The organism is Halegenticoccus soli, from assembly GCF_002844195.1.
GTDB classification, from domain to species: domain Archaea; phylum Halobacteriota; class Halobacteria; order Halobacteriales; family Haloferacaceae; genus Halegenticoccus; species Halegenticoccus soli.
In genome coordinates this window covers 1-41,618 of sequence record NZ_PEND01000014.1, presented here as the reverse complement: position 1 = coordinate 41,618, position 41,618 = coordinate 1, and the positions used below count along the sequence as shown (strand labels likewise).

The 41,618-nt window shown below is 61.3% G+C and carries 28 protein-coding genes and 3 pseudogenes; 9 read left to right on the top strand and 22 right to left on the bottom strand.

All coding sequences use genetic code 11. The features are described 5' to 3' along the window. Positions 1-575: 575 nt before the first annotated feature. Complete coding sequence (locus CNO20_RS22465) at positions 576-2,204, top strand: hypothetical protein (RefSeq protein WP_199174979.1); 1,629 nt, start codon at positions 576-578, stop codon at positions 2,202-2,204. 351 nt (positions 2,205-2,555) lie between these two features. On the opposite strand, the gene CNO20_RS22460 is transcribed toward CNO20_RS22465, so the two are convergent. The 6 genes from CNO20_RS22460 to CNO20_RS22435 all read right to left on the bottom strand — a co-directional run bounded on the left by CNO20_RS22460 (position 2,556) and on the right by CNO20_RS22435 (position 10,908). Continuing rightward, complete coding sequence (locus tag CNO20_RS22460; RefSeq protein ID WP_101298436.1) at positions 2,556-2,774, bottom strand: hypothetical protein; 219 nt, start codon at positions 2,772-2,774, stop codon at positions 2,556-2,558. 236 nt (positions 2,775-3,010) lie between these two features. Next, positions 3,011-5,293, bottom strand: coding sequence for a cation:proton antiporter domain-containing protein (locus CNO20_RS22455; RefSeq protein ID WP_101298435.1), 2,283 nt, complete (start codon positions 5,291-5,293; stop codon positions 3,011-3,013). A gap of 2 nt (positions 5,294-5,295) precedes the next feature. Further along, positions 5,296-5,802 carry a potassium channel family protein gene (locus tag CNO20_RS22450; protein ID WP_158237472.1) on the bottom strand — a complete coding sequence of 169 codons (507 nt, stop codon included), beginning with the start codon at positions 5,800-5,802 and terminating at the stop codon, positions 5,296-5,298. Positions 5,803-6,284: 482 nt separating this feature from the next. Further along, entirely contained in the window at positions 6,285-7,520 is a 1,236-nt protein-coding gene (locus tag CNO20_RS22445) for a Cdc6/Cdc18 family protein (protein ID WP_101298433.1), read from the bottom strand. 1,514 nt (positions 7,521-9,034) lie between these two features. Further along, entirely contained in the window at positions 9,035-9,823 is a 789-nt protein-coding gene (locus CNO20_RS22440) for an inositol monophosphatase family protein (RefSeq protein ID WP_101298432.1), read from the bottom strand. Positions 9,824-10,482: 659 nt separating this feature from the next. Continuing rightward, positions 10,483-10,908, bottom strand: a complete 426-nt coding sequence (locus tag CNO20_RS22435; protein ID WP_101298431.1) for a helix-turn-helix domain-containing protein — start codon at positions 10,906-10,908, stop codon at positions 10,483-10,485. 265 nt (positions 10,909-11,173) lie between these two features. Between CNO20_RS22435 and rdfA the strand changes: the two genes are divergently transcribed. Both rdfA and CNO20_RS22425 read left to right on the top strand, forming a co-directional pair. After that, positions 11,174-11,827, top strand: a complete 654-nt coding sequence (gene rdfA, locus CNO20_RS22430) for a rod-determining factor RdfA (protein ID WP_101298440.1) — start codon at positions 11,174-11,176, stop codon at positions 11,825-11,827. 99 nt (positions 11,828-11,926) lie between these two features. Beyond that, positions 11,927-13,891, top strand: coding sequence for an archaea-specific SMC-related protein (locus CNO20_RS22425; protein ID WP_101298430.1), 1,965 nt, complete (start codon positions 11,927-11,929; stop codon positions 13,889-13,891). A gap of 278 nt (positions 13,892-14,169) precedes the next feature. Here CNO20_RS22425 and CNO20_RS22420 read toward each other — a convergent pair whose 3' ends face one another. From CNO20_RS22420 to CNO20_RS22405, 4 genes and pseudogenes are all read right to left on the bottom strand, one after another. Next, positions 14,170-14,589, bottom strand: coding sequence for a universal stress protein (locus tag CNO20_RS22420; protein WP_101298429.1), 420 nt, complete (start codon positions 14,587-14,589; stop codon positions 14,170-14,172). Positions 14,590-14,812: 223 nt separating this feature from the next. Beyond that, a pseudogene (locus tag CNO20_RS22415) lies at positions 14,813-15,636 on the bottom strand (RNA-guided endonuclease InsQ/TnpB family protein); the annotation flags it as partial. 874 nt (positions 15,637-16,510) lie between these two features. Next, on the bottom strand, positions 16,511-17,617 hold the full coding sequence (locus tag CNO20_RS22410; RefSeq protein ID WP_101298428.1) for an RNA ligase: 1,107 nt from the start codon (positions 17,615-17,617) through the stop codon (positions 16,511-16,513). A gap of 244 nt (positions 17,618-17,861) precedes the next feature. After that, positions 17,862-18,932: a 2,3-butanediol dehydrogenase gene (locus CNO20_RS22405; RefSeq protein ID WP_101298427.1), complete on the bottom strand. Its 1,071-nt coding sequence runs from the start codon at positions 18,930-18,932 to the stop codon at positions 17,862-17,864. Positions 18,933-19,143: 211 nt separating this feature from the next. Between CNO20_RS22405 and CNO20_RS22400 the strand changes: the two genes are divergently transcribed. Further along, positions 19,144-19,803: an RNA ligase partner protein gene (locus CNO20_RS22400; protein ID WP_101298426.1), complete on the top strand. Its 660-nt coding sequence runs from the start codon at positions 19,144-19,146 to the stop codon at positions 19,801-19,803. 60 nt (positions 19,804-19,863) lie between these two features. Here the strand turns inward: CNO20_RS22400 and CNO20_RS22395 are convergent, their stop codons facing one another. The 3 genes from CNO20_RS22395 to CNO20_RS22385 all read right to left on the bottom strand — a co-directional run bounded on the left by CNO20_RS22395 (position 19,864) and on the right by CNO20_RS22385 (position 22,912). Next, positions 19,864-20,382: a gamma carbonic anhydrase family protein gene (locus tag CNO20_RS22395; RefSeq protein WP_101298425.1), complete on the bottom strand. Its 519-nt coding sequence runs from the start codon at positions 20,380-20,382 to the stop codon at positions 19,864-19,866. Between the two features lie 236 nt (positions 20,383-20,618). Further along, positions 20,619-21,782 (bottom strand): PKD domain-containing protein, encoded by a 1,164-nt coding sequence (locus CNO20_RS22390; protein ID WP_158237471.1) that lies wholly within the window; start codon positions 21,780-21,782, stop codon positions 20,619-20,621. A 443-nt stretch (positions 21,783-22,225) separates the two neighbouring features. Further along, positions 22,226-22,912 carry a DsbA family protein gene (locus CNO20_RS22385; protein WP_143423339.1) on the bottom strand — a complete coding sequence of 229 codons (687 nt, stop codon included), beginning with the start codon at positions 22,910-22,912 and terminating at the stop codon, positions 22,226-22,228. Between the two features lie 478 nt (positions 22,913-23,390). Between CNO20_RS22385 and CNO20_RS22380 the strand changes: the two genes are divergently transcribed. Continuing rightward, the gene (locus CNO20_RS22380; protein ID WP_101298422.1) at positions 23,391-23,981 is read left to right on the top strand and encodes a hypothetical protein; all 591 of its coding nucleotides are present in this window, start codon (positions 23,391-23,393) and stop codon (positions 23,979-23,981) included. Between the two features lie 70 nt (positions 23,982-24,051). Here the strand turns inward: CNO20_RS22380 and CNO20_RS22375 are convergent, their stop codons facing one another. Both CNO20_RS22375 and CNO20_RS22370 read right to left on the bottom strand, forming a co-directional pair. Beyond that, complete coding sequence (locus CNO20_RS22375; protein ID WP_101298421.1) at positions 24,052-25,410, bottom strand: carboxylate--amine ligase; 1,359 nt, start codon at positions 25,408-25,410, stop codon at positions 24,052-24,054. Between the two features lie 1,194 nt (positions 25,411-26,604). Further along, complete coding sequence (locus tag CNO20_RS22370; RefSeq protein ID WP_233204298.1) at positions 26,605-26,838, bottom strand: hypothetical protein; 234 nt, start codon at positions 26,836-26,838, stop codon at positions 26,605-26,607. 912 nt (positions 26,839-27,750) lie between these two features. Here CNO20_RS22370 and CNO20_RS22365 point away from each other — a divergent pair. Continuing rightward, positions 27,751-32,370, top strand: a complete 4,620-nt coding sequence (locus CNO20_RS22365; RefSeq protein WP_143423338.1) for a multicopper oxidase domain-containing protein — start codon at positions 27,751-27,753, stop codon at positions 32,368-32,370. A 295-nt stretch (positions 32,371-32,665) separates the two neighbouring features. Here CNO20_RS22365 and CNO20_RS22830 read toward each other — a convergent pair whose 3' ends face one another. The 5 genes from CNO20_RS22830 to CNO20_RS22345 all read right to left on the bottom strand — a co-directional run bounded on the left by CNO20_RS22830 (position 32,666) and on the right by CNO20_RS22345 (position 37,602). Further along, a complete protein-coding gene (locus tag CNO20_RS22830; RefSeq protein ID WP_449405055.1) occupies positions 32,666-33,475 on the bottom strand; it encodes a helix-turn-helix transcriptional regulator in 810 nt (269 codons plus the stop codon). A 130-nt stretch (positions 33,476-33,605) separates the two neighbouring features. After that, on the bottom strand, positions 33,606-34,094 hold the full coding sequence (locus CNO20_RS22360) for a DoxX family protein (protein WP_101298419.1): 489 nt from the start codon (positions 34,092-34,094) through the stop codon (positions 33,606-33,608). Positions 34,095-34,915: 821 nt separating this feature from the next. Further along, positions 34,916-36,058, bottom strand: coding sequence for an ATP-binding protein (locus CNO20_RS22355; protein WP_233204297.1), 1,143 nt, complete (start codon positions 36,056-36,058; stop codon positions 34,916-34,918). Positions 36,059-36,107: 49 nt separating this feature from the next. Then, positions 36,108-36,719: a response regulator gene (locus CNO20_RS22350; RefSeq protein ID WP_101298417.1), complete on the bottom strand. Its 612-nt coding sequence runs from the start codon at positions 36,717-36,719 to the stop codon at positions 36,108-36,110. Then, positions 36,712-37,602, bottom strand: a complete 891-nt coding sequence (locus tag CNO20_RS22345) for a helix-turn-helix transcriptional regulator (RefSeq protein WP_233204296.1) — start codon at positions 37,600-37,602, stop codon at positions 36,712-36,714. Before CNO20_RS22345 ends, CNO20_RS22350 begins: the two co-directional genes overlap by 8 nt. A 447-nt stretch (positions 37,603-38,049) precedes the next feature. On the opposite strand from CNO20_RS22345, the gene CNO20_RS22340 reads away from it, so the two are divergent. Further along, on the top strand, positions 38,050-38,571 hold the full coding sequence (locus tag CNO20_RS22340) for a DoxX family membrane protein (protein ID WP_233204295.1): 522 nt from the start codon (positions 38,050-38,052) through the stop codon (positions 38,569-38,571). Positions 38,572-39,164: 593 nt separating this feature from the next. Continuing rightward, positions 39,165-39,776 (top strand): twin-arginine translocation signal domain-containing protein, encoded by a 612-nt coding sequence (locus CNO20_RS22335; protein ID WP_143423336.1) that lies wholly within the window; start codon positions 39,165-39,167, stop codon positions 39,774-39,776. 132 nt (positions 39,777-39,908) lie between these two features. On the opposite strand, the gene CNO20_RS22330 is transcribed toward CNO20_RS22335, so the two are convergent. After that, a complete protein-coding gene (locus CNO20_RS22330) occupies positions 39,909-40,769 on the bottom strand; it encodes an IS5 family transposase (protein WP_101298416.1) in 861 nt (286 codons plus the stop codon). A gap of 151 nt (positions 40,770-40,920) precedes the next feature. On the opposite strand from CNO20_RS22330, the pseudogene tnpA reads away from it, so the two are divergent. Next, a pseudogene (gene tnpA, locus CNO20_RS22325) lies at positions 40,921-41,169 on the top strand (IS200/IS605 family transposase); the annotation flags it as partial. 272 nt (positions 41,170-41,441) lie between these two features. On the opposite strand, the pseudogene CNO20_RS23610 reads toward tnpA, so the two are convergent. Beyond that, a pseudogene (locus CNO20_RS23610) lies at positions 41,442-41,618 on the bottom strand (transcriptional regulator TbsP domain-containing protein); the annotation flags it as partial.

Genomic DNA, 41,618 nt, shown 5'->3' with positions numbered 1-41,618 from the left:
GCGACGTGCCGAAAATGCGGCTGTCGATCGAGAAACTGGCGGCGCTCGGGTGGGAACCAGAGACAGAGAGCGACGAGGCGGTCCGCCGCGCCGCCCGCGACCTCGCCGCCGAACTCAAAGCCGAGCGAGACGGCGCGAAAGCGCCCCCGTCGAGATCGTAAGAGTCGAGGGGGCGTCGCGGGCGTACCGGAAATCCCCTTTTGCGGCAAAGTCGGCGGGCTGATCGACGCGTAGGTGCACCCTACTACGGGTTTGAAACGCTCCAGGCGGGATTTCGGGCCATCCTTCGTCCTCGCCAGAGCGCCGGAGGACGGAGGAGGTAGACCCCGATTTATCCGTTACGTTGTCCGGGAGCAGGGGCCGTATTCGCCCGTTACAGTCACGATTTCCTGAATTTCAGGCTAGACTGTCTGTACCGGTCGGACTCCTCCGCGCCGCAACTAGGTAACTTCCGCGTAATTTCATCCAGGCTGTTAATAACAAATGTGCTACTCCGGATATGGGAATTTGCACAGCGCACTGGTCAGGCGGAAACACAGTCAGAAGAAAACGAAAGAGAGCACACGGATACCAACATGGTCAACAAATCGAATCAGCGGCTACCGATATCGCGACGCTCGTTCGGAACGCTCCTCGTCTCGACGCTCGCCGGCGCCGGCGCCGTCGGCTCCGTCGCCACGGCGGAGGAGAGCGAAGACGGAGTACTGACGCTCAGCGGCGACGACGACGTGTACATCGTCTTCGGCGCCGACACCGAGGACCTCTCCGAATGGGTCGAAGAGCACAGACAGGAAATCACACAGGAGGCGTCCGCGCGCGTCGAGCAGTACCAGGACGTCGATCAGCTGAACATCAACCAGCAGAGCGGCGCGGTCGCCATCTCCATCGACGGCGGCGACGCCAAGGCGATCCAGCGCACCTACCAGGCGAACGAGAACACGCAGGAGGGCGAGGCGAACTCGATCAACGCCGCCGACCAGACGCAGGAGGTGTCGATCAAGAACGTCGGTAACGTGCACATCGTCTTCGCCGACGAGTGCTCCCGCGAGTACTCCGGCTACGTCGTCGACACGAGCGGCGGCGTCCAGGAGAGCGCGCAGGCGGCCGACGCCAGCGTCGATCAGGAGCAGGACGTCGAGCAGCTGAACTACAGCAACCAGAGCGCCGCGGTCGCGCTCTCGGCCGAGAAGAGCGAGGCGACGGCGTACCAGCGGAGCTACCAGTCTAACGAGAACCTCCAGGTCGGCGTTGCCGAAGCGACGAACGTCAGCGAGCAGGCGCAGGACGGGGCCGGCGAGCAGTCGAGTTCCCAGGAGGCCAACGCTTCCGTGGAGCAGGATCAGGACGTCGATCAGCTGAACGTCAACGACCAGGGGTACGCGATCGCCATCGCCGTCGGCGAGGGCAGCGTCGCACTCGCGGTGCAGGAGAGCTACCAGGTCAACGTGAACAGGCAGCTCGCGTCCGCGTCCGCGGCGAACTTCAACGAACAGACGCAGTCGCTCGACGAGCAGATCGAGACGCTCGATGAACAGGCGAACGAGCTCGAAAAGCAGGCGCAGACCCCGCTGACGTGCGTCGCCTCCGCCGGGTCCGTCGCGTCCACGGGGTCCGACGACTCGACCGACGAGGCCGACGCGCTCGCCTCGAAGATGGACGACATCTCCGCGGAAGCCAGATCGGCCGCCGCGGAGGAGGCGGCCGAACAGGAGAACACGCAGGAGGCCGAGGCCACGGTGGTCCAGTCGCAGGAAGTCGACCAGGAGAACGTCAACCTGCAGACCGCCGCCGTCGCGATCGCCCGGAACTGCAGTCGGGCGACCGCGTTCCAGGAGAGCTACCAGTCCAACGTGAACGCGCAGATCGCCGTCGCCGAGGCGACGAACGAGAGCGAGCAGTCGCAGGCCGACGGGTCGCAGACCCAGATCCTCCTGAGCAGCGACGGTGAGGACGACAGGTGGTCCGTCGACTACGACAACGGCAACCAGCGGCAGGTCAACGAGCAGGAGGCCAGGGCCGCCGTCGAGCAGGTCCAGTACGTCGAGCAGCTGAACTACAACGAGCAGTACGCCGCGATCGCGTACGCCCAGGACAACGGCGAGGCCGAGTCTCACCAGGTGAACTACCAGCAGAACGTCAACACGCAGTACGCCACCGCCGAAGCGACGAACACCGCCGAGCAGACGCAGGAAGGCTGCGCGTAGGCCTTTCTGACGCGGCTGGCATCGTTATGCGGTCGAACTACGGAATACACCATTTTCTCGTCGGATCCGAGACGACGGAGACGGTCGTCGCGGCGGAGATCGTCGGACGAAATCGGGATGGACCCGTCGTACCTGGCGACGCACCGGTTCTCTCTGGAGGACGCGCCGCGCGGCTACGAGATGTTCAAGCACAGAGAGGACGGACGCGTTCGAGCGGTGTTCGCACCGTGAGGGAGGACGCGGCGGCTCCGCCGGCGTGCACGCCCGGGGGTCGGTCGGAGGGCGGGAATCGGCAGGTCCGCTTCGCTCCGGTCTCGGGCACAGCGGCGCATCGCCGAGTGGTTCGGACCCTCAGGGTTTGTCCACGAGACGGCGTTCGAGTTCGTCGCAGCGGACTTCGAGCGATTCGATTCGCTCCGCCAACCGGGACAGATTTTCGCGCCCGTAAACGTCCCGTTCGAGCAGCGTGACGCGGTGCGTGAGCGGATCGACGTGGTCCTCCGCCTCGGCACCGAACACGTGCGCTTCGAGTCTGCGCGTTCGACGTTTTAACCGGTCAAGTTCGTCCATGGGTGTGAGATCAACGCCGGCTCAAATGTACGCTCACATCCGTCGCCGGGCGGGAATGTCGGCGCGACGGACGGCGATCGTCGACAGGGGGACGATCGTCGACGGGACGAACGATGATCGTCGGTAGGGCCGACGATCGCTCGGGTGCGACCGTCGAACGACGGTGAGACGGCAGAGAGCGGGACGATGAGACGAGGAGAGCGAGACGATGAAACGGAAGAGAGCGGGGCCGCCGCTCAGAGCGAGCTGATGACCGCGACGGGGCGATCCGAGTTCCGGATGATGTGCTCGACGCGGTGACCGAAGAACGCCCGCTGGGAGACGGTCCGGATGTTGCTTCCGAGGACGAGCAGGTCGTCGTCGTTCTTCTCGGCGAGGCGGAGGATCTCGCGCTCGGGTTCGTCGTCGCCGACGATCACCCGCGTCGTGACTTCCGCGCCCATCTGTCGACCGAGGTCGGCCTCCCGGTCGACGATCTCCTCGCCGAGCGCCCGCGCCGACGACATGTCCGGCTCCTCGACGAACAGCTCGTCGAGCTGCGGTCGGTTGACCACGTGGACGACCTCAACCAGCGCGCCGCGTTCCTGCGCGATGGCGAACGCGACCTCGGCGGCGTGGCGGTTGTACTCGGTCCCGACGGTCGGCAGAAGGATCCGGTCGAGGTCGGTCTTGTCGAGGGTGCCCCCGGTCGCGACCACGTCGGAGTTGACGACCATGAGCGGACACGGCGACTCCAGAATCACGTCGTCCACCTCGGTGTTGAAAAGCGGTCCGTCGGGCGTACCGGCGCGTTCGCTCACGCCGAGGACGAGCATGTCGTACCCGTTCCGCGCCTCCGAGAGGACCGTCTGGCTGGTAGTCGCCTCGATCGGGCGGACGATCCCCCTGACGCTGTCGTTGGACAGCGCGAGCTGCTCGCGCATCCGCCCGAGACACGTCGTCGCTCGGCGATCCGCGGCCGCCGTTTCCGCGGTCGTCGCGGCCGAGCCGCCGTCGGGGACGGCGTCGGAACCGTTTCGGCCCGGAAGCACGCGGCGGAGCCGGTCTACGATCGATCGGCCGCCCGGCGACGGCTCCGTGGCGCGCGGGACGTACATGTTCGTCACCTCGATCTCGCGGTTGCGGGCGAAGTGACCGACCAGCTGAGCCGCGAACTGCGAGTCCGCGCTGCACCGCGTCGGCAGCAGGACCCGGGTGACGTTTCCGAGGAAGCTCTGCCGCTGGCGCTCCTCGCGTTCGAGGCGGTCCCGTTCCTCGTCGGTCATCGCGACCTTCGGGAGAGTCCACCTGAGCAGGGGCGGCGCCATCAGGGAGGTCACGATGGCGACCATGACGATGATCGTGTACATCTCGGAGGTGAGCACGTTGAGGCTCAGTCCGATGGTCGCGATGATGATCTCCATCGCGCCGCGGGCGTTCATTCCGGCACCCATCGCGATCCCTTCCCAGTCGCCGAGACCGGCAGCCTTCGCGCCCGCGTACGACCCGACGAACTTTCCGACGATGGCGACGGCGAGCACCGCCATCCCGACGAGGAACACCGTCGGGTCGGCCATCGCGGTGAGATCGACGCGGAGGCCCGCCGTCGCGAAGAAGATGGGCGCGAAGATCCCGATGGTAACGATCTCGAAGACGTGCTGTGGTTCTTGGCCGAACCGCTTGGTCTGACCGACGAGGATGCCGACGACGAACGCGCCGAGCACCGCTTCGAGGTGCATGTAGTGGGTTATCGAGCCGACGCCGAGGGCGAGGATCATCAGCGTGGTGATCTTCGCCGTCACGCCGCCGATGGCGTTGTCCACCCAGCGGAAGATGCGCCGGACGGCGCGGTCGCCGAGGGTGAACGCGAGGCCGAAGAACGCGGCCATCGAGACCAACGTCGTCCCGAGGGAACCGAGGTCGATCGCCCCGCTTCGGGCGAGTCCGGCGACGACGGCGAGCAACACCCACCCGATGGTGTCGTTTATCATCCCGGCCGCGAGCGTGATCTGCCCGATGTCGCGGCGGATCACGTCCATCTCCATCAACACCTTCGCGATGACCGGGATCGCAGAGATGGACAGCGCCGTGGCGACGAAGAGGCTGAAGACGAGGCGCTGGTCGGCTCCCGCGAGGAACGCGTCGGGGAGGTTGTACGCGAGCCCGAATCCGAGCGCGAAGGGGACGACGATACCCGCTATCGAGATGTAGGTCGCCGACTTCGCCCGGCTCTGGATAAGATCGAGATCGGTCTCCAGCCCGGTGAGGATGAGGAGCATGATCAGTCCGAACCAGGAGACGACCTCCAGGAGGTGATACTGCGCGGCCTCCTGCGGAAACAGGGCGGTGAACAGCCCGGGCGCGATCGCCGCGAGGATCGACGGCCCGAGAACGATCCCCGCGAGCAGCTCGCCGACGACCGAGGGGAGGTTCGCGCGGCGGGCGAGCTCTCCGAGCCCACGGGCGACAAAGAGGAGCAGGAACAGCTGAAGAAACAGGACGAGCAGTTCGTGGTGGCCCAGCGGCTGGATGACCTGCACGGTTACGCCTCCCGCGTCGATCGTCCGTCGCCGTTTCGTCGGTCCTCAGTCCGATCGGTGCCTCCGGCGTTATCAGCGTCTTCGACGTGGCTGGTTCGTCGGGCTCCGAGGGAGGGTCCGCTCAGTCTTCGCGCAAGAGCGCGCGAAAGCGTGTCCGCCCGGCACACCGTGTCGATGCCGAGTTCCTCGAACGGTTCTCGATTCCGCGGATCGTTCACGCACACGAGTACGCGGTCGACGTCGAACCGCGTCCTGAGTAGCTGCGCGACGAGGAGGTTGACGGCGTCGCGGTCCGTCGCGACGACCGCAACGTCCGTCCGGCGGACGCCGGCGTTTCGAAGCGCGTTGACGTCCGTGAACTCGACTCTCCGGGCCTCGATACCGCGTTTTCGGGCCCGTTCGACGACGCCGGCGTCCGTATCGATGAGCAGGACGGAGCCGGGCCGTGAACCGAGCCGTTCGGCGAGGGCGAAGCCGACGTGTCCGCCTCCGATTATCAGGGTGGACATGGGTAGGGACTCCACGATCGATGACCGCTCGATCGTCATGCAGGGCCTAGATCACGATCCAGCATAAAGACAGCGGCTGAGTTTCCGTATCGGCAAATCTCGATTCTTAGATACTCGAATCGTGATAACAGTATATTATACCGATTGTTTCGCTTCGGGCGAAATCGATCACGGCTCATTCGGCTGTTTTCGGATTGCGTTGGCGCTTTCAAATCGAGAGGTACGTCGTATTGACGGGGCTTGCGGATCGAACTGACGGAGCTTGGGATCAAACGGAACCCAAACGGAACCGCCGCTGGGCGGTCGAACTACCCGCACGCGGCCAGTTGACACATGCGGCCGGACTGGTTCGCATGAGTGAGGCGATAACGCGACGATGTAAGCGCGCGACAGATGAAGTCAGCAGATCGACGCGATCACGCGACCGAGCCGACTCGCGGCGGGAATCGAACCGTTCGGCGAGGCGTCAACGCGTTCGAAAGTCAGATGGGATCCTTGCCGGAATTGAGCGCCTTCAGGACAATCTCCGGATCTCGATTCAGCGAGTGAACCCGATAGCTTCCCTTCTCGTACCCGCCCCCCGTGTGCCGACTCTCGGTGATCCCGAGGAACGATTGCTCTTTCAGCAGGCGGGAGACCCGATCCCAGGAGATCGGATCGGATCCCTCGTTCCGGCAGACCTTCTTGTACGCGGTGTAGATGTCCTTCTTGGCGAACTCGTCCTTCGATCGGCTCAGGGTCAGCGAGGCCAACGCGATCAGGATGTACTTCACGTGCGGGGTGGATCCCGACACCAGCTCCGAGAAGCGGTCAGCCTCGGCGCGTTCCATCGCCTGATCGATGTGGTCCTCCGTCACCGTCGAGGACTCGGTCTCTTCCGCTATCGCCCCCGCGTAGCGCAGGATGTCGATGGCCTTGCGGGCGTCGCCGTGCTCCCGCGCGGCGAGCGCGGCGACCCGCGGGATCACCTCGTCGGAGAGAACCCCGTCTCGGAACGCGTCCCGCCGGTTTTCGAGGATCTGCCGGAGCTGATTCGCGTCGTAGGGGTGGAAGACGAACTCCCTGTCCTGGAGGCTCGAATCGACGCGTTCGCCGATGGTCTCGCGGTACTGGATTTTGTTGCTGATCGCGATGATTCCGACGTAGGTGTCGGTCTTGCCGGTCTCCTCGGCGCGAGAGAGCGTCATGAGGATGTCGTCGTCGCCGTCGAGTTTGTCGACCTCGTCGAGGATGACGATCAGCGATCTGACGTCATGCGCGTCGAGTAAGTCCCACAGGTGACGGAAGTACTCCGACGCCCCGATCCCCTTGCGGGGGATGTCGAGGTCGGGTTCGAGCGTGTCGCGCACGCCGAGTGCGAGTTCGCGGGCGGCGCGGGTTTCGGTGTCCTCGTTCGAGCAATCGACGTACTGGTAGATCAGGTTGACGTCGTTCTGCTGCGCGCGCGAACGCGCCTCCCGGGCCATGTGCTTCGACACGAGCGACTTGCCCGTCCCCGTCTTCCCGTAGATGAGAAGGTTCCGCGGCGGCCCGCCCCGAACCGCCGGACCGAGCGCTTTTCCTACCGCACGAATTTCGTCGTCGCGGCCGATGATCCGATCCCGTTCGGGAACGTACCCGACGCGCAGGAGTTCCTCCCGGACGAAAATGTCGCCGATCGCGAACGGATCGGCAGGTTCCTCGGTCGGATCATCGACGCCCTGGTCCGGATCCGTCATTGACTCACACGGCTTGTCGGTACCGCCATAAAGGTATCGACCCCTCATACCGAGTGAAATCGGTGAGGATCCCGAGTGACGTACCGAGGGGGCATCGAGAGGCCATCGGGGGACTATCGAATGATCCCGTTGGGTCAGCGCCGAGCGAGCGTTGAGGCGGGTGCTCGTCCGTAGTTGGACCCTCACCCCCACCCCCCGTACCGAGTGAATCACGTTCGACCGTTCCCCTCGCGTCTCCGTCGGACGGACGTCAGACACCCCTCGTACCGAGTGAAACTCGTCGCCCTCGTCTTCACTCACACTGTCGTCTTCTTCTTCTTCTTCCCGCTTTTCCTCTCCTGCAGTCACGGGATCCTCGTCATATAATATAAATCTTTATGATAAGGTTATTATTGTCAGATCTTGTGAATCCGATATTCGGTACCAGTCGGCCGGTTTTCCGAATTTATAACTGATTCGCCCCAAGCTGATGACGTTCATTTATATACTATCTCGAACGCCACTGAAAACGTCCCGGGGGCTCGTTTGATTTCACTCGGTACGAGGGGTGGGGGTGACAGAGAATCGAGCGCATGCCCGCATCTTCAGGCGCGGGTGGATGTCAAATACTGAGTGCACTGCTACACCCTACGCGACGCATCGGGGAAAGATCCTCGACGCGGCGAATTCGAGGCGAGAAGTCGCCCAATTCAGTCGGTTCGGGGGGTGTGGTCGGGCGTCCGGCTTCGTTCGATCCCCCGCTCCCATTCGATTCCGCGGGACCCCCCGTACCGACTGAAACGGCGATCGGACACATCGGTTTTCAAATGTCCTCGCGGACCTGGTTGAGAGTCTAGATCGGCAACAAATCGGCGCACGGAAACGGAATTGAACGTTCGAAAACCGGTGTGGGAGTGTCGACCGCGTCGGACGCGAGTTCCTCGTCACCCTGCTCCTCGCCGCGCGGAACTGACGAACCCGGAACCGATTCCGAAGACAAGAGTCGTCGTTCTCTGTCGTTCTTCGACGGTGCTCCGACGCGGTCCACTAGCATATCTCTCTGTAGCTCTCATCGAGTTCCCGGCGGCCTATTCTGCGGTCAGTGATTTGACCGTACTGATCTCAACGAGCGGCGGACGGCGGGAGGACGACCGCGGCGAACGACGAAGGATTGACGCGTTGTCGCTATCGACACGCGAACGATATGCCAATGGCACCGATCAGCGCATTGCGCTCCCGTGGTCGGCAAGATGCGGATCGGTACCGATTAAGGGGAACGGATGCCTCGGGGCCCCGCTCACCTCGGTTGCCGCTGCAGATTCATTTACGAACGAGTAGTACTACTCCATTCTGATTCGTATTCGATCTGACTTGCGTAATTGACGTAAGTCAATTCTCCTTCGGCGCACTTCGATTGCTCCTTCGTTCGATGCGTCGCCGATACCGGATCGCGCGCTGTACGAAAAGAAATGTGAAGAACCCTCTTCGTTCGTCGAATGTATCGAACTATCGCCACGTTCGCTTCGGAACCGCTCTCACTCCGTCGCTGCTTTCACCGCCGAGAGCACCGCTTCGTGCGCCTCGCCGTTCGACGCGACGATCCCCGGACCGCCCGGCCTCCACTCGTCGCCGCGAAGGTCGGTCACGGTTCCGCCGGCTCGCGCCACGAGATACGCGCCGGCGACCGTATCCCACGGATTCGGCCGCGGGTCGAACGCGACGGCCGCGTCGAGAGCTCCGCTCGCGACCAGCGAGAGCGTCAGCTGCGCGGAGCCGAGCCGCCGCAACTCGCCGAAGCGATCGACGATCGCCCGGGTCAGCGACCCGACGGCGGCGCTGTCGTCCCTCGCCCACCGGAGGGTGGGCGCAACGAGGAACGTTTCGGGATCGGTTCGGCCGCTCACCGAGATCGGCCGTTCCTCGCGCGTCACGCCGGTCGACGTCGCCCGGTACGTCTCGCCGAGCGCCGGCGCGACGTTGACCGCGCTGATCGGCTTTCCGTCGCGAACGACCGCCACGCTCGTCACCCATCCGTGGAGACCTCGAACGAAGTTCTGCGTCCCGTCTATGGGATCGACGATCCACGCGTATCCCTCGTCCGGGACGGTCTTCCGCTCGTCTTCCTCCTCGCCGACGATCGCGTCGGCCGGGAAGTGTTCCTCGATCGTCGACACGACGCGCCGCTGGGTCGTTCGGTCCGCCTCGGTGACGAGGTCCGTCTTGCCTGTCTTGCGCTCGACTGTCAGATTCGTCCGAAACCGTTGCATCGCGTAGTCGGCCCCCGCCCGCGCGGCCTCCATCACGACCGCCTCTCTGGTCGGCATACGCTGAGGGTCGCGTCGCTGTTGTATATATGTCCGCAAAAAGTGTTGGGACTGGGTAATTCCACTCCATCGAGATTCCTCGAAATCGCCGAAAACCGTCAGGAGCATCCGAAATCGATGAGAGCGTCAGATGACGCGATCCGGTCCCTCACGGCGATCTCCCAATAACATTCTTCCGAAACCACCAGGTGTCTGACTTCTTTTTTCGTTACGAGGTTAGCACTGTCACGATTCTTAATTCCGATCCGAATTTCGAGAGGTGTGGCCAGTCCGTTGCACCCTCCGAACCTCCACCGGAACGCGTGCCGCTCGGCCGAATCCGACGCTCTTTCGCTCTCCGTTACTCCTCGTTTGCCCCTCGTCCGCACCTCATTCGCTCCTCGTCCGCACCTCATTTAGGGCTTTTTCGCGCCTCGGCCGCGCGGTCACTGCGATTCGTAATCGGTCCCGACAAAATCTGCGAGTCGATCGACCGAACGCGTTTCACAATTCAAATTGCATTCGGACGTCGTTCGGCGCCGATCCCGCCCCGGAACCACCCTTCCGCGCGCTGAACGACGCCAGAGACGGGTTACGATGGACACAGATCACGACGGATAGATCACACCGGGACCACCACGAGATACGGATCGCGAGCGTAGGCGCAGGCCACGGCCAGCTCACGATCGTTCGGTCAGCTCTCGCAGCAACCGGCGCGTGTGGCCGACCGAGTACGACACGCCCGTCTCCCGCTCGATGTGGTCCCGCAGCAGCAGCGGCGTCCACTCGTCCGCCTCATATCCCACTTCGTCCGGCGTTCCTTCGAGATCTGCCCGTATCGCGCGCTGCTCCTCCGACGAGAGCTTGCGCGGTCGACCCGGTCGCTTCTCGTCCTCGATCGCCTTCTCTATCGGCTCCGCCTCGAACCGGTCGAGCCAGTAGTACAGCGTCGACCGTGGGATCCCGTAGCGCTCGCTCAGCGTCGATACGGGGACGCCGTCCTTGTACGCGAGAGCGATCATGAGCCGCTTCGCGGGTTTCGCCTCGGACACGGCGCTCAACGCGTCGCGGAGGTCGTGGTCGTCGACATCGGCCAGTTTGCTCATGAACGAATTACTACAACACGACGTAATAAGTCTATGTTTTATTGTTCGATCGCGGTCCCTCGACCCTTCGCCGAGATGATCGATTCGAGCGGAACGACCGCTCGCTCGGAGAACGAGGGGTTCCGCCATCTGGAGGATGGAGCGGTCAATCACCTAGGAACGGGAGGCTCGGCCATTCGGCGGTCGAGATCGTTCGTTTGGGGTGGTGGAGACGGCGGACTCGAACGTGGGGGGTTTAATAGTGTTCGTGCTCAATTCGGGGGCGATGAACGAGTCCAGCGAGGAGAGCGCCTCCGATTCGCTTCCCGACCCGACGAACAGCAAGGTCGGACGGCTGATCGACCGGTACGATCTCGACGGAATGGGCGCCAGGATCGAACGGCTCTGGACCGGCGAGGGCGGAGAGGAGCGGAGCCTCCGGGATCTCGCCGACTACTTCAACCAGCAGATCCTGGAGGCAGAGATGGACGAGCGCGGGATGGAAACCCTCGACGGGGAAGTCGAAAACATGTATCGGCTTCTCACCGACGACGACATAAGCGGGGGGATCAGAACGGAGGCCGAGAACACGCTGAAGCGAAACGGGGTCGATATCGAGCGATTGCGGCGAAACTTCGTCTCGCACCAGGCGGTGTACACGTACCTCACGAAGTACCGCGGCGCGAGCAAGCGGACGGACGAACCGGACAGCGACGCTCGGGTCGAGAAGGGGCGCGAGACGATCCGACGGCTCCGCAGCCGCCTCGTCGCGGTGACCGAATCGACGCTGAATCAGCTCAGAAAGGCGGAGGACCTGGTACTCGGCGAGTTCAGCGTGTTCGTCGACATCCGCGTCCTCTGTGAGGACTGCGGCTCGCAGTACTCGGTGTCGGAACTCCTGGAGAGCGGCGGCTGCGACTGCCGAGCCGACGACCGATGAGCGCCCGCAACCCTCGATTCCGATGTGACGGCTATAGCCGTGTCAGGTCGTCGATCCAATACGTCAAGTATTATATCTCCGGAGCCCGGAGCTAAGTTCATGAGTCAAGCACAATCTTCGACTGAGCGGGTCGAAGTGAACGTTCGAAACATCGGCGGAATCGAGCGGACGAGCGTGAGCTTCGAGCCGGGTATCACCGTCCTCGCCGGTCGAAACGCCACGAACCGGACGTCCTTCCTCCAGGCGCTCATGGCCGCGCTCGGGAGCGACCGCGTCTCGCTCAAGGGCGACGCCGACGAAGGGGAGGTAGAACTGACGATCGGCGACCGGACCTACTCTCGAGCGCTGACCCGGCAGGGCGACGCGGTCCTCACCGAGGGCGAACCGTACCTCGAGGACTCGACCCTCGCGGACCTGTTCGCGTTCCTCCTCGAATCGAACGAGGCCCGTCGGGCCGTCGCGCGGGGCGACGACCTCCGCGAGATCATCATGGAGCCGATCGACACCGAGGCGATCCAGAGCGAAATCGAGCAACTGGAGTCCGAAAAGCGCCGCCTCTCGTCGGAACTTGAGGAGCTCGAATCGCTCGAAGGTCGGCTCCCGGAGCTCGAACGGCGGCGGACGGAGCTCTCGACGGACATCGAGGAGAAGCGCGAGGCGCTCTCCGAGACGGAAGCGGAGATCGAGTCCGCCGACGCCGACCTCGAAGACTCCCGCGAGGAGAAGGCCGAACTCGACGAGAAGCTCGAACAGCTCCGCGAGAAGCGCTCCGACCTCGACAACGTTCGGTTCCGGATGGAGTCCGAACAGGACAGCCTGTCGACGCTCAGAGAGGAGCGGGACGAACTCGAAGCGGAGCGCGAGGAGATGGCCGACGCGCCGGTCGGCGAGATCAACGAGATCGAATCGAAGCTCGACCGGCTCCGCGATCGGATCCAGCGCCTCGATTCGAGCATCACCGAACTGCAGACCATCATCCAGTTCAACGAGGACATGCTCGACGGGACGAGCACGGAGGTGCTCGAGGCGCTCCGCGAGGACGGCGGAACCGAAAGCTCCGGTTCCGGTTCCGTCACCGATCAGCTCCTCGACGACTCGAAGACGGTGGTGTGCTGGACCTGCGGCTCCGAAGTCGAGACGGCGCAGATAGAGCGGACGGTCGACCGACTGCGCGACCTCCGCCGTTCGAAGGTCGAGGACCGGAACGGCCTCCGCGAGCGGATCGACGAACTGAAGCGCGAGCGGTCCTCCCTCCAGGAAGACCAGCGCCGTCGCGAGCAGATTCAAAAGCGACTCCGCCGAACCGAGGACGAGATCGAGGACCGCGAGCGGTCGCTCGACCGGCTGAAGGACCGCCGCGAGTCGCTGACGACGGAGATCGAAGAGCTCGAGGAGGCAGTCGACGAACTCGAAGCCGAGGAGTACAGCGAGCTTCTCGACCTCCACAAGGAGGCGAACCAGCTCGAATTCGAACTGGGGAAACTCGAGAGCGAACTCGAACGCGTCGACGACGAGATCGACGAGATTGAGTCGCGGCTGGACGAGCGCGACCGGCTCGCCGACCGCCGCGAGGAGGTCAAAGCCGAGATCGAGGACCTCCGGACGCGGATCGAGCAGATCGAAACCCAGGCCGTCTCGGAGTTCAACGACCACATGGAGGCGGTGCTCGACATCCTTGGGTACGCGAACCTGGAGCGCATCTGGATCGAGCGGACCGAACGGGAGGTCCGGGAGGGTCGCCGGAAGGTCACGCGGGCGTTCTTCGACCTGCACGTCGTTCGCAAGACGGCGTCCGGCACCGTCTACGAGGACACCGTCGACCACCTGAGCGAGTCGGAGCGCGAGGTCACCGGCCTCGTGTTCGCTCTCGCGGGGTACCTCGCGCACGACGTGTACGAGACGGTGCCGTTCATCCTGCTCGACTCGCTCGAAGCGATCGACTCCGACCGCATCGCGGCGCTCCTCGAGTACATCGACGACTACGCCGACTACCTCGTGGTCGCTCTCCTCCCGGAGGACGCGAGCGCTATCTCCCAGGAGCACGAGCGAGTCACCGAGATCTGACGCCGGCCGCTCCTTCGGTTCCGTTTCCCTTCCGTTCCTCCTCCGATTTTTGACCGGCACCCGAGCGTCAGGCGGCTCTAGCCGCTTCGGCTCACCGCTTCGATCGATCGTCTCAGATCGCCGATTCGGGAAGCGTCGCCGACAACCGCTCGAACGCCGACCCGGAAAGAGATCGGCGGGCCTTCCCCGCCGAACCGCTCGCATTTCATTCGGCATGAGGGGTCCGGGATACCCGGCGTCCCGGACGCGGGAGAGCCCGCGGGCTCCGGGACTTCGACTCAGGCCGCGTCTCCCTTCTCGTCCGCTCGCTCGGGGGCGACGATCACGGGACGGTCAGCCGTGAGGATCACGCTCTGTGCGACGCTGCCGAACAGCGCCTTCCCCGCGGGACTTCGACGGCGGCCGTAGATGCAGATGGTGTCGGCGTCGACCTCCGCCGCGGCGTCGACGATGGCCGTCGCCGGATCCCCGCTGGTCTCATGGAGCGTGACGTCGAACCCGTCGGCTTCGAACGCCTCCCTCGCTCGGCGGACCGAGCCGATCTGATCGATGTACGCTCCCTCCGGGTTGTCGGTGAAGTCGTGGTGCACGACGACCTCGGCCGCGTCCGGATCGAACAGGGTCGCGACCGTTCGCGCCTGCGCCCGCGCTCTGTCCTCGTGTTCGTCGACGGCGACGAGTACGCGTCTTCGAGCCATGACGCCTTTACGGGGTAATCCGCTATGAATGTTGACGCGAACGCCGAACGTCGACCGCACCCGTCCGCGACGCTCACAGCACGAGGTAGTTCGTCGCGGTCGGCTCAGTGCCGAGTGGACGAGGGTGGTACCGTCGGTTGAACTTTCCCCGGTTTTCGAACTGTCCGGAACACGCTTGACATCCACCTACGACTTCAGTCGTGGGATTCCTCTCGTGGGTGTCTCAGTCGTCAGAGTCCCCGAGAGCGACATTCCCGCTCGACGTGGTACTCTGGTCTGTGTATTCCTCGTTGGCCGTTGTCTCCACGATGGAGGGCGGGCTCTGGTCTTCCCGCCGACTGTGATTGTTCCACTTGAGGTACACGGGCCGTGCCATCGACCCAACCGCGTTGTTCTGCCGTCTCAGGAACGATTCACTTGCCACGAGGTCAGCGTGCCTCTCGAAACCACACGGACACGTCAACGAGTCCTCATAGCGAACGGTTGCTTCGCGTTCGCCGCACTCGGGGCACTCCTGACTCGTCCACGCCTCGGATTCTTCCTCGACTGTGATGCCGTATTCCTCACACACGTCTTCGAGGCGGTTGATGAATCGGCGGTACGCCCAAAAGTTGTGTGTTTTCTCGTTCACACACGGCGACCAGTGCGTCGAGAGAACGCCCTTGATGTCCTCGACGTACAGCGTTGAAACGCCCTCCTCGTATATGTGTTCCACGAGGTCGCGGACGAGGTTGTCTCGAGCGTGATTCCGCCGATTCGTGCGCTTCCGGTACAGGTGGTCGATGCGCTTGCTGGACTTGCGCTGGTTTTCGAGAAGCGACTGGTAGTACGCGATTCGTTCCGTGGTTTCACGGAACTTATCGAACAAGTCGCGCCCCTCGTACAGGAGTTGTAGGCCGGTCGTTGTCGTGCAGGCGACGAGGTTGTCGCGCCAACGTCCAGAGCGGCTTCTTCGGAAGCCAGTGGTGAATCCAGTCGAGAATTGTCGATAGTGACTGGTTGGAAAGCCCTGAACGTGTCTGCGAGTTCGTCGTACACGAGATTCATCCCACGAGTAAAGTCGTGGGCTTTCTCCTCAACTTTCTGTAACCCGCCGGTTCCGAACGATTTGCACCAGCCAGCTACCGCGACTGGAAACCTCGAGCCGTCCGGCTGAGCGGATTCCATCCCGGAGCACGATTCTCTCCCGTAGCACGAGCGATCCGAATGCTCAGTACGAGGTCTGTGGTTCGGGTGATCTAACCGAAGCAATCCTTCCGGGCGATGCGTCCCGGCCATCCGTTTTCACGCCGGACGCGGTGCTCGCGCGCCCGATCCAACCATTTCCGCTAGAAGATCCGAACACCGTCAGCTACCCGTCGTTCTCGTTCGAATGTCTCCGAAGTCGTGACAGCGACTCCACCTTAACGAGAGCTACCTCCGAGTGGGAACCCCAGCGAGAAGCTATGAGATCGCCCGCGCGTGAGGGATCCCGATCCGGGTCAACGTCACGCTTCTGATCTTCCTCCCGATCCTGGCGTGACTCGTCGGAAGCGGCCGGCAGATCGAACTGTCGCCGCGCTCGTCGATCGTCTCACCCCGGTTTCGGTCGATACCTCGAGCGACGCGAACGGCCGCCCGAGTCCGGGGGATCTTCGCGCTGCTGTTCGCCGTCAGCGCCGCCTCGACCCTCGACGCGATCCTGTTCCTCGTCGCGCTGTTCGTCCACGGCGCGGCAGCGTCGGAATCCCGGTCGGTCGTGCTCGGCGACCTGCTGCAGGGGATCTCGGTCGGCGGGATCGTGACCGTCGCCGCCGCCGTGGCGATCGACGCGACCCGAGCTCAGCGGTTAAACCGACAGGTATATTCACAGAGTCATACCAACTAGTTAAAATAACTAGTTAAAACGGACTGGTGACGAAAGTAATTGGATCTCCACCGCTCACTCGCTGACGACCGTTCCGTCGAGGTACGCTCTCGTCTTGTCGGTCGTAGACCGCAGTCGCTTCGCGAACGTGACGACGCGTTCACTGCCCTCGGTGCGGTCGTCCTCGACGGCGATCTCTAACCCCTGGTCCCGGAGGTGGTCGAGCAGCTCTTCGATCGGGCGGCGGTCCCCTCTGATCCGGTGCCGCTCGGCGACGATCTCCCCGTCGCGTACCCCCCGGAACGTGCGCACCATCGGGACGAGTATCGCCTCCCCGAGTTCGCGCGCCCGCCGCTCGACCTCGGCGTCGTCGGCCTCCCACTCGACGGCCTGGAACGCCTCGCGGAGCAGCCGTCGGAACACGAAGTCCCGTCCGTAGTCGAACGGGTACGAGAACGCGTAGGCCAGGTCGCTGCGGCTCGACGCCGAGGTTGTGTACTTCAGCTGTCTCTCCCCGCCGAGGGACTTCATCACCACCCCCTCGCGACCCTCCTCGTCGAGCTTCCGGACGGTTTCCCTCACTCCCGTCGCCCCCGATTCGGCTCGGTGAACGCCGAACAGCGGGGCCTGGGGCACCCCGTGCCGCTCGCAGAGCCGCCGCCGCTCGCGCACCGGGAGCGGTTCGCCCGTCGCTCGGTCGCGCACGTCGAACGCGCGGAACGCGAGCGACTCGACTTCGGGGTACTCGTGCGCCGTGTAGGGGCTCTCCGGGCCGATCATCTCGCCGCAGAGCATCGCCGACGGGTTCTCCTCGAAGAAGCCGTCGAGGTCGAGCGTCGAGCGGACCTTCCACGTCGTGAACGGGCAGACGAGCCCGCTCCGCGTGAACGCGAGCACCTCCCCGACCCGGACGACGCGGACGTTGTAGCCGTTCAGCTTCTCCTCGACCACGAACGCCCCGTCGAAGTACCGCGAAATCCCCGCGTCGAGGACGAACGCCCGCGGGATCTTCGGGAACCCGCGGACGACCGTCCCCCCGACGAGCACCGTCCCCCGCGACAGGTGTTTCCGCCGGTCCGGGAGGTGGCGGTACTCCGTTCTGCGGAACTCCCGCCGCCGGAAGTGTCCTTCGATCGCATCGAACTCGGATCGCGAGAGGCCGAGCAGCTCGTGGTACGTCATCCTGCGCGGCTCCTGGCTCGCGGTCTGTCGCGACCCCCGACTCGCGGCCTGTCGTGACTTCCGACCCATGGACGCTGGAGGGGCGGCCCCCCTTCGGCGGCGTACGATCGCGGGGCGGTGCGCCGCGGCCCGCTTCGGACGGCTCCGCGATCGCGGAGCCGTCCGTTCGCTCTCCGTATCCTGGCGCTCGCGGCGATCGCGCGAGGCCGACGGCCCGCCGTCTCCCGGGCGCTCGTCGCGTCGTTCACGGTCTGACGAGGATCTTCACGTGTTCGCTCTCGCCGTCCAATAGCTCGTCGAACCCCTCGTCGACGACGTCGGGGAGATCGATGCGCGCGGTGACGAGCGCTTCCGGATCGAGCTCTCCGTCGCCGAACAGGCGGAGGACGGCGCCGAACTCGCGGTCCGACAGCGGGCCGCCGAGATACGCGAGCGTGCCGGTGACCGCTCGCTCGCCGAGAACGATCGTGTTCGGATGCATGGAGATCTCCCCTTCGAAGATGCTCACGATCGTCACTCGGCCGTCGGCCTTCGCGGTTTCCAGCGCCTGCTTGAACGTGGTCTCTATTCCCGCGACCTCGAAGGTGACGTCCGTTCCCCCTCCTGTCTCGGCGTGGACGTACTCGACTGGGTCCGTCTCCGTCGGATCGACGAGGTCGTCGGCGCCGCTCTCCCGCGCGAGGCTGCGTCGGGCTTCGCGCGGTTCGGAGACGAAGATGCGACCGGCGCCGGCCGCACGCGCGGCCTGCACGACCGCGAGGCCGATTGGGCCGCTTCCGAACACGGCGACCGAGTCTCCCGCCTGGAGGCCGGATCGACGGACCGCGTGGAGACCGACGCTGAACGGTTCGACCAGTGCGCCGTGCTCGGTGGGAACGCCGTCCGGAAGCGGAACCGCCTGGACCGCCGGTACGGTGACGCGCTCCGAGAATCCGCCGCCGCCCCCCGAAAGGCCGACGAACCCGACGGACTCGCAGAGGTGGTACTTCCCCTCGACGCAGTACCGACACTCCCCGCACCAGACGATCGGGTTCACCGCGACGGCCTGCCCCTTCTCGTGGGTCGAGACGCCGTCTCCGACCGCCGTGATGACGCCGCCGAACTCGTGTCCCATGGTGATCGGCAGTCGCTCGCCGGTGAGCGGGTGCGGATCCCGATCCGGCACGAAGATCGGTCCGGCGACGTACTCGTGCAGATCGGAGCCGCAGATCCCGCACGAGTCGACCTCGATCCGCACCTCGTCGGGCCCGAGCGTCGGGTCGTCAACGTCGTCCACGCGGACGTCTCGCTGTCCGTGATATCTCGATGCTTGCATGAGAATATCTAGTACGGTAACCGGGACGATGAACTCTTTGTCGTCTCGTCCGGAGTTTCGGTTCGACGACAACCGAAACTCCGGACGAGTCGTCGAATCCGCCCGGGACGAACGCCGAGCGGTGCGGGTGCGCGTTCGGAGGCGTCCCGCTCGGCGGCGGAAACGGGTCGCGAGCGGTCAGGTATTTCTCCCCGCGGTGTCAATTGTTCCCATGCCCTCGTATCCTCTCAAGCAGCGATTCGTCCTCGACACGTCCGTGTTCATCACCGAGGAGATCCGCCGCGAGGACGAGAGCGTCGAGGAGGCGATCGACCGGTTTCTCGACCTCGTCGCGCGCGCGAAGCTCGACCTCAACATCTCCTGTTACATGCCGCCGTCGATCCACGACGAGCTGACGGCGATGCTCGGAGATCGCGGGGTGTCGGAGGAAACGTTCTCGAAGCTCAACACCTGGGTGATAAAAAAGAGTCCCGCCCGCCTCGAAGTCATGATTCCCGCGGAGCTAGTGTACGGGTTCATAGACGAGATGAGCGACCGGGTGAACCGCGGGTTGCGCATCTCCGAGAAGGCGGTCCGGAAGGCGGAGGAGTCCCGCGTCGAACGGCTCGACGACCACGAGTACATGACCGGGGTCGACCAGGTCATCGCCGACCTCCGGGACGAGTACCGGCGGACGCTCCGGAAAGGCGTACTCGACTCGCGGGAGGACCTCGACCTCCTCATCCTCGCGCGGGAACTCGACGCCGGCGTCGTCACCGAGGACACCGGCATCATCAGCTGGGCCGACGACTTCGGTCTCCGGTACCTGAAGGGCCGGGACTTTCCCGGACTGCTACAGGAGTATCTACGAACGGTCAATCACGTGGATTGACCGCGACGGCGGTCGTCGGCTGTCCCGCCGACCGAGGCCTCACGCGAACGGATCGAAGCCTCACACGAACAGGTCGCCGTGGCGGTCGGCGAGGCCCGTGTACTCGCCGGTCGAGTACCGCTCGAAGATCGCCTCCGCGTCGATCGACGTCTCCTCCAGCGGGGTCACTCTCGCCGGGACCCCGCGGACGAACGATCCCTCCGGGATCTCCGTGTGCTCCGGCACGACGGTTCCCGAGGCGACGATGCTCCGGCTTCCGACGGTGACGTTCGTGTTCACCGTCGCGTTGAACCCGACGAGCGCCCCGTCGTCGATCGTACACTCGTTGAGCACCGCCCCGTGTCCGATCATCACGCGCTCGCCGATGCGCACCGCGTGCAGGACGGCGTTGTCGCCGACGTGCGATTCGCGGCCGATCCGGACGGGCGCCACGTCGCCGCGGAGCACGACCCCGGGCCAGACGCTCGCGTCGGCTTCGACGACGACATCCCCCACGAGCGTCGCGCGCCGGCTGACGTGCGCGTCGTCGTGGACGTCCGGTTCGGTCCCTTCGAACTCGTATCGCCACTGTTCTCCCATAGTCGTCCTACGGGCGTCATCACCATGAATCTCGGCACAGTTCACCGATCGACACCTTGGCCCGCTCTGAAAAATCCCCGCGTCACTCCCGGTCTTCGACCGACCGGTCGGAGTCCTTGACCGACGGTTCGGAACCGGGACGACAGCACCCGCGTCCGGAGCCGTCCGTACGCGCGTTCCCAACCGGCCGTCCCTGCGTCCCGAACCGGTCGCGGGGGCGGCCCGAACCGGTCTCGCTACTCCCGGATCGGCGGGAGCGTCGAGAGGGTGACCTGCGCCGTGTCCGTCGCTCCGTCGGCGTCCGTCACCGTCAGGGTGACGAGCATCTCGCCGCACCCCGTGAACGTCACGTCGACGGTGTCCCCGGAGCCGCCTCCGTTCGCGATCTTCCCGAGTCCCTCGACGTTCCAGTCGTAGGAGGCGATTTCGCCGTCGGCGTCCGACGACGCGGATCCGTCGAGCGTGACGACGTCGTCGCTACTGAGATCGAGTTCGTCCGCGTTCGCCGGGTTCGTCTCGATCCGCGCGGTCGGCCCCTGGTTCGGTTCTCCGCCGGATCCGTCGTCCCCGCCGTCTCCGTCGGAGCCGTCACCCTCGCCGGCGTCGCCGTCGGAGTCGTCTCCGCCGGTGTCGTCCTCCGGTTCGTCCCCGCCGGGCTCGTCGTCCACTTCCTCGTCGCTGTCGCCCGAGAGCAGATCGTTGATGAGCTGTCTCACGATCTGGAGCTGCCACCCGACGCGCTTGTCGACGCCTCCAGCCTCCTCGTACGTCTCGACGAGGTGGGAGGTCGCGCCGAGGTCGTAGGACGCCTTGTAAATCAGGAGTCCGTACGGGGGCATGTCCGGGCCGGTCGCGAGGCTCTTTTTGAATAGGTACCGCGGGTTGGAAACGTGGTTGCGGTTGACGTACCTGACGGCCTCCTCCGCTTCGTCGTACGCCTTCTGCTGCTGGGAGTGGAAGACCGCCTGACCCAGCCCCGGATCTTGGTCGTCGCGATAGATCCCCCTCGACTCGTGGAGGTCGATCAGCATGTCCGGGTCGTACCTGCGGACGAGATTCCAGATCTCCCGCGCGAGTTCGGTGCCCGGCCTCTCGCCCACTTCGAACTGGCGGTTCAGGTCGACGCCGTCCGGACCGTTGCGCGTGCCCCGCTCGACGGCTCGCGCGTTCGCCCTCGGGATCGTGACGAGCGTCCCGGCGCCGATCGCCCACTCCCGGACGTAATTTGCGGCCCGGTAGCCGGCCTCCTCGTCGCCGTGCATCCCGCCGACCACGACGACCGTCGGACCGTCCTCGTCCGCGACCGTCTCGTAGACGGTCGTCTCCTCTTCGGTCCCCTCGCGCAATTTGAAGGTAGAACGAGAGACGTCCGTCTCCTCGGCTGTCGCGTTTCCGCTCAAAGCGAGTCCCGCGATCGTCAGTCCACCGGTCGCTGTCAGGAATTTTCGGCGTGTAGTGAGTGTGCGTCGCATTGGACGCTTCGTTATTTAGAATCGATGTATTTTAATTATACGCTCTATTCCGGAATTTTTCAACTAGTTATCACCTGGCTAATCTGTAACGATTTCACCCCAGGTCACTCTAATTCAAAAATTCGTGCCAACCTGGACGAACGAGGTAATCGGGCGGCGCATCGTTCGTAGGCTCCGTTTTGATCGGCTATATGACAGGAAGTCGAGGCGCGTTCCGTCTGAGACAGATCCCGTCCGGCAGCGCGAACCAGATTTTCGCCGACCGAGGCGTTCGTCGACGCACGGGGACCCGACCCGTCGCCGATGCTCCCCCCCCCCCATAGCGGTCGACCCGAACGCCCATTCGGCCGCGGTTCGCCCGAACCTGACGCTCAGAGCCCGAGCGCGTTTTCGAACACCGCTGCGTTCTGGTTGCCCAGGACCTTCGTCCTGTACTCGCCGTCGCGGAACAGGTAGAACGACGGCGTCCCGCGGATGCCGGCGCTCCGCCCCGCGCGAACGTCGGCGTTGACCGCGTCGTCGTAGGCCTTCCGCCGGGCCTCCCGAACGACGGTGCGCGCGTCCACGCTCGTCTCCGAGCGGAGGTACGCTTCCGTCTTTTCGAAGACGTTCCCGGTGTCGAACGACTGCCTGTTGGCGTAGTAGTGGGACTTCAGGTCCCAGTACGCCTCCGCGTCGTGGGCGTGCGTCGCCTTGAGCAACTGCACCCCCTGGTTCCCCCACGGCTCCACGATCGGGAACGCCCTCGCGACGTACGCCGCCTTCCCCGGATCGATAAGCCGGGATTTGAGCGTCGGGAGCGTCCCCTCGTGGAACTTCGCGCACGACGGGCACGACGGATCGTCGAAGGCCACGATGATCCCCCTGACGTCTTCGAGCGGCCGTCCGAGCCGCGGATTGTCCGCGATCCCGTTGGCGGCCGGGTGGTCGATGTCGGGGGCCGGTCGGGTTGTCGGAGGGGGCGTCTGCGTCGGCGTTTCCGTTTCCGTCCGTGTCGCAGTTTCGGTCTCCGTCGGTTCCGCTGTCTCCGTCGGCTCTTCGGAGGTCGTCGCGTTCACTTTCGTCGTCGTGCGAGACGTCGTTCGCTCGCGCGTAGTCGTCGGGTGGGCGGTCGATCGAGAAGACGTCGGGGTCGACTCCTCTTCGGACGTGTCGCCCAGTATTCCGGCACACCCGCTGAGACCGGCTACGAGTACGCCCGCCGATGCTTTCACTACGGCCCTGCGTGGTTTCTCCCGCATTACTCACCCGTTGTTCGGCTTAATAACCAGTTTAATTTTTTGGCTTGGAGCCACGCGTAATTATATTATTGTTGTTGATTTCTCTGTCGGTCGAAAGTCACGATTTTGCCCCTTGCCCCGACGAATCGGGCGTCCAAAACGCGTTACTCCGGCGTCGTTCGGTGGTTGGATTTCAGTCCTATCAGCCGCTCAGACGAACCCTCGCCACAAACGTTAATACAGGGAGAGTAACTAGTATCGGACGGATACTCCCCGAACAGTACGCACAGCGCTTTCCGGACCACAACCCGCGCCCATGAAATCGGCCCCTACCACCCTCTCGGACTGGCGAACGATCGCTCGCGCCGCCCGCCTCGTGCTCTCGACGCCCGCGTACGCGTTGCTCGCGGTCGTGGCCGCTCTCGTCGGCCTGACCACCTTCGTCGTCTCGCAGAACCTTTCGATCGTCCGCGACCTCGTTCTCCTCGGCCCGCTCCCCCTCGCCGCCCGGTTCGCCATCCTCGTCAACCTCTTTCCAGTCGTCGGCAGTGGATTCGGCGTCGGCGGCGGGGCGTTGCTCGCCGTCGCGAGCGTCCTCATCGGCGTCAACACGGCGATGCTGGCGTACCACCTCCGGAACAACGGCGGCTCGCTGCTCGAAAGCTCCGGCAGCGTCGGCGGCGTCGTCCTGAGCACGATGGGCGCAGGCTGCGCCGCTTGCGGGTCGGCGCTCGTCGCCGGCATCCTCGGCCTGTTCGGCGCGACGGGGCTCCTGGCGCTGTTCCCCCTCCACGGCCTCGAATTCGTCGTCCTCGCCATCGTCGCGCTCGTGCTCTCGACGTTCTGGCTCGCGGAGGGGATGCGCGGCGGGGACGCGGCCGGCTGCCCGGTCGAGTTCACGTCGTGACCGCTCCGCGGCAGTCCGCGCCTCCGCGAGGGGAGGCGCGACGGAGAAGAAAGCCGACGATAACGGACGTTCACACACTCATCGTGGCGGCCACTTTCTCGGCTGCGTCCGTCACCCGGTCGTACTCTCGCTCGGCTTCGAGCCACCCGTCGATCTTCGATTCGGACGTCGAACCGACGGACATCGTGGTCGTCGGATCGGGCTGGACGTCGGTAGTCCGAGCCCTATCCTCGGCCATGAATTGATCGACGAGCGTGCGGGCGCCGAGGACCCCTGTCCAACCTACCGCGCTGAATGCGGGGAGCGGGTCGTCCCAGGAAAGAATACTGTGCTTGGCCCGGAAGAGAGCGGAGATGAACGATCCGATCGCAGTCACGTTTCCGTTCGCAACGTTTTCTCTGAGCCACTTCAGCTCCTCGTACAGCAGACGTTGCATCCTGATGTCTGTCCTGTATTCTGATATCCGCTGCGGCTCCTTCCCCCTCAACTGCTGATAGTGAAGCCAAGGGAAATCGACGCCGCACTGGACGGCGAACGGAACGGACCCCCAGTATCGCCCGTTCATCTCTATCACGTAGAACTCGTCACCGTGCTGCATGAACTCGACCATCGCCGGGCCTGTCCATTCGAGGGCGTCGATGACGCGCTCGGCATACGCGAGCATTTTCGGCTCACGAACAGCTGCCAGTAACGCGGAGTTCCCGCCGGACGTCGGGTAGGTCCGCACTCGTCTCTGTTGAAAATGCGCGGAAATATCGCCGTCGTCTGCGAGAACGACCGTCGATGTCGTCGTTCCCGGCACGTACTCCTGAATGAGCGGCGGATGTCGCACGAGATGCTCGCGTTGGGCAAGCAACTCCTCGTAGCGTTCGAGAAGTTCACGCTCCGAGTGGACGTAATTCTCGTCGCTCATACTATCCATGTAGTAGGTGTCGCGGTCCAGTGCGGTTTTGCTCCGGTATTTTACGACGACCGGGTACGACAGCTCTGGCGCAAGGTTCGCGACGTCCGCGAGGGACCTCGGCTGGTGGGTTTCGGGCGCGGGAACGTCCAGGTCGGCCACGAGGTCGAAAAACCGGCCCTTATCGAACATCCGCCGGAACCGACCCCAGTCTTCGGCGGCAACGCGAGTTCCAGTTTGCTCCAGTTCGTGCTTGTGTCTTGCGCACAGCAGCGTAGTTTGATCGGAGACCGGCAAGACGGCAGCGAAATCGTTCGCGGCTAAATACTCCCGGAGGTGTTCGATGAACGCCTCACATCCGTCGCGTGGATCCGGATGGACGTATCGATCGGGAGCGAAGCGTGAAAGTGCGCCGAGACTGTACCGTGAGCTGCTCCCGGCAGTGATCGAGATCTCCTTCTCACCGAGTGAGCGGATGACGGACAACGCTGCGGGACCCTGTGCGTCGAGGACGAGTACGTTACTCATCACTTATCACCCGAACTGTTCCTCGTGATCGCGGTCCGTTACCGCGGTTTTAGTTCCAGAAAGCGCGTCGTGGTCGCTACCGAGCATCGTAAGCGGTGTCAGTAACCCACTTTCTCTAAGGAAGTCTCGACGTGTCGTCCGTGCCGGCGGTTCGCGTGTCTGATCTGAGGCTGTATCTGTTTCGATCGTCATCGTTCGAGATTGCGGCGACGCTGCGTCTTTGCTCCGAATCCGGGTTTTGGTTGCTATCATTGATAGCACAATTAACAAACGAACCCTGTGTTACTTTGTAAATTCGCAGATACGTGTTGAATATCTATTCCTACTTCTTACGGTCTTAAACGAACGAAAAACGCGGAACGGAGAATTTCGACGATCGTGATAATAATCTACTAGATGACTTTCTCGAACTACCTATGAATATGATATAAGGAAGTGCGAAAATCGGACCGCTCTGAAAGTAACGTCATCTATCTCTTCGCTCGAGCCTCTAAACCCATCTACCGACGCCAATATCCGCGGCTCTTCTGAAGAAGGCGGTCACGGGAAGTCGGCAAATCGGGCGGTTGTCTAGCGATCTCGGGCACGTCGGGAGTGAATTAAAATCGATTTCGTTGATTCGGCTTCTCACCGGAGATCTATTCAGGACGAAATGAAGGAGATGAAAGACTGTGCGCTTCATTGTTGTTACTTGCTGCATAACTGGATTTGGCCGAGTTTTACTCCAGCCAACTTGAGTGTCGTGTGAGTCGTAAATACGTCGGAATGGACACACCCATCGTTCCATTGCTGGTGAAGCGAGGACGACGAACGGGCAGTGACTGAATTCGACGACGATACGCTTCCTTCTCCAGCGATACGTTTCATTCTCCAGCCGTATACGGTGGAGCGGCAGGGAGACGAGAGGCAGTGATCCAATTCGGACTCCCTCAAAACGCGTCGCGTTTCCGGTCGACAGCTGAAGCGCGAGGCTCTTGTGAACGCTGTTCCCCTCTCCGCGCTGCTTTGTTTACTCACTGGCGCAAGAGAACGTAGCACCCCGACTATCAGTGACGTCGGGGTGTTTCCGCTCTGAAATTGCCGCCCGCGGAGCGTGTGCTCGCTGCGGACGCTGAGGCGTCTCGAAAGGTGCAGTAGAACTAGAGAGAGCCGGTTTCAAACCATGAGCAACTGCCGTAGATCGGCGGGGGCAGCTCACTCCGGTACGTAGCCGAGCGATCTGAGCCTCTCTTCGACGTCAGTTTGGCTGACCGCCTCGAAATTCTCCTCTTCCGTCGCGTCCTCCACGCGCGAGAGGACCTCCTCCAAGACGAAGGTGACGTACTCGTCCACCGAACTGAATTCGCTCCGTGGGAGCCGGGCTTCGATGCGCGCGATCATCCGCGAAGAGAGTTCGACCGTCCCGAGTTTCGCTTCTGTTTGACTCATTGTCGCACCTGTTGATCACGTATTGATGTGCTATTGTTATTCTTTGATTACTTCGAAAAATGTCTGTACTCGACTTCTGCATGTTTCTCATAAAAATACTGTCTTCAAGAGGAAGAAAGCAAGCGGCGGCACGGAGAACAGACGCGCGTATACGACTATCTGCGTTGATTATGTGTCCTCTACCGTGCTATTACGGACCACTTGAATTTCAATCCGATTGGAGAACGTTCGGGCTGCATACGGTTACAAATAGAGTAACAACGCGCTCCCACACTCTGTTTTACTACTATCTTTCCGGCCTAAATGGAGCAGCGTAAATACGATGGATCAACGAATTCACCGCTTTTCCTGTTCGAGGGACTTCTGGGGCTGATGATCACAACCATTCGCTCTGACCATTACCTCGGTTAGTACGCATCGACAGGAACCTCTGAAACGCGCATTCGTCGGAGTCTGAGCAATTGATCAAACCTGACGCCACTCAGCGGCGTGCCCAGCTGATATATTTTCTCCTCAATTTTATCAATATTCAACATCATCTCCAATAGTATCGTGGCGGAATATTATCAATACAAATTACATTCTTTATTACGTGTTATTCACCCATCTGAGCCTGTGAATAGTAGGAATCGGCTTTCGACCTGTATCCACGAATTTACAAAGTGACACAAGGTTCGTTCGTTAATTGTGATCCCATAGACAGCAACTGAATCTCCTAATTCGGAGCTGAGAGACAGCTCATCACAACGCAATCAAACAATGACAACTGAAACCGACACAGCCGATACCGAACGCACGAACGAACCGACTCCGGTCACGTCACGTCGGAACTTCCTCAAAGGGAGCGGGCTACTGGCATCGTCCGCGATGCTTTACGGCGGCCACGGTGCGCTTCCCGAGGATGCCACCGGAGTGACGGACCGCGCTCGACAGGACCAGCAGACCGGCGAAGTCCGGGAGTTCACGATCCACGCCATCCCGGTCGACATCGTCTACAACAAGTACGGGCTGCATCAGCCTCCGGGAGCGATGTACGTCCTCGAGGAGAACCTCGAAGAGGCGCGCCGCGCCTCCGGCGTCGTCCCGGACGACGCGTACGCGCTCGTCGAAGACGGGAACGACGGCGACGAAGGCGCGGCTGACGGTGGCGAACAGAAGAAGAATGACGGCGCGTGCGGGTGCGACGTCAAGCACGACGACAAATCGAGCGGCGAGGACGACTGCCCCGACGAGGACGTCGACACGCGGATCATCGAGCCGCTGGTCATCCGCGCCAACGAGGGCGACACCGTCAAGATCTGCTTCAAGAACCACCTCGACCGTCACGCGTCCATCCACAACACGGCGTTGCCCTACCAGGTCGAAGACTCGGACGGGATGGCCGTCGGGTTCAACCCGGACACGACGGCGGCCCCCGGCGAGACCATCCACTACACGTGGCAGGCGGACAGCCAGGGGACGCACTTCTTCTTCGACGGCGCGAACCAGGCGTACGACAGCGCCGACGAACCGCCCGAAGAGGCGAATCTGTTCACCCGCGGGCTGTTCGGCGCGATCACGGTGCATCCGCCGGGGACCACCTACACGGATCCGCACACGGGCGAACCGCTCCGCAGCGGCCTCCAGGCGGACATCCACCCGCCGAATATCCCTGACTACCGCGAGGTCGTCGTCTTCTACCACACGCCGGAGGGGATCGAAACGGCCGACGGCGGACAGGTCACGTTCCCGAACAGCGACGAAGAGCAGACGACGCACGCGATCAACTACCGCGCGGACCCGACGGGCCAGCGCCTCCGCGAGGACTGCCCCGACTGCGATCGGGAGGCGAGCTTCTACAACTCGTGGGCTCACGGCGATCCCGGCGGCGGCGACAACGTCTACGAGGCCTACGTCGGCGACCCCGTGAAGTTCGCCGTCGTCGGCGCCTCCGCCGAGGAGAATCACGTCCACCACCTGCACAACCACCGGTGGTTCGAAGAGCGGCGGGTCGAAGATTCGGACACGATCGACTCCCAGACGATCGGCATGGGGTCGACCATCGAGGCGTTCATCGTCGCCGCGAACGGATCGGGTTCGGCCAGGCCGGACATGACGTTCGAGGAGGCGTTCGAAGTCGGCGCCGGCGGTGCGCACGGCAGCGCCGGAGATATGCTCTTCCACTGCCACCTCTTCCCGCACTACGGCGAAGGGATGTGGGGGATGATGCGCGTCCACGACAAGGAGCGCGACGATCTCGTCGAGCTCCCGAGCAACGAGCCGCCGATCTCCGAGGACTCGGACGTGCCCGGCTTCCCCGAGTTTATTCCGGGCGAAATCGGCGTCCTCCCGCCGTTCCCGCCTTACGAGGGCGTCCGCGAGCCGACGCCCGAAGAGGAGCAGGCGCTGACGCGGAAGGGGCCTATCGTCCCCGGCGCGCCGTACACCGACCCGTGCGAACCGGACGTCGACAACACGCAGTTCGGCGGCCCGGCTCCCGAGGACGGGGAGGTCCGCGAGTACACGATCGTCGGGCTTCCGGCGGACATCGTGTACAACGACGCGGGCCACCACGACCCCGAGGGCAAGGTGTACGTCCTCGAAGAGGACGCCGAGGCCGTGCGGAATGGCGAGATGAACCCCGAACCGCTGGTGATCCGCGCCAACGTCAACGACTGCGTCGACATCACGCTCAAAAACGAGATCCCCGGCGGGGACGGCAAGTCGAACCACATCCACTTCGTCTCCTACGACGTGCTCGGATCGGACTCGTTACAAACCGGGTATAACTACAGCCAGTACGCCGAGCCCGACGACGAGGCCCAGTTCCGCTGGTACGCCGACGAGGAGGGGACGATCTTCTTCCACGACCACATCACCGGCATCGACGACGTGATGAACGGGACGTTCTGTTCGCTCATCGTCGAACCGGAGGACTCCGAGTGGCTCGACCCGTACACAGGCGATCCGATCCGCAGCGGGACGCAGGCCATGATCAAGGATCCCAACGGCGAGGACTTCCGCGAGCAGGCGCTCCTGTTCCACGACTTCGCCCCGTTGGTCGACCGCGACGGCGAGTTCGTGAACCCGGACTTCGAGCACAACGTGAACGAGGGCGTGATGGCGATCAACTACCGCAACACGCCTTACTACATCCGCGAGGACCCGGATCCGGCGTACGTCCACAGTTCCCACGTCCACGGCGACCCGTCGACGCCGGTGTTCGAAGCCTATCCCGAGGATCCTATCCGCATCCGGCTCGTCCAGACCGCCTACGAGGAGCAGCACAACTTCCAAATCCATGGGATGCACTTCAATTCCACTCAGTTGGATTCGGAAGATGCTATCACCCAACAATTCGGTACCTCTGAGGCGTTCACGTTCCGAGCTCGGGAACAGAACCAAAATACGGTCCCAACCGGAGCTCCGCCGAATCAACGCACGACCGGCACCCCCGGACAGGGGAACTTCGAACGCATCGACAATCCCGATGGGCTTCCCATCCGTGATTACCTTTACGGCTCTGGAATCACGGATGACCTCTGGGACGGGATGTGGGGGCTTATCCGCATCTACGGCAAACAGGTCGACCACCTGCAACCGCTCCCCGACCAGCAGGCACCGGACGAGAAGATCACCCGGAAGCAGCTGAAGGATGCGGGGATTCCGGCGGCGTTCGACGACCGCGGGAAGATCGGCCAGAAAGCTCGCCTCCTCTACGACGAGGACGACGACCGCCGCTTCCCACCGGACAAGGATGCCCGCAAGAATCCCTCGATTACGGGAAGTCCCCCGCCGAAGGCGCCGTCGCCCGGCGATCCGTGTCCGGACAGCGACCAGGAACCCGATCGGGTGTACAACATCACGGCCTTCGAGACGACGATCCCGTACAACGACTACGGCGATCAGGACCCGCTCGGGGTTGTCTATGCACTCGATGAAAACGTTGAGGACATCAAAGCCGGCCGCTGCGAACCGGAGCCGCTATTGATCCGCGCGCACGGTGGTGACTGCATCGAGATCAACCTCACGAACGAACTTCCGGAGGATCGTCCCGAACACGCTCACCCGCAAATGCGGACGAACAAGCCCTGGGAGGAGTCCAACCGGATCTCGCTGCACCCTGTGCACATTCGCTTTGACGTGAATGCCTCCGACGGGGCGACCGTCGGCTTCAATTGGGACCAGACAGTCGAGCCTGGCGAGACGATTACCTACCGCTGGTTTGCCGAAGAGGACGATCAGACGAGTGTACTGTACGACATGGCCGATATCCGGAGCCATCGCCACCATGGTGCGTATGGTCGCCTTATCGTTGAACCCCCAGGAACTGTTTGGCTCGACTCCCGGACAGGAGAGCCGACCACTACCAGCTCTCAGGCGATCATCAAGAACCCGGACGGCCCGGACTTCCGCGAGTTCGCGCTCGCGTTCGCCGACGGGCAGTACATCGTCAACCCGAACACGGACACGTGCGTCGTCCCGGCCGGGTTCGACGAGGAAGAGGGTGATCCCGACGCGCCGTGCAACCAGAACGTCGGCGCCGAAGATCAGGGGTACGGGGCGATTAACTACCGCTCGGAACCGTTCATCCGCCGGTTCGACGAGAACCCGGAGCAGCACCTGGTCTATAGTTCAAAGGTCCACGGCGATCCGAACACGCCGGTCTTGAACGCGTTCTTGGACGACCCGGTTCAGCTGCGGGTCCACATGACCGCCGACAGGGCGCGGGGGCTCAGCTACCACGTCGCGGCCCACCAGTGGAATTTCTTCCGCGGCCTCCCCGAGTCCGACGACGTCGGCGTCGACGACCGTCTGACGCCCGGACAGGGGCTCGGGTTCAACCTCCTCGGCGGTGCGGGCGGACGGGCCGACAGCGTCGGCGACCACATCTACCAGGAGCTGAAAGAGCGCCGCCGGCTCGAATCCGGCATGTGGGGCATCTTCCGCGTCGGGGACGGTCCCGACGACTTCCAGGAACCCGTCCAGCCGCTCCCCGAGGTGGCGCGCAAGCGCAAGATCCGCCCGAAGGATCGCCGCGGCTGGGTCACCGCGTGCGGCGACGTCACCGGCGACGGAAAGGAGGACGTGGTCATCGCCGTGCCCGACAGCGTCCACGGCCCCTGCGGGGCGAGCGCGCTTTACGTGTTCCTCGGCCCGGTGAAGAAAAACGAGATCTGCGACCTCTCGGACGCCGATGTCCGCATGGTCGGCCACGTCGACTGTCACTGTCTCCACCTCGACGTCCACGTCGACGGGAAGCACGGCGTCGACACGGTCGATTCGCTCCTCACGCTACTGTCCGGCGGGGAGCTCGAACTCGAAAACTGCGAGGCCGCGCGCGAGGTGTTCTGCGACCTCGACTTGGACAAACTCCGTAAGGCCGAGAAGGCGCGCGTCGCCGTCTCGGGCGGTGGCAAGCGTGACGAACGGATGGTCGCGTTCGATGTCTCGATGAGCGGAGCCTCCGGCGAGGGACCGGGAGACCTGACCGTAACGCTCGGTGAGCGGACCCGGCTTACCGTCAAGGGGTGTCCCACCAAGGTCCGCTAACCGTCCTCCGACCTGGCCTGTTCTCTTTTGGTTTTCGGCCACGGCTTCAGTGATCTTTTTTGGTTGGAGAAACGCTGCTGAGAGTACTATTAGAAGTGACACTAACTGAAAAGAACTGTAACTAATCGATATTGAAAATATATAGTCTCTGTTATTAATTTATTAAGCATATTTAATTCATTATGTATACGGTTGGCGAAGAGAATATGGCATATTTAAAGAAGCTACCTCCTCCTGGTTTCGGCAGGTTAACGAACTGGGGAGTCGTTCAGATCGTAACACTTAAACTGAAATACTAGCTATCCCCACACAAAGACGTTGGTTCGACACGTCTTGTTTGAGATTGATATTGCTGCCAAGTGTGCTGTGCCCATTCGACTGCATCTGTGGACCCTGTGACGACTAGTCCTCGAATTCCACCATCAGGCTCATACACAACAAGCCCCATTTGCTCAGTCGGCCTCTCAACTAAGAGCAGCCCAAATGGGAGCGGCTCACCCATTTCCCACACTGTTAGAGCCCCTGAGTGAAGTGGTTCACAAAATTGCGTCGCATAATTCTCTGTTAGATAATTCAGAACAGGTGTCTCAGTCACGAGTTCAGCTGTTAACTTTTCCATCTTGAATTGGTTATTGAATAACGTAACATATTGAGGTCGTACAACAGGTGCAATTCCCTTTAAATGTGAAGCTTCCCGGATTAACTTCTCAACTTCATGTATCGGTCGGTTCGGATGATGATGTTCAGGGAGAATGACTTGACTGTCAGTTAATGCAGCGATGGTCATATCTAAATTTGCCGAAATTGGCCAGAGAAGTCGTGCTGGGGAACTAATACGTTCAATATTTGCCAACAACCGCTGGTACTCTTCAAAAATCAGGCGTCCAAGAATCGTTGGCCTATATCCGTTATCAGCCTGCATAATGAGACGGTGAGAAAGTAGTTCTCGAGTTGCTTTATAAGTTGTTGAGCGAGACACTTGCAGTTCCTCTTTAAGTTCCGGTTGGAACTTTGGACCCGCCAATAAGCATTCGACGAACTCTGCTCGCTGCATAACAACAGTAAGTAGCTCAGACGGACTAGCTTGATCGTTCTCCTCCGGCATAGTGCTCTATTCAGTGATGAGCCAGGTCCTTTGGATAAGCTTGTTCCCATTTTAACATGATTGTTTATCATTTATATCTTACCACACTAGTAATAATTAAAATCATTGTTCGATTTAAAAAGTACTTTGTCTATGCTTTAGTGTACTCCTCATGAGCCCGGCGGCGGGTTTTGGGAAGTAGTTCGTGGCCGAAGATGGCACGTTCGAGCGAGAGAGCTCCTGGTCCACTAAGAATTAAAGCGATCGCGAGCAGGAGAAGCGCGAGGGGAAATTCGTAGCCGCCATTATCAACAGCGAACCCATTCGGGATGTGTACAAGCCAGATTGCCACTGCCATGTCAGTTGCAACGAGAGCGGCCATGTACCGAGTGAAGAGCCCCGCGAGAATGAATAACCCTCCAACTAGCTCAACCAGTGCAACTATCCAAGCGAAGAGCTCTGGCGCAGGTACACCAAGCTGTGCGAGGAAGCCAGCGAATCCACTAATACCTCCGGTCGATTTCGGTCCAATACCGAAAACCTTGCCTGCTCCCGCAACAATGAAAATGATACCTAACCCTAATCGCATGAATACTGGGCTCCACTGAGTGTACATCCTCTCTGATGTTTGTGTTTCCATTACAGAATCACCATATCATTATTGTCATCTAAAATATTAAATGTTACTCAGAAGACCTCTAGTAACCTGTCTTTTCGCAAGGCGAGAATCCCGCCGTTTACGGCGGGCGTGACTACTCCCACGACTGAAGTCGTGGGCTTTCTCCTTGATTTCGTAACTACTCTAAATCGGTTCCCGGACGGCAGTCAAGCCAGAGAGAGCCCGAGGAAGAACAGTATGCCGCCTCGATGACTTCGCCGGCGTATCGTCGACCGTCTTGAAGCGTGGCCACGAGATCAGCACCTAAAAGAGACTCCGTCGAGAGATGCGAAGAGTCACCAGGAAGAGACAGAGTAACATGCGTACCGGCGTCAGCTAACGTTCCAGACCCTAGAGTATGTGTGGCTACTCTAGAAGAGTCCCAGAGCACTACCTCTGTCACTTTGTGAGACCTCTGGGTTAGGGGGTTGACAGTCATTCCGAACCTACGCGTGTGTCTCTCTCGCATGCTGAGATAGCGCTTGATATACGATTACATAGATGCTTCGAATTCACTTCGCGGGGTAAATTCATCACAACTGGTCTCCACTCTGTGACGAATACAGCGCACAAGACGGTTGATGGCTGTAATATCAAGCTGATGAGAGCGCAATGAGGGTCCTTACATCAGAACGGGAATATAAGTGGTGGAATTCGATCATAGAGATCTGCGCCCGTCTTACAATTGCGCTTCTGGCAGCTACAATAGCCACTATCTCGGAGCTCTGACGGGTGAAATCTCCGTCCATACGAGATGCATCTTGTCATTCGCGAATATCGGCTTTCGTCTCCGCTCATAGGGCTTAAACCGCATCCCTATCGCCTTTCGTCGATCTTCTAGTGGCTGCCCAGGCTAAGTGAGGTTTCGCTCTTGAGTCAATTTCACCAACACTTGTTGGTTTGATGAATTCAATGTGAACTCGAGTGCCCGTCGGCTTGTTATCTTCAACGCGAATAACCCCTCTGTATCGTTCGATAAGTGCATTCGCAATTTTGAGCCCAACACCGTGGCTCGCCGCGTAGGTGTTCGCCCCTTCGACGACGAATACTCGTTCTTTTAATTGCTCAGGAAATCCTGGACCGTTGTCAGCGATGGTTACCCTGACTCTGTCTGCGGCATCATCGACGGATATGCGAACGACTGGTTTGGCGGCGTCGTTGTGCTGTACTGCGTTCAAGAGGATATTCTCGAAGACCTCCGAAAGGAGATCATCGGCGATAACGTGGACGTCTGGTGGGACATCCGCGACTACAGTTACCTCACCGAAGGACAATCGGAGCTTTTCAAGTTCGCGTTCGAGGGTGCGTGAGAGATCGACGGTTCGTAATGCCGTGTCGCAACCATCAGAGACGATTCGCGTGAATGTCTTGACCTTTTGAACGAGCGTAACGATGTCCTCTCCACAGATCCTAATAGTCTCAAGATGTTTCTGTCCATCCGGCTGGACGTGGGGTCTTACTGAGTCGATTCGACCTAGGGCGACGTTCATTTCGTTCAAGACGTTGTGTCGGAGTAAGTGGTTCAGGAACGCTATCCGCTCGCGCTCCCTGGCGACGTTGCGCCGCTCTCGTGCCAATCGTTCCGCGCGGCGTCTACTCCGGACATCGTACACACCGATGAGAAAACCGCCGATTCCGCCCACGGTCACTGTGTTCATCGCCACAAACATTGCATGAGGGAACGGCAACCCGCGAATCAACTGGTGACTGATCACCCACGCCGTCACGAGCAGCATTCCTATCGTTCCGGCTGTGAACCATCCAAGAATCCGTCCGATGCCAGTACTGTCGAGTCCACTGCAGGAGAGCCAGTACCCGGCGTAGATCAGCGCAATCGCCAGCAGCAGCGGAAGCACTGCTTCGAGCATGACGCCAAGTGTCGTCTCCATCTCAAAGGCATGCCAGATCTCGACTAAGGCTAGAAGCAGTCCGAGTCCGCTTATCATTCCTGCCCCGAGGGTCTGTTCGAGACGGCTGCGCGACTCGTCGATTGAGTTACTCGGCGATGTAGTCATCCTCGGCTCCAGTACGGATTCGACGCGCTAGTCGCCGAAACACCGCGTCAGCGCTTTCCTGCATTGCTCGCTCCGCTCGTGCTCCGCGGAGGCGCTGTTCAAGTTCCGTGGCGTCTTGTGACAGTTTCCGATACTGCTCGTTAGATTCGAGCTCCGTCCGTGGCAGTTCGGCCTCTAGAACGGTTCGCTTTCCTGTCAGTGCATGGTACTCCCGGAGTTCCTCGTTGTCGGTCGACCTTACAAGCAGTGTCTCTACAACGTGATACAGGTCAGCCTCGAAGACAGGCTTGACGAGATAATCGTCGAATCCCATTTCGATGATGTCGATATCAGGTTCGACTGCGGTGACGACCGCCACTCGGCAGTCGAGACCCTGCGTTCGGATCCGACGGAGGACCTTTTCGCCAGGCACATCGGGCAGCAGCCGGTCAAGTAGTACGACATCGGTGCCCTCGCTCTCGCTGAGTCGGTCGAGAGCTTCCCTCCCATTATACGCGACCTCGACTGTGTACGTCTCCGCCAGCCACTCAGCATACATCTCTGCAAGTTGCGGCTCGTCCTCGACGATGAGGATCGTCGGATCGTCACCCATTATGTTCCCCCTGGTCAACGGATACCCTTGTCGAGTTCGCCCGGAACTGCTCCCAGGTGGATCGACCCCAGGTGACGGCGCGCTGCGAGTCGTTCGAGATGAGTCCTCGTAAATCACCGCGGTAGTCGTAGGCAAACATTGCGACCTGATTCGTCGGCTTCTCAGAGACGATGAGCCCGAAGGGAAGCCATTCGTTCGTCTCCCACACGACTAGATTTCCGGTTTCAAGCGCTTCTGTAAAGTCGTCACGATAGTCGGAAAGCAAACACTGAACCACAGGGCGACCGAGTACTAACTCCGCGCTAAGAGAGCCAGAGACGAGTTGTTCGCGGAATAACTCGATATAGCTCGGCAACACCACCGGCGACATTCCATGGACGATCGTCGACCGGTCAAGGATCCGTTCGAGCGTGCGCACTGGTCGGTGTGGTGCGTGTCGTTCGGCGTAGATGATTTTTGCGTCCCGAAGCAAATCGACGGAGACGCGGCTGTCCGATGACAACACCGAGAGAAGTCCTGCGGGCCGGCAGATGCTCTCAACGTCCGTACAGAACTGATCATACTGTTCGAGGAGCAGCCGGCCAATCAGGCTGAGGCGATACCCCTCGTCCGTCCGCTCTACCAGGTGAAGCTCCTCGAGCTCCCGGATCGCTTTGTACACGGTCGATCGGGAGACACCCAGATCAGACTGAAGCGCTGGTTTGTGCTTCGGCTCTATCGTTAGCTGAGCGAGAAAGTCGGCCCGACGCGACACGGCGTCGAGCACCTCCCAGGGGTCCGGGCTGTTTTCTCCTGAACCGATGCCCCACCGGGCCGGAACCGCTCGCCGTCCTGCAACGTCGGAATCACTTTGGAATCCAACGTCATCTTCGATTCCGTCCATCTGCCTGTAGGCTGCCGTTCGGAGGAAATAAGACTAATTGTTAAAGGTATATCGAATACTACATAACATAACCACACTTTTACGAAGAAGAAACTGTTGTCACGCTTGAGTCGACCGATTCTTTCAGACGGTTCGAATGCGCTATATCAACCAGCGAAACGATAATATAGTACGATTTGCCCACCGAAACTCGTCCGCCATGTCAACACGGGTCCGACCTCAGTCTAATCGTCTTTCCCGTGAAAGTAATAGAGTTACGAACGAGAGTTCAATTGTGACCTGACGATCGCCAAACTGAACGGTTCAGGCGATCGGGGCACACAGCTACGGCAGTCAAGAGGTACGTATGAGAGCCATCTATCCGACGCAGCATCCGACGAACTGGCGACGAACACAACCATTGACGGCACGACGCTCACTTATCGTCTCACTGAGGGGTAGGGAGCTATGACCGACGAAATATCGTCTACCGACATCGGATACGGTCTCCCCGGAGTGTCCAAGATGTCCTTCATGCGACTCGCCGTTCTTACCCTCCGTGTCGTTCTCGGCTGGGTGTTTTTCTACTCTGGCATTACGAAACTCTTCGATCCAAGTTGGACAGCATCTGGATACCTTCAGCATGCCGTGCCCGAGGCGAACCCGTTCGGCGGACTCTGGCCTGTCTTTGCCACCCTTCCGCTCGTCGACGTGCTGGTCCAATGGGGTCTTACGCTTACCGGCCTCGGCCTCCTCCTGGGCGCGTTCGTTCGATGGAACGCGTTCTGGGCGGCGTTCATGATGGTGATGTTCTGGGCCAGTAGTCTACCGCTCGAACACGCTATCTTCGTCGACGAACACATCGTTTACATTGCAGTGCTTATGGGCCTCGTCGCATTCGGCGCCGGCCGAATTGGCGGACTTGACCGGTACCTCGAGAACACGCCTCTGGTGCGGAACAATCCCTGGTTGCGGTATTTGCTCGGCTAGGGACCACGGTCCGATACCTTACGTCGAACTCGGATGGTTGAGACATACACCCAGGTCGTTCCTGTTGGCTCATCGTTCGGTCCGTCCAAGTTTGATCCCTCGCTCGTGCGGCCGTCGCTCCCGTGGAACAGCGGATTGGTCGTGAATCGTGTGGGGATTCCGAGAGAGCGTTGCGCGAGTAAACTACTCCGTTCTACTCGCTCCTTCCCGCCTTGCGGCGGTCGGTCACTCCTTGAATTGAGGCGGCGCGTCGGCCAACCGAAGCGTCGACTACCGTCGCACGAACAGGCCAATCATCCCCAGTACGAGATGGCTGATTCCCCACCACACGGAGTCACCCGGAAGGAACGCGAGAGCGAGAGTGACGATTCCCGAACTGACGAGCGCCTAGCCGACGGTCGTTCGGTAGGTCATACGACGAGTGGACGCCGCGCGCAGGTGAACCGCCTCGGACGACCATGAGGTGCTCAATGAGTGACACTCCTTGGCAACGCGAAAAGCAAAGCTTTTCGCTAGCTGGACGAATGCTGTTGTGGGTTCGTCAATCGTACCAGAATCATTAATCTCGTTCCATCTAGGTGTCTGCTAGTACTATGTCAGAAGATACTCCTGTTCATACAGAAGAGAATGTTCTTAACGTGCTCAACCGCCGTCGATTCCTCAAAGGAACAGCCGGTGTTGCTGCTAGTGTGGCTGCTATCCCTGCGCTTAGTGGTGTGGCAGCGGCGCATTTCCCGGTCGAGCTGGATATCGACGTCCAGCCCGAAAACGAAGACAACTTTATCGACCTCAATAAACACGGCCAGGTTTCGGTCATGGTCCACTCTTCAGAGTTCTTGAACTCGGACGGCGAGCGAGAGACGTTTGACCCGACCGAGAGGGATGTCAGATATCGCTTCGGCTCTCGAAGCGCACTCGACGATGGAGCGGGCGCCCGACCAGTTGACGACGGTGAGGTCACGACAACGACTACAGAGCACGGCGACCAAAAGCAGACAACTGAGGTCCTCACATTGTCCTTCCCGGTTGGAGAGACGGGGCTCGACAGCGGGGATGACACTGCCTGGCTCTACTGGGAACGCGACGAGTCTGGTGAACACGGCTACTCCGGTGTCGATACTGTCTCGGTATACGGTGGCAAACCGTCATTCGAGGACCTTCTAGAGCTTCTTCGGCGACTGTTGGGAATCCGAAACGGTCGCTGACCGCCCATTTGATTGGATGGCTCTCCTGTTAAACTTGCAGGCTAACTTAATGTCTATCTCTCACTGAAAAACTGAAACAAACGGTTGCCGTCTACTATATACATACTCTGGGCCCTATTTGAACGCGTGATTTCACGGGTGTGAGTCCTCGATGGCGCGTTCGATGTTGCGGACGGCGGATTTCATGACAAGTTCACGGAATTGCCCGAACCAGGTTCTCGACCAGAGCGTATCGCCGTATCTGCGTCGGAGCCCGAAAAACACCGATTCAGCGTTCGAGCGCTGGTGATACGCCCGATCCTTGATGAGCAAATTTCTCGCCCATCCCCACATCCCAGGATCTCGCCGCGGAATCAGCGGCGTGATACTTTCCGCACGCAACCTCGTGCGAAGCTCTTCCCAGTCGTAGCCCTTATCGGCAGCGACAGTCGCCAAATCGTCGAGATTCCGCACTAACACCTGCCAGCCGACTTGCGTATCGTGCGGTTGTTTCATTGAACAGTGTATATCGAAAATCGCACTGGTTTCACAATCGACGAGCAGCGTCGTCTTCACCGCCTCGAACGTGTAGTCCGTCCGTTTTGCGTAGTGCTGGCTGGCCTGGACGCGATCGACACCGGTTGCGTCGATCGCCTGCATATCACCGAGATCATACAGTTCAACGGACTGATCGAGGATCACTCGCCACCGCTTCATCGGAATCGCCTGCTTTCGCGTACACACCGTCGAGCAGTGTGGGATCGTTTCAGGCGTCAAGCCGAGTGATTCCGTCACTCTCGGCATCTCGTGGAGGACGTCCATCAGCTTCCGGTACGGATGGCCGAGATACTCTTTCAATCCCTGAACGGCGAGAATCACCCAGTCAGCGTAGCCTTCTTCTCCCGGACGGTAGGCCGGAGCTGGCGTACCAACGACGGCTTTTTGGGCGAGCGATACAACCTTCTCTGTGAAGCGGGAGGTCTTCGTGTGCACAACGAACTCGTCCCGCTTCACTTCCTAGTAAATTTGGTATTTTCCCCGAGCTACTAGCACGGCGATACGAGTTCGATCGACTCTACACTGCTAACGTTTGAGCGTCTAAACAAGGCCGAACCCCTTTATTCGGCACGTTGTTTGTATCCGCTGCTGAGGGTTTCAACAGAGCCTGTCACTCCACATCTCACCTGACTACGTACACTTGTTCCTGCCCGCCCATTCGAAGCACGCGCCGAGCGAGATTGTGTGAGCGGTCAAGAATATCACGGCGTGAGAGACGTGGGAACAGCACAAACCGTTCTTGGAGGACTACTTGCGGCGTGGCGGATTTTGAGAGGAATCGTACTACGTCGGAACAGCGGGCGATGTTTCGACTGACACAATTGAGCGGTATATCGAGCGAACGGAACACGTTTAGCGGAGCGTACGGCCTTCACCTCGGGTCAAGTGGTTCGAGACGCCATCGGCGTCTCGTCATCACAGAAATCGAAAATTTCCGTATAACCCTGAGACACTCGGTCCCCTCCGCCTGTAAAAGTGGCGGCCGACCGGTTTTCGACCTCCCAGCGAAGTCCGGGGGTGAATGCAGTCCCTCCGTTCTCCGTATTCGTCCGCTCTCCGTTCCGCCCGATTCTCCTCTCCGTCCACTCCCCCGCGAAAGAGGCAGTCGCCCGACGGTCCGGGCGTCCGTCACTGGAGGAAGCTCTGGGCGACACCCGCGAGGTCGCCGGCGTCGGCCCGCCGGAGGCGGTCGTCGCCGAGTTTGAGCCGGAGGCGGGGGCGGCCGACGTCGATGGGGACCTTTTCGGTGTCGATGAGGCCCATGTCTTCGAGGCGGGTTTTGGTGCGCGAGAAGGTGGCCTTGCT

Coding starts and splice junctions, on each gene's coding strand:
- CNO20_RS22465 (WP_199174979.1), top strand. CDS start 576: ATGGTCAACAAATCGAATCAGCGGCTACCGATATCGCGACGCTCGTTC.
- CNO20_RS22460 (WP_101298436.1), bottom strand. CDS start 2,774: ATGGACGAACTTGACCGGTTAAAACGTCGAACGCGCAGACTCGAAGCG.
- CNO20_RS22450 (WP_158237472.1), bottom strand. CDS start 5,802: ATGTCCACCCTGATAATCGGAGGCGGACACGTCGGCTTCGCCCTCGCC.
- CNO20_RS22445 (WP_101298433.1), bottom strand. CDS start 7,520: ATGACGGATCCGGACCAGGGCGTCGATGATCCGACCGAGGAACCTGCC.
- CNO20_RS22440 (WP_101298432.1), bottom strand. CDS start 9,823: ATGCCGACCAGAGAGGCGGTCGTGATGGAGGCCGCGCGGGCGGGGGCC.
- CNO20_RS22435 (WP_101298431.1), bottom strand. CDS start 10,908: ATGAGCAAACTGGCCGATGTCGACGACCACGACCTCCGCGACGCGTTG.
- rdfA (WP_101298440.1), top strand. CDS start 11,174: ATGAACGAGTCCAGCGAGGAGAGCGCCTCCGATTCGCTTCCCGACCCG.
- CNO20_RS22425 (WP_101298430.1), top strand. CDS start 11,927: ATGAGTCAAGCACAATCTTCGACTGAGCGGGTCGAAGTGAACGTTCGA.
- CNO20_RS22420 (WP_101298429.1), bottom strand. CDS start 14,589: ATGGCTCGAAGACGCGTACTCGTCGCCGTCGACGAACACGAGGACAGA.
- CNO20_RS22410 (WP_101298428.1), bottom strand. CDS start 17,617: ATGACGTACCACGAGCTGCTCGGCCTCTCGCGATCCGAGTTCGATGCG.
- CNO20_RS22405 (WP_101298427.1), bottom strand. CDS start 18,932: ATGCAAGCATCGAGATATCACGGACAGCGAGACGTCCGCGTGGACGAC.
- CNO20_RS22400 (WP_101298426.1), top strand. CDS start 19,144: ATGCCCTCGTATCCTCTCAAGCAGCGATTCGTCCTCGACACGTCCGTG.
- CNO20_RS22395 (WP_101298425.1), bottom strand. CDS start 20,382: ATGGGAGAACAGTGGCGATACGAGTTCGAAGGGACCGAACCGGACGTC.
- CNO20_RS22380 (WP_101298422.1), top strand. CDS start 23,391: ATGAAATCGGCCCCTACCACCCTCTCGGACTGGCGAACGATCGCTCGC.
- CNO20_RS22375 (WP_101298421.1), bottom strand. CDS start 25,410: ATGAGTAACGTACTCGTCCTCGACGCACAGGGTCCCGCAGCGTTGTCC.
- CNO20_RS22370 (WP_233204298.1), bottom strand. CDS start 26,838: ATGAGTCAAACAGAAGCGAAACTCGGGACGGTCGAACTCTCTTCGCGG.
- CNO20_RS22830 (WP_449405055.1), bottom strand. CDS start 33,475: ATGCCGGAGGAGAACGATCAAGCTAGTCCGTCTGAGCTACTTACTGTT.
- CNO20_RS22360 (WP_101298419.1), bottom strand. CDS start 34,094: ATGGAAACACAAACATCAGAGAGGATGTACACTCAGTGGAGCCCAGTA.
- CNO20_RS22355 (WP_233204297.1), bottom strand. CDS start 36,058: ATGATAAGCGGACTCGGACTGCTTCTAGCCTTAGTCGAGATCTGGCAT.
- CNO20_RS22350 (WP_101298417.1), bottom strand. CDS start 36,719: ATGGGTGACGATCCGACGATCCTCATCGTCGAGGACGAGCCGCAACTT.
- CNO20_RS22345 (WP_233204296.1), bottom strand. CDS start 37,602: ATGGACGGAATCGAAGATGACGTTGGATTCCAAAGTGATTCCGACGTT.
- CNO20_RS22340 (WP_233204295.1), top strand. CDS start 38,050: ATGACCGACGAAATATCGTCTACCGACATCGGATACGGTCTCCCCGGA.
- CNO20_RS22335 (WP_143423336.1), top strand. CDS start 39,165: ATGTCAGAAGATACTCCTGTTCATACAGAAGAGAATGTTCTTAACGTG.